The organism is Pseudochryseolinea flava, from assembly GCF_003286915.1.
GTDB classification, from domain to species: Bacteria; Bacteroidota; Bacteroidia; order Cytophagales; family Cyclobacteriaceae; genus Ohtaekwangia; species Ohtaekwangia flava.
Map to the genome: position 1 here is coordinate 57,672 of NZ_QMFY01000010.1, position 57,671 is coordinate 115,342.

The following is a 57,671-nucleotide window of genomic DNA, read 5'->3' on the forward strand; positions in this document are numbered from 1 at the left end:
GCATCTCCGCCGGATTTTGATATCGACTTCTCGTGGGATAATCGCGACGCGATTTATGAATACCTTTTTGAACGATATGGACAAGAACACGTGTGCTTACTCGGCACCCATGTCACGTTCCAACGCCGCTCCATCATTCGTGAACTAGGAAAGGTCTTTGGACTGCCCAAAGATGAGATCGATGACTTGGTCGAATTCCCTGAAAAGAATAAAGATCGTGATCACATCACTAAACTGGTCATCGAGTACGCAGGCTATATCATTCAAAAAGAGTTGCCCTCCAATATGTCCATTCACGCGGGTGGCGTATTGATTACAGAGAAACCCATCTATGCCTATACGGCAACTGAACTACCGCAGAAGGGATATCATGTGTCGCATTTTGAAATGCAAGGTGCAGAAGATATGGGTATCTTCAAATTTGATATTCTCAGCCAACGTGGACTAGGTCATTTAAAGGAAGCGGTTCGACACATCAGCAGGAACAAGGGCGTTGCAATTGATATCCATCGTTATGGTGAATTTATGGTTGATGAAAAGATCAAAAAAATCATGCGCAGCGGCAAGACCATGGGATGTTTCTATGTTGAATCACCCGCAATGCGAATGCTACTGGAGAAACTACATTGTGAAGATTATCTCACGCTCATTGCAGCAAGCTCGATCATCAGGCCAGGTGTCGCCAGCTCTGGGATGATGAAAACATATATCGAAAGGTTCCACCTTACCCAGAAAGGAAAAACATACGATGTAATCCATCCTTTCATCGATGAACTCATGAAGGAGACTTACGGTGTAATGGTTTACCAGGAAGATGTGATCAAAGTAGCCCACCATTTCGCTGGACTTACACTCACGGAAGCCGATGTACTACGGCGAGGCATGTCGGGGAAATATCGATCTCGCGAAGAGTTTCAGCAGGTGAAAGAAAGATTTTTCGAATGCTGCGCGCAAAAACATTACCCGCTTCACATCACTGAACGCGTGTGGTATGAAATCGAAAGTTTTTCAGGTTTTTCATTTGCAAAAGGTCACTCTGCAAGCTATGCTGTCGAAAGTTATCAAAGCCTTTTCCTGAAAGCACATTACCCACTAGAATTTATGGTCGGCGTCATCAACAACTTTGGTGGCTTTTATAAGACCGAATTCTATTTCCATGAGGCAAGAATGAACGGAGCAGAGATTGAGGCCCCGTGCATTAATAGTAGCGACTATCTCACAACGATTTATGACGAAAAAATCTTTATGGGATTTATTCACATCAAGAGTCTTGAGGGAGCGGTGGCAAAAGAAATTTCCATCGAACGCGGACGGAATGGTGCATTCAGAAGTCTTGACGATTTTTTAAGTCGCGTGACGATGGGATTAGAACAGATTCGCATTTTGATCCGAATTGGAGCACTCCGGTTTACGGGCAAAAGCAAGCAAAAACTATTGTGGGAGGCGATGCTTCATTATAGCCAAGCAAAAACAAAAAAAACAACGACTGCGCTATTCGACACCGAGCCGAAGGATTATCCACTTCCAACATTAACGAGACACGCGATAGAAGACGCCTTTGATGAGATCGAACTTCTTGGATTTCCATTATGTGATCCATTTTGTTTACTAGAGACTACAGATCGCGGCGACACGCTGGCCATTGAACTGCGTAAACGTATCGGCCAGCAAGTTCATATTATCGGATATCTGGTTACCGTAAAAGATACAGGTACAAAGTCTGGAGATCGAATGAATTTCGGAACGTTTTATGATTCTCAAGGCGAGATATTCGATACGATACATTTTCCTCAAATTGCAAAAAGATTTCCGCTAAGAGGCAGGGGTTTCTATTCCATTAAAGGAATTGTCATCGAAGATTTCGGTGTCGCCATGATTCAGGTCGCGTCAATGGAAAAATTGCACATCATCAACAAACGCGCGGAAGAATTCATGCAAGAGAATATTGCAGAAAGTAAGTTTCACTAGCCTACTACTCTTTTTTCAAATGCACCCAAGTCCTACAGGTGCTGTGTCCCATGACCTTGGCTTCGTAGTAGTAAACACCTGTTGAGAGATTCTCACCTGACCAATCATGCTGATAGTCGTCAGACTCGAACACCTTCTCTCCCCAACGGTTAAATATTTTTATAGCGACAGGAAATCCAAAGTCAGTAGGTGTTTTGTCACCGCTAGCACCAAACCGAATTCGTAGCGCGTCATTCTTTCCTTCCTTTATCCCCGGCGTAATAACGTTAGGAAAAAGTAAACTGAAAACGGGAACCGTTTCAATTTTCTCGCTCACACAAAACTCCCTTGCGCCCACGAGCTTCACTGTGTATACAGCTTCTTTTTCATAATAATGGTTAAGCACATCGTCTGTTGAAGTCTGGCCATCTCCAAGATCAAAATAAAGAATATCACCGGGCATGGTATGTTCAGTCGTATTCATTAACTCAATGATTGGTAAGTTCGCCTCGCATGACCATTGACGATCCAAACTGAACGACGGCTCAATGCTTTGAATGACACCCACCGAGACGGTATCCAAATAGCTGCATCCCAAAACCTCTGTAACCTTAATGATATACGCTGTAGAATCCGTGGGCGACACAACAATGCGTGGATTGTTCGAGATAACATCCTTACCGACACGCCACTCGTAAAATGCAGCTCCGCTGGCTTCTAAAACATGTGATGTTCCGGAGCAAATCACGTCATCATCAGGAATTCGAGCTTCCTTCTCATAGACCTTTACAAATACTGTATCCGCGTCTTCACCGATGCAAGTACCACGATCTACGGCACGCATCGTCACCCTGTAAGTTCCGGGTGTATCATAGTAGTGCGGTTCAATCATCGATGAATCGGATTTTGTGAATACCGTACCGTCTCCTAAGTTCCACTCGAAAATTTCACCTCCATAACTTTTATTCTGAAAAACAAAGCCATCAGGTATACACACCACAGCGAGCCCTGGCGACGATAGATCGACAGCATTCGACTGTATCCGCGCGCGCAATAATGTTAGATCAAACTTAAATGCCGCGTTATTACAATTGTTACTTTTGTTTTGTCGCGACCATGCACCTGCCGTTGTTGGGAAGTCTGAACTTCCACCGCAGCCACCACATACGGCGTGATACACGACTCCAGACTTATCGAAACGACTAGTACCGCCATCAACGTGCGTAAAAGATTCGTCGCCGCCCATGTATGTCGCATAAAGAAGTTCCTTTGCATTGTCATCGAGCACCATAAAATAAAAATCGGCCCCCAACACAGTTTCATCTTGCCATGCATCGGGCGTGATCGGCATATCAGCCACGTCGTTCAAAACATAATTCCGAACAACGTTAACACCACCACCCCACCCCGCCAAGTAGATGTAGTTACATTGGTTAACAGCGAACGCTGTTGGCGAAATATTTGGTATGCGCTCTCCCGAACCAAAGACCGTTGAGAAAATATAATTTGTCAATTGACTATCAAACTTCTGAATAAATTGGGCGCTGTTCGGGTTGCTGTAAACACCAGCTGACACGGGGAAATCGCCTTCTGTTTGTCCATACACATAGACGTTGTCTAATTCATCCAAGTCGACAAAATATATTTGGTCATATGATGATGTGCCCGTGTAAGTTGCGTGCTGTAGTGTTTTTCCGTCAGGTGATAGATGTGCAATCCAGCCATCGACACCGCCCTCATTCTGTTTCTGGTATGCAGTACCGCTGGTCGGAAAATTCGCGCTTGTTGTGCCACCGGCAACGTAGATACCTTTTTTTGAATCGAGCTTGATAGAATAGGCTGCGTCGGCACCACCACCACCTAAAAAAGTACACCACTCCATCGTCGTTAACGCGGCATTCATTTTAAAAACAACAGCATCACTGGCACCACCGTTGTAGGTGATATCGAGCGCTGATCTCACCGGAAAATCAGGCGACTCCGTAACGGAGCACACATAAATATTATTGTTCTCATAGGTGATGACGTCGCCGCGCATTTGGTCACCATAGTTTTTTATCAATGCTCCACCAAAGCGATTTTGCCCATCGTTAGTAGCATCATCGGCCTCTCCCCCAACATAAGTTGACGCCAAAAGGGAACTGCCATCGCTACTGATGCGCGCCAAGAAAATATTCGAACCGAACTGAAACGAAAATATAGAATTCATAGCCTGCCCCTTGCTAAAAGTTTCATCGAATGCACTAGCGGTCGTTGGAAAATTAGCAGAACTGGTGGTACCAAGTACGATGAGATCTTCATCAGCGTTCATCACCAAACTATGCGACGATTCCCCCGCCGCGCCGCCTAAATAGCTTGCATAAAGTAATTTTGTTCCGGCAGAATCGTATTTTAAGATTGAGACATCGTAAAATCCACCGCTTGCCGTTTGAAACGCACCCGGTGTAGCTGGAAATAAAATCTCGGGGTTGTTAGATACCGTGATGCCCGACGAATACAATGTACCGCGTTCGCCTGGGGTAGCGGTACTTCCCCAATTGTCTGCGTTGGATCCAGAAAACGTAGAGAAAATCAATAGCGGGTCAATGACCAATTCATAGCACGGGTCATAGCCATTGGGAAATTGAAAAGACACAACATTACCACTGACCTTGAATTTACATTTTACGTTTACTTTTTTTCCATCGACAAATTGAAATGCGATTGGCGACTTCTCGATGATCGTTGCAAGATTCACGACGACGTTGATATCGTCACCATCAAATTGAATTTTGTTCGCACCTGAATACGTAAAGGAGATTTGTTTGGTATCCGCATTTGGCGCGATGATGAAATCGTATTTGGCGTTGTTCCCTTCCGAGTAAACTTTCAGGCTAACACCGTCATAAAAGTTAGCATAGTATATTCCTTGATAGGCGTGCGCACGCGAAGCCCATCGTTTTGGATCATCGCCGATAAAGTAATTATAGTTCGTCTGAGATTTCCCGAACGGAGTAGGTACAGCTTTCGGATTACTTCCGATAAAATCCACAAATATGGTATTCGCTTCAATATGATCAGTTGTTGCATGAGGAAGCTCATCTCCTTCATGCCCATGTCGATGAGCCTCAAGAAGCTTCCGCTCATCAATGAAACAATATACAAATCGCCCCTGCTCAATATTCATTCTTCCACTAGGTATTCTAGCAGAATAAGCGACGCGCGATGGCCATTGATTTTTATTTTCAATAAACTGAAGACCTGGATCGGTTCCTCCATACACACGTAGTACCAGCACTAAAAATACAGCAGTTAACCCTCGCATACCTCAACTTTTTGTTAACGCTCTGAATGCTGAAGTTAGCGATCTTTTTCCAAAATGTAAATTCTATAGCATGATCAATTCTTTGCCTATGCTACATTATGCTTTCGAAACTATTTACGCGACTAACTTTCTTTACGCAATACCTGAAGTGGTGGTGTGCTGATCACTTCTCTCGAATTCCACCAACCAATGGTCATGGTCATGAACGTCACGCCGACGACGATCAACAGAGACTCAAGCATGTCGTAACCAAATGTGATCTCGAAGAAGAACTTCGTCAATAGCCAGCCGCTTCCTAATGATAACACCATTCCTGTGATCGCAGAAAATAATCCCAGCCATGCGTACTCGACCAACGTGATCGCCGTGATCTGTCGTGTTCTAGCGCCTATGGTACGCAACAAAACATTCTCTTTTATACGCAAGAACTTGCTATTGATTACTGCACCAGCCAGCACAATGAGCCCTGTAACGACACTAAACAGTGCTAAGAATCTAATAACAAGCCCTAGTTTATTAAACAAGGCATTGATTGTGCCCAATATCAAACGCAAATCAACGAGAGACACGTTCGGAAACTGCGTGATCAACTGCCGTTGAAATTCATTCGCTTGTTCTTGATCATCGATGCGTGTAGCGGTAACAAAAATCTGTGGCGCATCTTCCAGCACGCCATTGGGAAAAACAAAAATAAAGTTCGGTGGATCTTTCGGCCATTCAACTTTACGGATACCGTTGATAAATGCTTTCATCGGTATACCTTGTACATCGAATACCAGAGAATCTCCAACGGTTATATCCAAGTTCTCCTCCATACCTTCTGATATCGTTACCCAGACTGAATCGGGGCCTGATTTCTTTTGTTGAATCTCCCCTTTTATCAGCTTCTCTGCAGATTTGTGTAAGGTGTCGCGATAAGTTACACGGTATTCACGCGACAAAGCCCAATTGGGAATACTATCTGTTGTATCGGCTTGCAGCACGGATACGGGCTTTCCATTTACTTCGCTCAGGCGGCAAGTTACGATTGGAACTACCTGATTTACTTTCAACTTATTATCTTTCATCAATCGAACGACGCCATCCTTTTGTTCACGTTGTATGTCAAACAAAATGGTATTCGATTGATTTTCTTGCCCGGCGAATTCTACTTGTCCTAATAAACTCTTTTCGATGACGTTGAGTGTAGATATGATAAATGCGCCGAGCCCAATCGTCACCATCAAAACCCGAGTTTGATTGTTCGGACGGAATAGTCCCGAGAGTGAATGCCGCATTACGAAGCTGGCACCATGTGGAAAAAACTTCCGAACAAGGTATAACAGACCAGAAGCAACAAGCATCAACCCGCCTAATGCAGCTGCCAGGCCAAGGAAAAAGAAAATCCCCATCCAAATACTTTTGGTTTGATAAGCTGCAAATAGCAAGGGGAACAACGCGATCAGTACAATTGCCGTGATTTTCGTTTTAGAGTGTGGCGCCCTGCTTTGTTGTTCCGATCGCAACACCGTAAGCGGTGCAACATTGCGAACAGAGGCAAGCGGTAAGATCGAAAACAACACCGAAACAATTGTGCCCAACACCAACCCTAGGGCTACTGCCGTCCATGGAATGACCGTGCCCATCTTGAATGGTATAAGATCTTTTAGCAGCACCGGAATCAATTGTTGGATGCCTAGCCCAACGAACGAGCCAATGACACTTCCGATAATTCCCAACAAAAAGATCTGAATAAAAAAAATATTAAAGGCTTGCCATCCTGTGGAGCCAACACAACGCAGCACCGCTACTTCCTCACGCTTTTCACGGGCATAAATATGAACGGAGCTTGCCACGCCAATACAACCGAGAATCAACGCGATGAATGCCAATAACGAGAAGAATTTATAAACTGATTTAAATCCTTCACCAAGTCCCTCCTTCCTGCTCTCTACCGTCTCATAGCCGTACCCACTTTTTCTAATCGCTGCACCGAATTTATCCAGCGTCGACTTTGTCGCAGCGTCATCTGCTGTTTTAAGAAATTTCTTGTAGGAAACTCGGCTACCAAACTGAACAAGGCCTGTCGAATCCAACGCTTTCATCGGAATGTAAACCGATGGCGTAAAGGTAGTCATGATACCACCGCCGCCAGGAATTTTGGACACTGTCCCAACGACTCTAAAAGTTGACTTACCGATCTTCACTGAATCATCGGAACTTACGGCAAACTGGCTTGCTAGCGTTTCATCCAACATCACCGTATTCGAATCCGCTTGAAGTAATTGATAAGCGTTGGCTGGCTTGGTTTCAATTTCTCCATAGAAGGGAAATGCCCCCTCAAGCGCCACGAGTCTGATCAACCTAGATTGATTGTTATTCAGAAATAAAATCATAGAAGCCATGTCCGCTTCTGACGCTTGAGGCAGCTTCGTTGAGTCGAGAATGGAGAGAATTTCTTTGCCGAATTTTTTATCACCATTCACCACGATGTCGGCACCCAATAACTCCTTGGCATTGGTATCAATGTCGTGCTGAAGTGTTGTATTCAACGCATCGAGAGCGACAACGGCGGCGATACCCGTGATGAGTGATGCGGTGAAAAGAAAGAGTCTGGAAAAATTATGCCGCGCATCACGCCACGCCATACGCCAAACCCAACCATCGGTGAATATATTTTTCGCTGCGCGTTTCACCTTGATTACATAGTCAAGCATAGCCTAATGATTTTTAGCGAGTGTGAGGGAATTCGACCGATCTTCAATGAGCCGACCACCTTTCATGCGTAAGATGCGGGAGGTTTTCTCAGCCAATTCCAAATTATGCGTCACCAATACCAAGGTTGTGTGTTGTTCTATATTCATACCAAACAAAAGATCTGTCACGTGATGAGCGTTCTCTTCATCGAGATTGCCCGTTGGTTCGTCGGCAAAAAGAATTTTCGGGTCAGTCATAAAAGCTCGGGCAATAGCAACACGTTGTTGTTCACCGCCAGAAAGCTGTGATGGATAATGATTCATTCGAGCACTTAATCCAACGCGCACCAATAAATCTTTAGCTTTACCTTGCACATTTCTTTCGCCACGAAGCTCGAGCGGTACCATTACATTTTCAATGGCTGTCAACGTTGATAGCAACTGAAAATTCTGAAACACAAAACCTACATATTGATTACGAATGTATGCACGATCGTCTTCAGACATCTTATTGAGTTTAAACCCCATTAACGATACAAGACCAGAAGACGGTGTATCCAGGCCGGCGCACAAACCGAGTAACGTAGTTTTTCCGCTCCCCGACGGTCCGATGATGGCAATCGAATTTCCTTGTTCAACTGTAAAAGAGACATCGTCTAAAACCGTTAAAGAGGAGTCAGCGGTACGATAAGTCTTCGTTAAGTTTTCTGTTTGGAGTACTATTGTTGACATGATTTTTGTATAGCCTTTTGATGAAGGTAAGCGTTATTATCCTAAAATTGTTTCAGATTAATGGTGCAACGGTTCACGAATTATGAGTATGGTCGCAAATAAGTTCTTGTTTATTGTATTGGCGGTGCTTTTTCAAGCATCAAACACGCAGAAAGTGATTCTGTTTTACGGTGATAGCTTAACCGCCGGCATGGGCGTTTCTAGCGATGAAGCCTTTCCTGCGTTGGTCGGCAAAAAATTGAATGCCTCTGGTAAGCCTGTAAAAATTATTAACGCGGGCTTGAGTGGCGAAACATCGGCAGGCGGATTATCACGACTTGATTGGGTACTCCGTCAGCCCATCGACGTATTTGTACTCGAACTCGGTCCAAACGATGGACTACGCGGATTACCGCTTGCACAGACAAAAAAGAATCTGCAGGCCATCATCGATAAAGTAAAAACGAAGTATCCGAAAGTAAAAATTGTCGTTGCCGGCATGATGGTACCACCTAACATGGGCCCGGATTATACAGCAGAATTCAAGACGATGTATCCTGAGATTGCCAAGAAAAATAATGCTGCGTTAATTCCGTTCTTACTCCAGAATGTGGCTGGGCATGAAAAACTCAATCAAGATGACGGTATACATCCCAATACTGAGGGCCATAAGATTGTAGCGCAAACTGTTTACAATACGATCGCTCCCCTCCTATAAAAACATCACTATCAAAGATGTAATGACGTTAGTGATGCGGAGCAATCAAATGCTCCGCGTTCAAGAATGTGTTATTCAAATCGCAACGATTCAATCGGATCCAAGCGCGACGCTTTTTGTGCGGGATACCAACCGGACATCAGGCCAACGATGATGCAGACTACGAATCCGAAGATCACCCAGACCCACGGTACAAAAAATGCTTTGCTCCCCAGTACGCCGCCAAAGAGATTACCTACTATTATTCCGAGAATAATCCCAGCCAATCCACCGAGTAAACATACCACGATCGCTTCAATAATAAACTGTTGTCGAATAAGGCTGGGTGTAGCGCCCAATGCTTTCCGAACACCAATTTCGCGCGTACGCTCTGTTACGGAAACGAGCATGATATTCATCAGCGCGATGGCAGCTCCCAACAACGTAACGAACCCTATTCCAAATCCGCCGGCTTGAAAATACCCGGCGATCTCCGCTGTCCTTTCTTTCAATGCTTCACTGCTTTCCAGCTCAAACGAATTCTCGCGTCCGGCTTCATCACGTCGAATGGCGCGCATGATGCCCGTGGCTTCTCCCATTGCATGCTCAAGTTGTGATGCATCTTGAATACTTACCGTAATGGTGTAGTCTAAAGCATTACCATGTGCCATCTGATTTGCCAGCTTAATAGGAATGTAAATCATATTATCGAAGTTATCTTCAAACGATTCTCCCTTTTCCTGCAATACACCGATCACTTTCATTTGTACACCAGAGACAGAAATCTTCGTGTTGAGCGCAAGGTCTTTCGATCCGCTGTAGAGATTCTTAAATACCGCGTGACCGATGATAACCACAGGCTTACCACTCTCAATTTCCATTGAAGAAAAATTTCTACCCGCTTCAATCGTTAGATTCTTAATACCAAGGTACCCTTCATTCACGCCGAATGCGGATACGTTTGGATTGGTTTTTTTACTCAAATACTTCACTTCAGCGATCTGTGTAAGATTCGCCGATAAGCTGATCGTCGACGTTACATTGAACTGGTTCATAAAACGCGACATCTCAGAAAGTTTCAATCGTGCGTAAGTTTTTTCTGTCACCCCTTGCTGTCTTGAACCTCTGTTTTCTTTTGAACGAATGTCGAATGTGTTCGATCCTAATGCCGACAACCCATCACTAACAGATTTTTGCGCAGCATCCACAGCCGTTAACACACTGATTAATGCCGTGATCCCGATGGTCACAATTAATGCAGTGATAATCGATCGAAGCAAGTTGGCTTGTACCGAACGTAGGCCTTCACGTAGATTTTCAATGACATTCATCCCTATAAAATTAATTTTGTCTCTATACGTTGATAAAACATACCAAAATGTTACAGGAAGGTATGATTTTTTTACCTCTAGAGGTTAATTTGGCGAAATTCATTCCAAATTAATCGCTTGTTGCGGGATTGAGTGGTAAATTTATACTGGCCAACGGTACGTGTACGATGATGAGAAGTGCGATTTTAATCCTCCTGCTTACGGTTTGCAGGGTTGCTTATAGCAATTCCATATTCATTCCCATGGATGAAAAGCAAACGAATCACCTTAAAGCTTATGGTATTGCTTATTGGATCTTGAAAAGCGAGACCGAAGTTGATTGGTTGTTGAATTATCGTGGCGGATCTTTCATGTGCCAATATCATCCTGTCATCCAAAACGAGTTAGTCGTGCGCGGTGTAAGCTTTGAGATTCTTTCCGACGCGCAAGCCAATAAAATCATTACGGAAATTGCGAGTCCTGCTGTCAATTACGACATCATGAAATTGGAGAAGTATCCGCGCATCGCCGTATATTCGCCAAAGACTAAGCAACCTTGGGACGACGCCGTAACACTCGTTCTCACGTACGCCGAAATCCCTTACGATGTTATCTTCGATGACGAGGTCATGAATGGTTCGCTTCCGAAATATGATTGGATACATCTTCACCACGAAGATTTTACTGGACAATACGGAAAGTTCTATGGACAATTCAGTAATAATCCATGGTATATCGATCAGCAAAAAGAAGCTGAAGATCTTGCCCGTAAACACGGCTTTCACAAAGTATCACAACTGAAATTGGCCGTCGTAAAAAAAATAAAAGAGTTTGTCGCTGGCGGAGGTTTTCTATTCGCGATGTGTTCTGCAACCGATACCTACGACATTGCTCTTGCTGCTGAAGGCGTTGATATCTGCGAACGCATGTATGATGGTGATGGTTCTGATCCACAAGCTCAGCAAAAATTACATTTTGATAACACACTTGCCTTTACAGACTTTCGACTCGTGCGTGATCCATATCAATACGAGTTTTCTGATATCGACAATCAACCTGCCGAACGCGGACTTCGCCAGGATAATGACTACTTCTCCATCTTCGAATTCTCTGCAAAGTGGGATCCAATTCCAACGATGCTAACACAAAATCATACACGGGTGATCCAAGGATTCTTCGGTCAAACAACCGGATTCAAAAAGCAACTGATCAAACCCGACGTGGTGATTATGGGAGAAAACAAAGACATCAAGGAGGCAAAATATCTCCATGGAATCTTCGGCAAGGGTTTTTACACGTATTATGGGGGACACGATCCTGAGGATTATCAACATCAAGTTGGCGAAGAACCTACGGATCTTAATCAACATCCGAACTCTCCCGGGTATCGATTGATTCTAAACAACATCCTCTTCCCTGCCGCAAAAAAGAAAAAGCAGAAGACCTAGATCGCCATTTATACGCTAATGCATTCTATCTTGTCGTGCGTCGAGCGTTTTCATAATGTCGGCTTCGGCTTCCAAAAATTCGCGCCATCGGTTCATTACTGTTTCTTCGGATTCGTATTCTTTCGCCAATTGTAGGAAGTTCTTGTAGTGACCAGCTTCAGATATCATCAGCTCATAATAGAACTTTGCCAAACCAGGATCACCGATATTCTTCCATAACAATCTGAAACGCTCGCAACTTCTGGCTTCGATAAGTGCATTCAACAATAATTTTTCTAGCAATTGTTGATCGCGACTTCCTCCTTTTTTCACGATTTGATCGAGCTTACCCACGTACTCATCTTTCCGTTGACGAAGTAGCGGAAGGTTTCTTTTCCTCAGTTCTTCAATTACGCGTTCGAAGTGACTCCATTCTTCGGCAACCACCGGCGTCAATACTTCTACTAAACGCTCTCTTTCAGGATAGAGTACGATTAGAGAAATGCACGACGACGCGGCTTTTTGTTCGCAATACGCATGATCGACAAGTATCTCGTGGATATTTTTTTCGGCGATGTTGACCCAACGCGGATCGGTTGGCAATTCAAGTCCTAATGTGAACTTATCTTTCGCATCCATGGCATAACAATTTCAACTGCAAGGTAGAATTTTTCCATTTCAGGTTCATTGTCCGTTCTAACTAACAAACGACGATGATAATTCACACGTTTTTATACCTTCGTCATTGAAATTTCAATTCGACATGCCGACCATTCAACAAAACATCGACCTTTTGCCTTACAACACATTTAAGATACAGGCTTCTGCAAAGCACTTTACTGAAATCCGTAGTGAGCGCGAAGCCATCGACCTCTTTACTTCCGAGATTTTCAACACAGAAAAGCATTTATTTCTGGGTGGTGGCAGTAACATCCTGCTCACAAAAGATTTCGATGGTATTGTGGTCCGAAATGCGATTAAGGGCGTGTCGGTTGTAAGTGAAAATGAAAGCAACATCACACTGAAGGTCGGTGCGGGAGAAAATTGGCATGACTTCGTGTGCTACTGTGTAGATAAAAATTATGGAGGAATCGAAAATCTTTCGTTAATACCCGGTACAGTTGGTGCGGCGCCTATGCAAAACATCGGCGCTTATGGCGTTGAGATCAAAGAATCTATCGATTATGTAGAAGCAATCCAGATTAACACAGGTAAGAAAGTAATTTTCAGCAAAGAACAGTGTGAGTTCGGATATCGTGAAAGCATTTTCAAACAGAAAGTACGTGATCAATACTTTATCTCAAGTGTCACTTTAACGTTGACAAAAGACAATCATCATCATTTTAACATTACTTACGGTGCCATTGCTGATACACTGACATCGCAAGGACATGATTTAAAAGCGTTGACGGTAAAAAAAATCAGTGATGCCGTGATCGCGATTCGTCAGAGCAAATTACCGGATCCAAAAGTGATTGGTAATGCCGGAAGCTTCTTCAAAAATCCATCCGTGAGTGAAGATATTTTCGTTTTGATCAAACAATCTTACGTGAATGTACCGAGTTTCCCTGGGGAAAATGGACTGATTAAGATTCCTGGAGGGTGGTTGATCGAGCAAAGCGGATGGAAAGGAAAAACATTCGACAACATTGGTGTTCATAAGCAACAAGCACTGGTGTTGGTAAATTATGGCGGTGGTAATGGAGAGAAAATATGGGAACTCGCGATGGAGATTCAAAAAAGTGTTCGTGAAAAATTCAACATCATCTTACATCCTGAAGTAAATGTGATTTGATGTTCATCAGTGATGACGCATCACATCATCGTTGATCAATTGATAAATCTATTCACGTCGATTACTTGCAAAAAAATCTCGCTCTGAAAAATTTTTCTCAAAAAATTTTTGCGAATAAAAAATTTGTTATAACTTTTCGTATCGTTTAACAAAAAAATAAAAACGCTATGGCAAAAACAGCGAAGAAAGCGGCTAAGAAGTCTGCAAAAAAGACTGCTAAGAAAGCTGCTAAGAAGAAGAAGTAATTTAGGTTAACTCCTAAAACTCTTTGCGAAGGGAAGTAAATTGGATTTACTTCCCTTTCGTTTTTTATAACAATATGTTTTCACTCTTCGTCTCTACTTCACCGTTACTGAACGCATTGTAAACGACTCATACATCTTATAGACGTTGATACCAATTACATCAACGTTGATGTTCACTCACTATCCATTTACGTTCGATGTTACTGAAATGCGTATGGATGCCGTCAGTATGTTAAACTTTTGCTTGAAGTAGCTTTCTTTTCACTCGGTTGCGTAAAATTTCTAAATGACATGTTTGTCTGCGTGACATTATGGGACTAACTTTCTCATCATAAATCATAAAACCCGTTCTCTTATGGCAAAAACAACCGCTAAAACTGCTAGCAAGACTGCTACGAAGTCAGCATCCGCGAAAACGAAGTCGACGACCACGAGTGTTTCAATTGAAAATGTGAGTGAAGAGGTGCTATCGAAGTTACAAATACTGGGCATCGAACAGCAACTTCAGGCCGATCTAGAATGGTGCTTGGGAAGTTATCGTGCGGACCAGAATCCATCGGGACTTTATGAGATGGTTGACCGCGCGCTCATTGTTTTCAATGCAGAAAAAGAAAAGAAAACGAAAGGCGTTACAACGAAGTTGATCACTGAAATTGAAAAAGCGTTAAAGACTCGCTAATCGCCTAAAAGTTATCCACATTTTATATCAGGTGGGTACCACTATCAAGGTTGCCTTGATACTTTTCTGTACTTACCCCGAATTTCAACAGGAACTCCACACCTTCATCGGACGCAATACCTTTATAGGCAGCATACGAGTTAAGATAGATTACGCGTTGAATACCCATCGAGTAAATGATACGTGCACATGCTAGGCACGGCGATAGTGTAACGTACAACGTCGCTCCTTCCACCGAGGAGTGGTTCTTCACTGCGTATAAGATTGCATTCTGCTCTGCGTGAATAGCCAAAGAACACCCTCCTTTCGAGTCACGCGGACACCCAACTTCTGGATACTCTTCGTCACAGTTGTGTGTTCCCGACGGTGGCCCATTATATCCAATGGAGATAATACGCGTATCCTTTGTTAGCACTGCACCAACATGACGTTTAATACAATGAGAACGCTTCGCTAGGTTCACTGCTAGCTCCATATAGATATCGTCAAAGGCCGGTCGTGTCATAATCGACGTAAATATAATACCTAACCGACAATCGTACATCCGATGATGGATTCATCGCCTTGCAAAAACTATTCTTTGATTATCTTTAGCCAAAACACAACGAAATCCACGTGCTATCTCGACTTTTCTTTATCATGATGATTACCGCGTTCGCCAGTATTCGTGCAAACGCTCAGGAGGTATCGGCAATTCGTCCGAGCCCGCTAGCAATTGCGTCAATGAAATACAAAGATGCATACGTTAAAATTGTATACAGTCAGCCGCGCAAAAAGGGAAGATCCGTGTTTGGCGGCTTAGTGCCTTATGGCAAGGTGTGGAGAACTGGCGCGAACGAAGCGACGGAAATTACAATAACAAAAGACATTACCGTTAACAGCATTCTGTTAAGAGCCGGAAACTATTCACTCTTTACTATTCCGAACAAAGAAAAATGGACCGTCATTATTAATTCAGAACTCGGCCTGTGGGGTGCGTACAATTACAATCAAAAACTTGATGTAATACGATTCGATGTACCGGTTCAAAAAACGACGAACACATCCGAAGCTTTTTCAATTATATGCGAGGCAAAAAATAATGTGGCCGACATTTTGATATCATGGGACGATGTGCAGCTATCAATCCCTGTAAAGTTCCTAAATTAGACACATGAAAAGCTTTATCCTCACACTTTCACTCATTGTTACGCTCGCTTTTCAGGTGTCGGCACAGAAAGACACCACAGAACTCGACCGTCGAAATGGATTCAAAGACATTAAACTCGGCATGGTCGTTGATTCATTGAAAGGGATCAAGTTCAAAAAAGATTTCAAAGAAAAGGACGAATTTCCTGCAAAGCTATATTCTGTTGACCATCCGAACTACCAAAAAATTGGTGAAGTCGACATCAAGGGTATAGAAGTGAAAGCGTATAAATCGCTGATCTATGAAATTAGTATCGTGGTCAATAAGGATACACGCCTAATGAAGGCATTAGAAAGCATCTATGGTAAATCGGAGTATGACATCAAAAATCAAATCTATTTTTGGAAGACCGATAATTTGCTTCTCCGATTCCGGGCACACGGGAAAAATCATCTTGAATTATTCTACCATTCGTTCATTATCACCAAGATGATGAAAGCTGATAAGGACCAAAAGGTAGATGACATTGCCAACGACTTCTAATTTAAACTCAATACATAATAATATCGAACGCATGACGAACTCTTGCAGACTCCCCTTACTCTTCGGCGTGATGATGAGCGCCACTGTTGGTTTCGCACAAAACACGAAGAAAAATCCTGAGTCAACCGAAATATGGGAACCTCAACCGCGTGTAATTACTTCCGGTGCCAAGCCCGGCGATGCACCGTCGGACGCGCAGATTTTATTCGATGGTAAAAATTTAGATCAATGGGTAACTCTCGATGGAACCCCTCCGATCTGGAAAGTTCAAGATGGCGCTTTTACTGTGGCCCCTAATGGTAAAGACATTAAGACGAAGAAAGAGTTTGGTGACTTTCAACTACATGTTGAATGGAGAAGTCCAGCACAAGTTGACACAACAAAAAAAGGTCAGCAACGCGGGAACAGTGGAATATTTTTACAGGGTCGCTACGAAATCCAAGTCCTAGACAATTACGGAAATAAAACATACGGCAATGGTCAGGCTAGTTCCGTTTATAAACAGCACATCCCATTGGTTAACGCTTGTCGCAAGCCTGGCGAATGGCAGAACTATGATATCTTTTTCACTGCGCCACGATTCAATTCCGAAGGACGTGTCGTTATCCCGGCCTATGTAACCGTTATTCACAATGGCGTGATCACCCTTAACCACGTTGCCATTTGGGGACCGACAGAATACATTGGATTGCCGGTCTATAAATCCTACGATAAAGGGCCAATCGTTCTACAAGATCATGGTAACCCCGTAAGCTTTAGAAACATTTGGATACGAGAAATTTAGCTAACACTACACGCCTGACTGACCGAAAATAGTCGGGCGTTTTTATTTCCATGAAATCAACCTAATCGCATTGCATATGAAATACATCGCTTCAATATTCATGATGATCTTGATCTGTCAATGTAAACCGGCAGAGAAAACCTCGGCAAGCACAGCAAGTCTTGAAAACACATACTGGAAGTTATCAGAAATGAATGGCATCCCCGTGTCGACACCAGAAAATCAGCGCGAGGTTCATTTCGTTCTAACGAAAGACGGAAGTGAATTGCGCGTGAAGGGATTTGCCGGATGTAATACCATGGGCGGAAGTTATACCGTTAATAATAACACGATAAAATTCTCCACATTTTCAACAAAGATGATGTGCTCCGAAAGAATGGACATCGAAACATTCATGTTCAGTACGCTGAACGACGCCGACAACTTCAAGATAAAAGGTGAAACACTTGAGCTGTATCAGGGAAACACTTTCCTCGCAAAGTTTGAATCGGTTTATTTCAAATAGGCTTCTTGTATAGCGACAACCGATTACGATTATACCACCTCACATAGAAGAAGAGGCTAACCAGAAAAATACACAGTGCGATGAACTGTGAATGAGAAACGTATTGGTCGATAACAAAGCCACGCCCAACGTCGCCACGCCAATACTCCAAGACGAATCTCCCGACAGCATACAACATTAGGTAACTAAGAAAAAGTTGTCCATAAAACACGCGATATTTTCGTATTACAAAGATCACGACCAACACAATAACAATAAACATAGATTCATACAATTGGCTCGGATGCAATGAGACGCCTTTGGGATTCGCCTGACAGGCAGGATCCGTAAACACGACACCCCATGGCATTGAGGTTGGACTACCATGACAACATCCAGCCATAAAACATCCTAGTCGACCAAAGATATGGACCAAGCAAGTTGTTACAGCCATGACATCTAACATCGCATAAATAGGAATAGACTGACGCTTGAAATATATGATCATGGTGGGCACAGCAAAAATAAACGAGCCATAGAACACGAACCCATTTCCTGTGAATAGCTTACTCGGTTTTGCGAGGTAAAAAGACGGATCTTCAAAAAACAAAAACACTTTGCCTCCCACGAAAGCCGCGACAAAAATGAGCAAGAAAAGCGAGTTCACTTGGTCGAACTTCAAGCCAAGTTCGCGCTTTCCCTGCCAGGCCATATAAAGAATTCCCAGTAGCGCGCCAATCGCTATAAAAAATCCATAGCTATAGATCTTTAGTCCAGCGACGTCAAACAATACAGGATTCATATAGGGGTTCGTAAATGAATGGCTATCCTTTATAAGACACGCGATAAATCACGTTAGCTTGGTCATCAGAAATTAGCATGGATCCATCCGGCAACAACAATACATCGACCGGTCTTCCCCATGATTTCTGCGTTGCGTCATCAAGCCACCCCTCGATAAATTTTTCATGACCGCTCACTTTGTTGTTGGCCACTTTTACAAGCGTGACGTTATAACCGATTTTCTTAGATCTATTCCAAGAACCATGTTCCGCGACAAAGACTTGATTCTTATATTGTGTGGGGAATTGTTTTCCTGTATAGAATTTCAAACCAAGGGGTGCTACGTGAGGACCTAATTTATCGACTGGAGACACAAACTCATTGCATGCGCGCTTGCTACCAAACTCGGGATCTTTGATCGCGCCCTCGTGACAATAAGGATATCCAAAATGCTGACCTTTCTTCGATGCTACATTGAGTTCGCACGATGGAGTATCGTCGCCAAGCATGTCGCGTCCATTGTCTGTGAACCAAAGTTCTTTTGTTTCAGGATGCCACGTAAATCCTACCGTATTACGAACGCCATGAACAAACACTTCGCGTCCACTGCCATCTGCATTAACACGCGTGATGCTCGCAAAAATTTCATCTTTTGATTCACAGATATTACAAGGTGCACCTACAGGAACATAAAGTTTTCCATCCGGTCCGAACGCAATATACTTCCAGCCATGGTGACCTTCGGTGGGATACTCATCGTTAATGACAACCGGTTTAGGTGGTGCCGCAAGATTGGATTCAATTTTGGGGAGCTTCGTTATTTTGTTGATCTCCGCTATGTAAAGATCGCCGTCTTTAAAAGCGACACCATTCGGTGAGTTTAGTCCAGAAGCAACAATCCATTTTTTATCTGCTTTGAAATCACCGTCTGTATCTTTTACTGCGTAAACTTTGTCCTTATCACGGTTTCCCACATACAATACCCCCGACGGACTTAAGGCCATAGACCTAGCATCCTGCACTTCGGCGTAAACTTCAATCTTAAAGCCCGCAGGAAGTTTCAATTTCTCCAGTGGCAACTTCTTACTTTCCTGAGTTAAGGCTGGAAAACTATTGTCGGAGGATTTTTGCTCTGCCGATTGATTCCCGTTCGCGCAAGACAGCGCCATGATTATTATTGCCGTGTAGGCGGTATAGGTCGATTTCATAGTAACGCAATTTTATCGTCGAAAATTAGTTCTTTTTCCCGCTCGCCACATATGATTTACGTGAAAGGCGGGCATGAAAGATTGTCGCCAAATATTTGAAATGATTTCCACTAAATACTGACTATTTTTGCGGCTATGATCTCGATTACGAACCTTTCTTATTTCATTGGAGGAAGAGCACTCTACGAAAACGCGAATATGTTTATTAAGCCAAAAGACAAAATCGGCTTAATTGGCTTGAATGGGCGCGGAAAATCTACGCTTCTAAAACTTATCCATGGCGAATATGCAGCCGATACCGGTGCTATCAGCAAAGCCAACGACTGTACTATTGGTTTTCTTAATCAAGATCTACTATCCTATCAATCAGACGACGCCATCGTTACCGTTGCCATGGGCGCGTTTAAAGATGCTGTAGACACACAGCGAGAGATTGAGAAAATTCTTCATCGACTAGAAACCGAGTATTCCGATGAACTGGTTGATAAGCTTTCTAAGCTTCAAGAAAAATTCGATCATCTCGATGGCTATAGTATGCAGGCAAAGGCTGAAGAGATTCTTGAAGGTATAGGCTTTTCAACGGCAGATCTTCACCGTCCACTTCGACAATTTTCTGGAGGATGGCGAATGCGCGTGATGCTATCAAAACTTCTACTCGAAAAGCCATCGCTACTGATGCTTGATGAGCCTACCAACCACCTTGACCTTCCTTCAATCGAGTGGGTAGAAAACTATCTCCGAAATTATGAGGGGGCAGTAATCGTCGTATCACACGATAGAACGTTTCTTGATAATGTTTCAACCAAAACCGTTGAGGTTACGCAAGGGCAACTTGTGTCTTACGAAGGAAACTATTCATTTTACCTTGAAGAAAAGGAACTGCGACAAGAGATCCAGCAAAATGCATTTGAGAATCAGCAACAGAAGATAAAACAGACAGAACGGTTTATTGAGCGGTTCAAAGCGAAAGCCACAAAAGCAAAACAAGTCCAATCGCGTGTGAAAGCCCTGGAACGCATGGATAAGATTGAAGAAGTTGTTGACGATTCAGCCGCTGTGAACTTTCGTTTTAAGTTCAATCAACAACCAGGACGTTTCATTGTCGATTTAAAACATGTCTCCAAATCTTATGGAACGCTCGACATTTTGCGAGATACCAGCATTTCGATTGAGCGCGGTGACAAGATTGCGTTGATCGGCGCGAACGGTAAAGGTAAATCTACCTTGCTCCGGATTCTTGCGGGTGAAGAGCCCGTAGATGGAGACAGAACAATTGGTTACAATGTTATTAAAGCCTTCTACGCGCAGCACCAGTTGGAATCACTTCGTGTTGACAATGAAATATTAGAGGAGCTCTTGCAAGCAGGATCTGGCAAAACTGAGCAAGAACTTCGAAACGTATTGGGATGTTTCTTATTCTCGGATGAAGATGTCTATAAAAAAATCAAGGTATTATCCGGTGGAGAGAAATCGAGAGTGGCGTTGGCTAAGACATTGATCTCAGAAGCAAACTTCTTATTGCTCGACGAGCCCACCAACCACCTTGACTTTATTTCAGAAAACATTTTGATTCAAGCACTGCAACAATACTTGGGAAGCTTTGTAGTCGTTTCTCACAATCGTCACTTCGTGAGTCAAATTGCGAATAAGATATGGTACATCGAGGATAAACAAATCAAAGAGTACCCAGGGTCATTCGATGAATATGAATACTGGCGAAAAAAGAATGAAGCGAGTGTTGCGAAGGTCGAGCCGCCAAAACCAAAGAAAGTTGTTGAGGAAAAGATAACACTGCCCCAAAAAACGCCGTCGGATCAAGCGCGACTAAAGACACTTAATAAAGAGTTAAGCAAACTCGAAGCAGACATTGCACAGCTTGAATCGAAAAAGGTGACATTGGAAAATGAGATGGCATCGCCAGAAGTTTTCAATGATTTTAATAAACTGAATGGTATTCAGGTTACGTTCAACGAAACCGTGAAAAACTTGGAATCTCTAACCGAGAAGTGGGAAGAAACCGCGATGGCAATTGAAGCCATTGAAAAGAAATAGGATACTAATTTTTAGAACATCAGAGTTTGCCATTTCCGGGGCCAGAGCCTTCCCCGGAAAATGGCGTACTCTTATATAAGATGCCTCCTTAAAAGGCTACACCTTCACTTGAAACGCGCTCGCAATCTAGCGACGCTTGATAGGCCGGAACAATCCCTTTCTTTGTTTGGACGTTTTTCGTACATCCTTCAAGTAAAACACTAACACCTAAAAGCACGGTTAAAAACAACAACGCGAAAAGCGATGCATGAATCCTGCGCTGCAACCTAACATCTATTGTCTCCATCATTGCCTGTTAGACATTACTTACCCGTGAAAGGTTGGAACGCTAGCGAAAAATATATCTAAACTTTACGCCGACATCGAAAGTAAGCGGGCTAGCCTCTATTCCTATTTCAGATTTATAAATTGAATTCAGAGGATAACGTATTCCCGGATTGAGCGCCAGTCGATAATGATCTCCCAAACGGTAACTAAACTCTGTTCCAAAGAGTCCACTAAAGTTAACTGTCCGGTAGGGTGATGCATCACCACTCCCTTGCGTTGATTCTTCGATACCATCTCCATTCGCCGACAATGTGTTCTGGAGAAATAAATCAGTCGAAACACCAGCATTAACTTGTACTCCAATTTTTTTATTGACTACCAAGTAGCCTGCTTGAACGGGTACGCTGATAAATTCGAGGCTGCTGGTGATTCCATAGGTCGCAGTCGGAACATATTTCGCATTGGCTACGCTTTTATTCTCTGCACTAAACATTTGATCCAGTTGTTGAACGGTGGCCACAGTAAATGAACTATTGTCCGCTGCCCCTATCACACCACTTGCCGTATAATCGGACGATTGGCTCATATAATTTACGCCCCCTTGAACAACCCATCGCTCGGCGATCTTCGTCCCCAGACTTAAACCAACTGTGTACGCGGTTCCATTTGCTTTCGCTTGTTGATCAGCAATGGAATTCATCGCAAAATTCTTGTTCTCTGAAGTCGATACCCGACCATTTGGTGTATTAAAGTTACCGGCAGCTATCGCGACAGAGGTCCATAACGTCTCAGAGCCTTTATCAGACTTTTTATTGTTCTTTTGTTTAGCATTCAACTCCTGCTGTCGATCATTTAAGGCAGCCATCATTAACTGAAAGGGGTCTGCCGTTGACTTACGCGGATCAACAAAAATTACTTTCTTGTCTTTCACTAACTCAGGAAGTCGATCATGTTCAATACTCACATATTCATCGCGTCCTGCAACTAAAGCAGAATTGTTGTCTGTACTGCTTGCATTGCCTTGCTCGCCACGCGACGTCGCTGGTCTAAGTTTACGATCATCAGAATTCACATACCCCTCGCGTGAACCGTCATTGACTGCTATTGCGTTATTCTTATCGACATTCGTTGCATCTCCATTACTCAATTGATCCACCGTGGCCCTTAACGCATTAGGTCTTAACTTACGATCATCTTCAGCCACACGTTCCTCTTGTAGTTGACGATTGTACGCGATCGATTCACGTGTATCACCTGAATTTGTGGTCAATTGATTTTTCTTGGATCCAGATACCGCGTTAGGGTTAAGGTTACGTCCATTGTCGACCAGGGCTTCTTGATTTGAATTGTCAATTGCAGGTGTTTTTCCAGTTCCATCCACAGATGACGCTACTGACTGGCCATTGCGAACGTCATTATCCTTTTCGTTTGAACCTGACGCTAATTTGCTTGCCTGACTAACACGATCATTCTTACTTCCGAGTTTAGGATCATTCGATGTAGCAATTTGTGCCACCTCACTCCTTGCGGATTTTTCACTAGATTTTTGAACTGCCGCAGTAAGATCAGGCGCGTTCGTTGATTTGCTGAAAGCCTCGTCATCCGCTGTCGCATCAAGCTCGCTTTCCACTAAAAGTTCTGCACTATTAACTAATGGATCCTGCGTTGCTAATGCAGTATCACGAAGCGTATTCGTCTGAGATTCCGATGAAGAAGATGGTTGTACATTTCCGTTTTTACTTCCAGCAGTTGACTGATTCGTTTTATTCTCTGCGGCAATTACAGTGGGACGCTCTGATCCAATGATGCCGTAATAACTCATCCCCACAGCTGCCATTGCAAACGCTATTGACGCAGCCGCTAACAATTTGTAAAAGAGAATCCGGCGTTTCATTTTATCACCAGACGCCTTCTCAAGATCAAGCTCTACGTTAGTCCACACACTATCAGAAGGTGTAAACTCCGCTCCTTGAAATGCATCCTTAAACGAATCCTCAAATTTTCGCCTCTCCATATCGTTCATAATACTTTGATTCCTTTAATAACTTCTGTTGCAGCAAGCTTTTCGCACGCGCAAACTGCGACTTCGATGTTCCTTCTGAAATACCAAGTTGCTCGGCAATTTCTTTATGACTGAACCCTTCAATTGCAAAAAGATTGAATACGATTTGACACCCATGAGGTAGCGATTGAATCATCTGCAATAATTGCGTGAAGTGTAATCCCGAAACACTCATCTCCTCTTCTGGCAAATTGATTTCTTCAACATCCACCATCGGATACAGGTAGAGTTTCTTTCGCTGAACATTAAGGGCCGTGTTGACCATAATGCGCGTAATCCAGGTTTCGAGTTTAGATTCTTGGCGGAAGTTCTTTAAGCCGTTAAAGACTTTCACAAATCCCTCTTGCAGGATATCTTCAGCTTCAGCAGTAGATTTAGAATAGCGCAGACATACCGCCAGCATTTTGCGGCAATACTGATCATACAAAGCTTTTTGAAAAGCCCTGTTCTCCTTTTTACATCCTTCTATAAGCTCGTTTTCGCTGAGCATGTATCCGATTATCGGCCGTTTTGCATGTTAGACACCATTTATGTAGCCTAAGTTGGAATTACATTATATTTAACCCCGACTTTTTGCGTTGGCTAAAGATCAAAACAAACATTCCCTTAATTGAATTCCGAAATGAAATTTAACTACCTGGTTGTCATCATCTTGCTATCATTAAACGCATGCACACCAGTATCCCAAAGTTCTAGTAAATCTGCAAGCATTCCTAAAACATTAACGTATACCGATCGCCAGTACGAACTTCGGATAAAAACCGTCTTACTTCACCCTAACAAGGCGCCACTCCTCCCCGCGGTAACTGAGATTGGAAACTGGAGTCTCGTCCTTGAGTTTGATGACCTAGTGGAAGCTACCGAAACCTACAACGCGCGCATTGTTCATTGCAATCATGATTGGACGCCCTCGTCTTTACAGAATCTCGATTACTTGACCAGTTTCAATGAGTACCCAATTAACAATTACGAGTTTTCTGTTGATACACATATTCCATACGTGCACTATTGGCTTAATCTGCCCCCCGTTAAACTACCGGGTAATTATGTCGTCGTTGTATACCGCGGAAGTGATAAGGATGATATCGTGTTGAGTCGTCGCTTCATGGTATTCGATCAATCTATCTCCGTGATGACCGAGCAAAATCTTTTGGGTGCTGGAAGAATTTCAAGTTTAAATCAACAACTCAACTTTAAAATCAGCTATAAGAATTTGGACATTCTGAATCCCATGATGGATGTACATGTCAACGTACGGCAGAATCAACGATGGGATAATATCGCCATGAATATCAAACCTACTTTCATTCGTGAAATCGATAAAGAGATTGATTATCGATACTTCGATGAAGGCCAGATGTTTAAGGGAGGAAATGAGTTTCGCTTTTTCGATCTGCGCTCGCTGAACTACCCGGGAAGAAATGTCGCGAGTATTGACAAAAAGGTCGCCCCGTTTCATGCGTTTATCGAAACCGACAAGTCGAGACGTGGCCAATCTTATGCGCAGTACGACGATCTCGATGGTCTTTTCAGGTTAGATAATTATGACACCCGCGGGATGTCTTATGCTAACTATGTAATGGTTAACTTCTCTTTATCGACGCCAAAATTAAATGGTGAAGTTTACGTTGCGGGTGCTTTCAATAATTGGGCGCTGAACAAAATTAACCGAATGAGTTATGACTCAGTCCGCAGCAAATACAGTGCTGACATATTACTGAAGCAAGGATGGTACGATTATGAGTACTATGTAAAAGCGCAGAACATGGAACCCCATTACTTCGAAGGAAGTCACTTTGAAACTGAAAACTATTATGAAGTCTTCGTCTACTACCGGGCAATTAAGCCACAAGCTGATCTACTGGTAGGTTACTTGACGCTGGCAAAAAATCCGCGCTAAGCGTAATCCATTTCTTGTTGCGTGGCACGTTGAATGGAATCATTGTTTGCTATATCCAGCATACCGAAACCTTTATGGGTAAAGTGCCCGAGGCCGTGTTCGTAAACATATTGCTGAACTTCTCTTGCCGCATAGAGGGTAAACGGAAAAGTATAGCCACGCACTTCAAATTTCACGTCACTATCGAATAGCGGATAGATCCGCGCGAATTTTTTATGCGATGCTTGGATTCGTTGAATGTATTCGCTATCGGGAACAATCTGAAATTTATAAAATGAAGTCAATTGCTCGGCGGTGTATTTACCGCTAGCTTCCATCCTGCTGATTGTCGAATCATAAAGGAGATCAGAGAACTCGTCGGTTTCTGGAGAGACAAATTTCTTCCCTGTTTCATCATTGAATGTTGCCGGTATCACCACGATGGGAGAAATACAAAGAAAGCGTGACTCGTCTGTGATTTTGATTGGTTCTTCTTGTTCCACCGACTCTGGCACGAGGTGCAAGTTTCCGACGATAACCTCTTTTTGCTCGAATAAGCGGGCAACGAAATAATCCATAAACGCCTTATCAGAACAAGCGAATACCAAAGTGACTTTAGATGAAAAATAATGCAAGCCTTTCCTACTTACTTTCGTTTGCCCCTTCAGGCCCGAGAAGTTGTACTGATTAAAATCTACATATGACTTTTCTTGCCCAAATATGAGAAGCCCTTTGATCACTTGTGCCAGTAAATACTGATGATGGAATGGAACATAAGCCCCCCTGTTCCTTAGCGAAAAGATAATCCTGGTTCTCAAAACCCAAAAAATTTAAGTTAGGGTTAAAAAAGTTCAAAGCGAAAAGCCCGCTTAACCCTGAATGTGAGCGGTTTATAAAACTAAGAAAAAATCAGAAAGCTTCTATCTATTTGTAAGGAATCTTTAAACATTGAAACGAAAATGCATGATATCCCCATCAGCCACAACATACTCCTTTCCTTCGACTGACATTTTACCTGCTTCTTTACATGCAACTTCAGTCTTATAATGTTGATAATCAGACAACTTAATGACCTCCGCACGAATGAATCCCTTTTCGAAATCGGTGTGAATAACGCCTGCCGCCTGAGGTGCTTTCCAACCTCTTTTGATGGTCCAAGCGCGCACTTCCTTTTCACCTGCTGTGAAGTATGTGATCAAGTCAAGCAATTGATAAGACGCACGTAAAAGCTTGTTCAATCCTGACTCAGTAAGACCATATTCTTGAAGAAAAACCTCTCTATCTTCAAGGCTTTCCAACTCGGCGATTTGTGATTCGATCGCAGCACTGATGACAACCACTTCAGCGTTTTCATCTTTCACAGCTTCCTTCAATTGATCTACATACTTATTACCGGTGTGAATGGATCCTTCATCAACATTGGTCACGTAGATAACAGGCTTCACGGTCAACAGCTGTAGATCAGCAATAGCTTTCTTATCTTCTTCATCCATTTGAACACTTCGTGCATTCTTTCCTGACAACAAAGCATCTTTATAGGTTTGAAGCACAGACAATTCCTTTTTCAATTTGGCATCACCTGCTTTTGCTGCTTTTTCAACTTTAGCAATTTTCTTATCAACAGACTCCAAGTCTTTCAATTGAAGTTCAGTATCGATAATCTCTTTATCGGCAACTGGATTAACACGACCGTCGACGTGGACGATGTTGTCGTTATCAAAGCATCTTACCACGTGAACGATGGCATCCACCTGTCTAATATTTCCTAGAAATTGATTACCCAGTCCTTCACCTTTACTTGCACCTTTTACCAGTCCAGCGATATCAACAAACTCGATGGAGGTCGGTACTACTTTTTGCGGGTTCACTAACCCTTCGAGGATTTTGAGACGCGGATCAGGAACAGAGATTACGCCAACGTTGGGTTCAATAGTACAGAAGGGAAAATTGGCAGCCTCTGCCTTGTTATTTGAGATAGCATTAAACAGCGTTGACTTACCCACATTCGGCAATCCAACAATTCCACATTGAAGTCCCATACGATTAGCTTTTAAGGCCGCAAATATAACCTTCCAAAGCATTTGCCCGAACATCGGACGACGAGAATCAGCAAAAAGAAAGCCCTTGCGGTTACAAGGGCTTATCTTAGGTTAGGGTTAGGTATATAAAAGATCTTAATCCCATTTAAGTTCGGTATCCACGCTAGCGGCTTTACCCTCAGCACCTACCGCGGCATCCTCCGTTTCGGCTACATGATCAAATTGACTGAAATCAACATTTGGCATGAGTTCATGCTTCACATGATTTACGGTATTGGTCAACGCTTCCAAAAACTTATTAAAATCCTCTTTGTACAAGAAAATCTTATGTTTTTCATAAGTAAATCCGTCTTCCTTAAAACGCTTCTTACTCTCCGTAATGGTCAGATAGTAGTCATTCGAACGGGTTGATTTTACATCGAAGAAATACGTTCTTTTGCCGGCTTTTACTTTTGCGGAGTAAATCTCATCCCTGCCATTTGTCTTGTTGTCTTCCACAATCCTTCAAATTTTAAGTTAGGTTTAAGTTTTGGTCTGTACTAAGTTAGTACTTTGAACAGTTATTGCAAACTAACGATATAATATTTTACGAGCGGGTTACAATAAGCCCTAAAAACACCGTTATTTATCATTTATCGTAAGGTTACGACTAAACTTCCATCGTGCTTTGAAAGCAAATTTTAACGATCTCAACCAAAATACAAGTCTCGAACTACTGGCTCATCAGCTCGTCGAGGGTTTCATCACGGGTTTACACAAATCGCCTTACCACGGTTTTTCTGTTGAGTTTGCGGAACATCGTTTATATAACGAAGGAGAAAGTACGCGTCACATCGACTGGAAAGTATACGCCCGAACAGACCGGCTCTTCACAAAGCGATATGAGGAAGAAACGAATCTCCGATGTTTGATCGCCATCGATACCTCTGCATCGATGTTCTATCCTGCGGAGAGTCGTCAAAAAATTAGGTTTTCAAAATATGCTGCCGCTGCATTGTGTTACCTATTAAATCGTCAACGTGACGCGGTGGGATTATGTCTATTTTCTGACGTCATCCAGAGTATCACGCCTGTTAAGTCATCTCCCACACATCTTAATAAACTACTTCGTACGCTCGATCAAATTGATCAAATTTCACCGAAGCAATCGAAAACGCAGATTGCGAAAGTATTGCACGAAGTCGCTGAAAGTATTCACAAGCGATCTCTTGTGATCATCTTTAGTGACATGTTTGACTCTACTGAAGCAACCGATGATTTATTTAAAGCCCTGCAGCACTTAAAGCACAATAAGCATGAAGTCATTGTCTTTCACGTGATGGACAATAAGACAGAGTTGTTATTTGATTTCCAAGATCGCCCAATGGAATTCATTGACCTGGAAAGTGGCGAGCGCGTAAAGCTTAATCCAGGAGATATCAAGAAGTCGTATCAAATAGAAGCATTAAACTTCCACCGGAGCCTAAAGATGAGATGTAATCAATTTAAGATAGATTTCATTGAAGCCGATGTGAGCACCGACTTCAATGTAATACTTCAAACGTATCTGATAAAACGTGCGAAAATGCGATAGCTAGATTAGGCTTCAACTTCCTGGTGAAGCCAAGCTTTTTTAGCGAGAAGTTCTTCTTTCGTTTCTACCATATCAGGATCTGGTACACAGCAATCCACTGGACAAACCGCAGCACACTGTGGCTCTTCGTGAAACCCTGTACACTCTGTACACTTACCCGCAACGATATAATAAAACTCATTCGATACCGGCGCCTGAGCAACCTTAGCATCTACTGTTGAACCGTCTTCCAATTCTACTGACTCTAACTTTGTTCCCCCGGCCCAATTCCATTCTCTTCCTCCTTCATAAATGGCCGTGTTAGGGCATTCCGGCTCGCATGCAGCGCAGTTGATACATTCGTCCGTAATTATAATTGCCATGCTTTTTTCTAATTTTGGTCCTTTACCAATACAAAAATAAACGAATCATCCGTAAAACGGAGATAGGTTCAGAAAAGTTTAGTGAAGATGAAAGTTGAAGATAGAATTGCCGCATTTGCTTCCTTGGGAACATTCTTAAGTCAATTATCAGAAGAGCAATTTCAAACGATAGCGGAAGGTGCACGGTTGGAAAACCCATGGTTCACCAAAGATAACGTTCGTATGGCATTCCGCGGAATATCATCCATGCTTCGTCATAGTGACCTCAAGAATTGGGTAGCACAGCATCAACTTTCGCCGTCACCGAAGACCATTGCCTTGGTAATGGCTGGCAACATCCCGCTCGTTGGTTTCCACGATTTGCTTGCCGTGTTAATCAGCGGAAATCATGCGCAATTAAAACTCAGCAGTAAGGATTCCTTTTTAACAAGGTTCATCATCAACAAGCTCATTGAATTTGAACCTCGTCTACATCAGCATATCCATATCGCTGAACGTCTTCAAAATTTCGACGCCGTGATCGCGACAGGTAGCGATAATTCATCGCGATACTTTGAACAATACTTTGGCCGATATCAGAACATCATCCGTAAAAACAGAACCTCGCTCGCTATTTTCACTGGCAATGAAACAGAAGATGATTTTGAATCGCTCGGCACAGATATCTTCAGTTACTTTGGATTGGGCTGCAGAAATATTTCTAAACTATTCGTTCCCGCAGGCTATACATTCGACGCTTTCTACCGCAGCATAGAAATCTTTCAAGATATTATCAACCATCATAAGTATGTCAACAACTACGACTATCAAAAGTCGATACTACTAGTGAACCGTGTTCCATTCTTTGACAATGGTTTTTTAATCATTCAAGAAAATGAAAAGACAGTCTCTCCTATTTCTGTCATCTACTTCGAGCAATACCAAAACGAAAATGATCTTAAAAATAAGATCACAAATATCGCCGACAAGACGCAATGTATTGTTGGTCATCATGCGTTGGCAAATGTACCGTTTGGACAAGCGCAATATCCCACATTAACCGACTATGCCGATAACATCGACACACTCGCATTTCTTTCATCACTGCAATAATTCTTAGGACACCTAAACGAAAAAGCTCACCACTTTCGTAGTGAGTTTTTTTTCGTTTAAACTATTTTCTTTTTAAGGCTTCGTTCCGCGCATTACTTCAACCCAACCCATTAACGCAGGACCGTCTGCAGGTTTTAATTGATAATAGTAGATGCCGTCTTCTACGCCATTTGCATCCCAATTGTTCTTATACGAACTCGTCGAGTACACTTGTTTACCCCAGCGATTGGTAATCGTAAGCTTTACACCTTCGTCTGGGAGGTTTCGTACAAAAAACACGTCGTTCGAACCATCACCATTCGGTGTAAAGATATTCGGTATATAAATATCCGTATCCAACGGCACTGTCGTACCTAAGATTTCAATTGAACATCCGATAGAATCTTCAATGAAAATGGTATACACACCCGCTGGAATTCTTTCATATTTTTTCTCGAATCGAAGGTTGCTATTGCGCGTAACTTCTTCTTCTACGGTGAGGTAATCCAAGTCTGACAATGGTTGATCCAACTCCATGCTGATCGTGTACGGTGTTGTTCCGCCTTCAAAATTACCAACTACCAATGTACCGCTTGGAATATCAGGATACGACTCCGTAGTCGAAATCACTTGAGCAGACAATGGATCTGTTGTTACATAGCTTTCTTTTTCAGAGAACACCTCACAAGAGCCTTCCGGTGAGAACTGTTTCAACTGAATATTGTAGCCCTTATTCCCGATCGACAACCAATCATTGTCGCTAAATCTCAAGTGTAATTCAGGATCGTATGTCTGCGGTAATGGTTGATCTGCAACTTCTAATCCTGATTCGAGCTCAGTCACGATAAATGTAATTGGCGCTGTACTTGATCCCGTTACGTTCACAAGTCTAATGGACACTTCATTTTGATCACCGCAATATGGTTCAATCTCAAATGTTAGTGCCTGCACGCCGAATATCGTAAATCCACCTTGGCGTGAAGGACATTCTGAAGCGCTCGTTCTAGCAAACACATAGTATGTACCACTCGGCATGTTCTCAAAAACATAAGGTAAGTCTGTGTCCGGGTTCGACGTCGCGTATGGGAAGTACTCTGTAGGCTCTACAAATGCACTCTTACTCACACCAACTTCATAAGAACCGGCCAAATCAAACTTAACTGTTAACGAACCGCTAAGTCCATTATTCGAACAGCTTGCTTCCGAAGGCGTTACATCGAAACCAACAAAGCCTGGGAATGTCACATCAATTGAGAATGTCTGTTCGCACCCAGCCGCATCGCGTACATGAACATTGTGCGTACCGCCGCTGATGTCATTGAATTCATTTTGATCCTGGAATGCACCATCATCGAGTGCGAACTCGTACGGACCACCTGCGCCGCCAGACACAACAATGTTGAAGATACGACCGTCGTTACCTGCACAAGTTGCGTCATTCTTCTCGTAATCGTTGAGCGTGATCGCTGGATTTGCATTGTTGATCGTAACGCTTACTGTTGCAGGGCACAAATCCGAAGCATCGTCGCGTACAAGAATGTTATAAGTTCCATTTGGTGGAAGATTTGTAATCACATTTCCTGGCACATAATCCAAGAACCATTCTCCATCAACAAAATAATCGTATGGCGCATTTCCACCGGTAACAGTTAACACTGCTTGACCTGTATTTGTACCGAAGCACGTTGCATCGACAAACCCAGATGCTGTTGCTGTGACTGTAGGCTCTAACTGTAAGTCATACGTCAACTCACAAATATTACCAGCAGCATCTTCAACTTTGTATCGATAGGTGTCTGCTTTCAATTCATCGAACATAATTTCGTTCACGGTAATAAGTCCTTGCTTCACTTCGCCGGTGTTGATACCCGTGAGTGTTACAATGTACGGCATAGAGCCACCTTCGATCTCGACAGTGATAATACCGTCCTTTTGATCACCACATGTAGGACGTTTTGTTTTCGGAAGATCTGCTACCTTGAATTTTGTAAATGCAGCGCAATCTAATCCACCGCATCCGGTAGCATTATTGATGATTGTGAACGTACGTGTTGCCGTACATCCAACGCCTGTATCCGTAACGGTTACTGTATATGTTCCAGGCGCAAGTCCCGTAAGTGTGGTCTGATCGGAAGTAAATCCACCAGGGCCAGTCCAAGATATATCAAAAGGTCCAGGTGTACCACCTACGCTAATCGTCAACGCGCCGTTGAACGGTGCCTTACATGATGTATTGTTTGCTTGTGTTACCAACCCAATGGTTGTCCCCGTCGCATTATTCGGAACATTGAACGTAAATGTATTGGAACAGCTGAGGTTTTGGTCTTCCACCGTAAGCTCATAGTCACCGGCTTCAAGTCCCGCAATATCCTCCAAGGACGAAGTAAATCCATTCGGTCCAGTCCATGTATAGTCGAATGGTCCTGCTGTTCCAGAGATGGTTACATCAATTGAACCATTAAATGGCGCCGCGCAAAGTGTGTTTGGTACGATGACCTGCGTAGCACTTAGCGTTGGCGTGCTATTCGGAACGTTGAACGTGAATGTGTTGGTACAGCCAAGATTTTGGTCTTCTACAGTGAGCTCGTAGTCACCGGCTTCGAGTCCTGCAATATCCTCTACCGACGAGGTGAATCCATTTGGCCCTGTCCATGTATAGTCGAATGGTCCTGCAGTTCCGGAAAGGGTTACATCAATCGAACCATTAAATGGCGCGGCACAAACTGTGTTTGGCACAATCACCGGCGTAGCACTTACGATCGGCTTGTTATCCGGTACGTTCACTGTATAAGTATCTGAACATCCCAAGATGTCATCCGTAATGGTGATGTTGTAATCGCCAGGTTCAACGCCTGTGATATTTGGCGTCGTTCTCGTAAATCCGTTTGGTCCCGTCCAAAGGAATGAATGTGTTCCCGGCGTACCCGTAATGGAAATAATATCGATGCCTCCGTTGAAAGGTGCAACGCAATTTGTATTCGGGAATACCTGTGTCGTAATGGTAATTGTTGGGGTGAGATCTGGCACGGTGATCGTCGCTGTTCCTTCGCAGCCAAGGACTTGATCTTTTGCCGTTACCGTATAATCACCCGACTCTAAATCTTGGATACCAGGACCCGTTCCGGTGAAACCGTTAGGCCCGGTCCATTCATAATCAAAAGGACCACCTGTGCCCGATGCGGTCACCAACACGGCACCATCAAAAGGCGGCTGGCATTGTGTATTTCCAATCAGGATGTCTGTGGTAAAGGTTATTACCGGAGCGTTGTTTGGAACGGTGAATGTTTGCGTTCCTGAACATCCTGAAGGTTGGTTCGTCGCTGTAACGGTGTAGTCACCTGGTTCAAGATCCGTAATGACGGCGCCTGTACCTGCAAATCCATTTGGTCCTGACCAAGTGAAATCGAAAGTCCCTGCAGGGCCAGCTGCAGAAACATCAAGCGCACCATTGAATGGAGCCACACAATTTGTATTTGGTGTAATGCTGTTTGCTGTGATCGTAATTGTCGGTCTGTTATTTCCGACATTGACAGTCAGCGTTTGGCTACATCCAAGTATTTGATCTGTCACCGTCACCGTGTAATCACCATCTTCCAACTGCGTAGGGTCTTCAACTGTAGATGCAAAACCATTTGGTCCACTCCATGAGAAATCAAATGGCCCTACTGTTCCTGATACCGTGATATCAATCGCACCATCAAAGGGGGCCTGACATACAGTATTCGGTGTAGATGAATCTTCCGTAATTGTAATTGTAGGTGTTGCATCACCTACTGTCAATGTATAGACATCAGAACATCCAATTGTTAGATCTGTGATGGTCACTTCATAATCGCCTGATTCCAATGCGGTGATTGCAGCGCCTGCACCAACGAATCCGTTAGGTCCAGTCCACGCAAATGAATATGGTCCTGGTGTTCCACCTCCCGTAACCGTGATAGCGCCATTAAATGGTGCCTGGCAACTTGAATTGTCTACGATCACCTGCGACGCAAGTGCTACCACTGGCGTGTTGTCGATTACCGTAAACGTTGCTGTCGCTGTACAACCAAGGTTAAGATCCGTAACTTCCACGGTGTATACACCATCTTGAATATTGGCAATGTCTTCTGTTGTTGCACTAAACCCGTTAGGGCCACTCCATTCAAAGCTGTATGCACCTGAACCACCTGTCGCAGTGATCAAGAGAACGCCATCAAACGGAGCAACGCAAGTCGTATTTGGACTATTGACATCTTCTGCTATTGAAATCGTTGGAGCTGTTCCTCCAACATTGAATGTCTGAGTGAACGTACATCCCGATGTCAATTCGGTAACAGTAACCTCATACGCACCCGATTCGAGGGCCGTTATATTTTTATTATTAGAGACAAATCCATTAGGTCCTGTCCATGAATATGCGTAGGCTCCTACAGCCGGTGTTGTGCTTAAAATAATGGCTCCATTAAATGGCGCAACACACTTACTATTATCGGTAACGACACCAGAGATAGTGACTGTCGGCGTCGTCAATCCAACGGTTACAGTCGCAGTAGCAGTACAACCTGTTCCGGTGTCTGTCACATTCACGGTGTAATCTCCATTTTGTAGCGCAGTCAAATCCTCAGCCGTCGACGAGAATCCGTTCGGGCCACTCCACAAGAAATTGTAAGGTCCTGGGGTACCGCCTAGCGTGATGTCAATGGTTCCTGTGAACGGTGCTACGCATTTTGTATTATCTGTTGATGTAGAAGCGATTGTTACACCAGCTGCATTTAAGCCGACTGCGAAAGTTGCTGTTGCTTCACAGCCTGTACCGCTATCAGTAACGGTAACCTCATAACTACCATTCTGAAGTGCTGTTAGATCTTCGCTTGTTGAAACGAATCCGTTTGGTCCAGTCCAGCTATAGCTTAGAACGCCTACCCCACCTGTTACCGTTATGTCAATTGTTCCGGTAAATGGTGCAAGACAGCTTGTGTTATCCGTTGTGGTTCCGGCAATCGTTGGAGGTGTAGGTGCGCCGACATTAATGTTTGCGCTTACTACTGCAGGACATCCACCCGCGTCATCCGCAGAAATAGTGTATGTTCCGGCGGCCAGTCCAGTGAAATTACCCGTTGTGTTAGATGTTCCACCTGGTATGATCGTATACGTGATCGCGCCCGTTCCGCCTGTTGCCGTTATTTGAATACTTCCGTCAGACAATCCTGCACATGATGCATCTGTAATTGTCGGCGTACCGAATGTAATCACTGCAGGCGCTGTCACATCGATGTTTGCCGAAATGACCGCCGTACAACCACCGGCATCGTCTGCAGAGATTGTATATGTCCCCGCCGCAAGTCCTGTAAAGTCACCTGTTGTATTGGATGTGCCGCCCGGAGAGATCGTATACGTGATCGCACCTGATCCACCTGTTGCTGTGATTTGAATTCTTCCGTTGTTAACACCCGCACAGTCTGCGTTCGTTACTGTAGGTGTTCCAAATGTAATCGCCGCTGGTGCTGCAATTATAATGTTTGCACTTACTACAGCAGCACAAGCACCTGCATCATCTGCAGATACAGTATACGTTCCTGCTGCAAGTCCTGGGAACACGCCCGTCGTATTAGTCGTTCCACCCGGGCTAAGGGTATAGGTGATCGTTCCCGTACCGCCCGTTGCTGTAATTTGAATTTGGCCAGTGCTATTTCCAGCGCAATCTGCATCCGTAACTACCGGTGTACCAAACGTAAGTCCAGTTGGTGCGTTCACATTAATATTCGCACTTACAACAGCAGCACAGCTTCCGGCATCGTCTGCCGAAATCGTATACGTTCCAGCTGTCAGACCTGTGAAAGTTCCTGTGGTATTTGAAGTACCGCCTGGGCTGATCGTATAGGTGATCGTACCTGTTCCGCCAGTGGCCGTGATCTGAATGCTTCCATCATTACCACCTGCACAACCAGCATCAGTAACTGTTGGTGTACCGAAAGTAATCGCCGCCGGCGCTGTTACGTTGATATTGGCGCTTACGACAGCAGGACATCCACCAGCATCATTTGCTGATACTGTATATGTACCTGCAGCTAATCCTGTGAAGTCACCCGTTGTATTGGTCGCGCCACCTGGGCTAAGCACATAGGTAATTATGCCTGTGCCACCCGTCGCTGTGATTTGAATTCGTCCATTGGTTGCTCCTGCGCAATCGGCATTGGTTACTGTCGGCGTGCCGAATGTAATACCACCTGGCGCAGTCACATTAATGTTTGCACTGACAACAGCAGGACATCCACCAGCATCATTTGCTGAGATTGTGTATGTTCCCGCTACGAGTCCTGTGAATGTTCCTGTTGTATTCGAAGTTCCGCCTGGGGAAATGGTGTAGGTAATCACGCCAGTTCCACCTGTTGCTGTAATTTGAATTTCTCCCGTCGCATTTCCCGCGCAGTCCGCATTGACAACCGTTGGTGTTCCAAAAGTTATTCCGGCAGGTGCTGTTATGTTGATGTTGCTGCTCACGATTGGCGCACATCCACCAGCGTCGTCAGCCGAAATTGTGTATGTTCCTGCAGCAAGTCCAGTGAACACGCCTGTTGTGTTTGAAGTACCGCCTGGTGAAATCGTATACGTAATTACACCTGTACCACCTGTTGCTGCAATTTGAATTTGTCCGTTAGCATTGCCAGCGCAATCCGCATTGGTAACCGTCGGTGTACCAAATGTAAGTGCGCTTGGCTGGGTGATATTGATATTGCTACTCACGACAGATGCACATCCGCCTGCGTCATCTGCGGTGATCGTATAAGTACCAGCCACGAGGCCTGTGAAGAGACCAGTCGTATTTGACGTTCCTCCAGGGGAGATCGTGTAAGTGATTACGCCTGTACCACCGGTAGCTGTGATTTGAATTTGCCCTGTTGTTGCGCCCGCGCAATCTGCATTCGTTACTGTTGGCGCACCGAAAGTAATCGCTGCTGGTGCTGTTACGTTAATATTGCTACTCACTACCGCAGGACAACCACCCGCATCGTTCGCCGATACCGTGTAAGTTCCCGCTGCGAGGCCAGTAAAGTCACCCGTTGTATTGGTTGCACCACCTGGACTTAGCACATAGGTAATTACACCCGTTCCGCCAGTGGCTGTAATTTGAATTCTTCCATCATTGATACCTGTACATGAGGTATTCGTTACCGCCGGCGTTCCAAATGTAATCGCCGCAGGCGCTGTAATGTTGATGTTGCTGCTCACCACAGCAGGACAACCACCCGCATCATTTGCCGAAATTGTGTAGGTACCTGCAACGAGGCCGGTAAACGTTCCTGTAGTGTTCGATGTTCCGCCTGGTGATATCGTATAGGTGATTACACCCGTACCACCTGTTGCAGTGATTTGAATTTGCCCATTCGCATTGCCTGCGCAATCAGCATTGGTCACTGTTGGTGTTCCGAATGTGATCGCCGCTGGTGCCGTGATGTTAATATTGCTACTTACTACTGCAGGGCAACCACCGGCATCATTTGCTGATATTGTGTAAGTACCGGCAGCGAGCCCTGTGAAATCGCCTGTCGTATTTGTGATACCACCTGGGCTCAGTACATAAGTGATAACACCCGTACCGCCCGTTGCTGTGATCTGGATTCTACCATTGTTGATGCCGGCACAATCTGCGTTTGTCACAGTCGGTGTTCCGAAAGTGATGGCGGCAGGTGCAGTGATATTGATATTCGCGCTTACCACGGCAGCACAGCCACCAGCATCATCTGCTGAAATTGTATAGGTGCCTGGTGCGAGTCCCGTGAATGTTCCTGTCGTATTTGACGTACCACCAGGAGAAATAGTGTAGGTGATTACACCTGTACCACCAGTGGCCGTGATTTGAATTTGTCCGTTATTTATGCCTGTGCAACCGGCGTTCGTTACCGTTGGTGTTCCAAAGGTAAGGGTCGCTGGCGCCGTAACGTTAATGTTTGCACTCACGACGGCAGGACATCCGCCAGCGTCATTCGCCGTTACCGCATAGGTGCCCGCCGCAAGTCCCGTAAAATCACCCGTGGTGTTTGTTGCTCCACCTGGACTTAACACATACGTAATTACGCCTGTGCCGCCCGTTGCTGTGATTTGGATTCTTCCGTCATTGATACCAGTACAAGATGTATTTGTCACTGTTGGTGCACCAAATGTGATTGCTGCTGGTGCCGTGATGTTAATATTACTGCTTACCACTGCAGGGCAACCTCCTGCATCATTTGCAGAGATTGTATAAGTACCCGCACCAAGACCTGTGAAGAGTCCTGACGTGTTTGACGTTCCGCCTGGTGAAATCGTATAGGTGATAACACCTGTTCCACCCGATGCAGTGATTTGAATTTGTCCATTATTAACGCCTGCGCAATCCGCATTCGTAACTGTAGGTGTACCAAAGGTGATGGCCACAGGCGCGGTGATGTTGATATTGCTACTCACAACAGCAGGACATCCACCGGCATCATTTGCTGATACTGTGTAAGTACCCGCTGCGAGGCCTGTGAAATCACCCGTAGTGTTTGTTGTTCCTCCTGGGCTCAACACATACGTGATCACACCCGTACCACCTGAAGCTGTAATTTGAATTCTTCCGTTATTCACACCAGCACAATCCGCATTCGTTACGGTTGGCGTACCGAACGTAATCGCTGGCGGTGCTGTGATGTTGATATTTGCACTTACTGTGGGAGGGCAACCACCAGCATCGTCTGCCGTGATTGTGTAAGTACCAGCAGCAAGACCTGTGAATGTACCGGTCGTGTTCGATGTACCGCCAGGTGCAATCGTATAGGTAATGACACCTGTACCACCTGTCGCTGTGATTTGAATCTGACCGTTGTTTATTCCTGTACAGCCTGCGTTCGTTACCGTTGGCGTTCCAAAAGTAAGTGACGCTGGTTGCGTTAACGTGATGTTCGCTGTTGTAACAGGTCCGCATCCATTCGCATCCGTTACCGATACGGTGTATACACCAGCGGCAAGACCTGTGTAGTTTCCGGTACCATTAACAACGGCTCCAGGATTCAACGTATATACTAAAGCACCTGTACCGCCTGAAGCATCGACGTTGATTGCACCATCAGAAGCTCCTGTACAAGTCAAGTTTGTAGACGCAACGTTGTCAATGGTAATAACAAGGGGCTGTGTTACCGTTTGGTTATTTAATGTGGCTGTACAACCGGCAGCATCGGTAACCGTAACACTATACGTACCGGCCGCGATCGGATTAAGATCTTGCGTTGTCGCGCCATTGCTCCATAAATATGTATATGGCGGAATTCCGCCGCTGACCGTAAGATCTACGGCACCAGTAGCCGCACCGTTACAAGTAGCGTTGGTGATCACCGCGTTGAGAACTAAGGCGGGTGAATACGTGACGGTGATGTTATCACTCGTTCCAGAACAGAGTCCACCAGTATCGGTAATCGTCCAGGTTATAACATTGGCGCCGACGTTGAGGTTATTGGCCGTTGCATTAGGATCATTTGCGCTCGGCGAGAAGGTAACACCGGCAGGACCAGTCCATGTACCAATCTCCCCTACCCCTGGGCTATTTCCACCAAGTATAAAGCTATTTGTACCGCATGTACGTCCAGTAGGCGCACCTGCGTCAGCTTGTGTTGAAATGGCAACGTTCACCAATTGACTCACTTGGCAACCATTAGCATCTGTAACGGTTACGGTATACGCACCCGCATCGAGGTTGGTTCTATCTTCATTCGTAGAGCCATCTGTCCATAAATAAGTATAGGGACCAACGCCCCCTGCTGCTGTAATATTAATTCCGCCATCGCCTGCTCCTGGTGTCGGATCACAATCCGGATCGACGCCATCCACTGTCACGGTCAACTGTGAAGGCTCGATGATATTGAAGCCCGTTGGCGTTTCCGAAATTTGAAGTGGTGGTAAGCATCCTGTTTTAAATACGACTACCTGGAATGAAGAAGAGTAAACATCTTCATAGCGCACTTTTCTAAAGTTTCCGTTTCCATCAGGATCGTTGATCTCAGTCACGGCAAGCGTAACGAATGCCCCTGCGATGTTATCGTATAATTCAAAATTCATTGGCGCTGCGCCATTCCCCAATTCAACAGTGATTGTACCGTCATTCGCGCCAAAACACGAGATATCCGTGTGGGTTCTGGTAATCACCGCTGCAGCCGTAGGACATTGTCCATAGGATGCCGTTACAAAACCGAGCAGGAAAATTCCTACTAAGATGTAATGATTGAGATTAAAAAATATCCGGTTCATTGAGCAGTAATTAATCTTCTATAGTTCTCCGACTTTAATTCCTTCGATTCCGCCAACGCTAATACCTTTCGAACACCCTTCGAAGGTGATCAGAACGGTATACCGGGAGGATTTGACATTTCTAAACAGCGACGGATTAGATGAGAGTACGACTGTTTTTTCTTGAATTACCTTTCCGCTATAGAGATCATACAGTTTGACCTGAGCTTGTGAGATCGAGCGGGATGACTTTAAACTGATTTCAAAACTTCCCTTCGATATCTCTTTCACCTCGAAATCAACTTTGGTTTTGCATAGATCTTGCGATAACGCAGGTGTTGCGCTGGCCGCAAGAAAAAGCAGCAGGGGGTAAATAAATTTCATTTCGAAAAAATTTCTCTTTACTAAATATTGTTCAAAAAATTATTGTAACCCGATTGATTGATAAAAGATTAGGATTACAACAGTGCGCTTAAAAAAGTCAACTATAAAAAAATTAGAAACTCTAAAAAATAAACTTCCTTGTGTGTGTACTATTTATATCAAAAAGTTAAAATCTGCGCTGAAGAATTTCACTCATCACAACGGCCTTTTTCATGCCTTCCGGATCGCTGAGCTCGCTCAAATACTCCTTAACTAAGTCTCGCTGAGGTGCCTGCTCAAACTCCTTAAACTTACCGTATCGCACAACAGTGTCTTCGACTTTCATAGTTTCTTCTAACGAAGGCCTGTTAAAGGCTTGCCGTTTCGCCTCTTCATACACGTCGTAGATCTTGTCTTTCTTCCGGTAATCATACCCTGTATCTTCAAGATCTTGCGCCTCCTCGCCAAGGTTGTCATCGTAGTCAACGACAGCCTCCTGATAAGGTCTGGTCGTTGTTTGAACTGTTGTTTGCACAGGAGTCGCCGTCTTAGACTCACTGATTTCCCGAAGCAATTCCTCGAAAGTCAGTGATTTTCCGGGTGTCGCAGTCGGTTTTGCTGAAGGCAAATCGAACTTTCTAGCTGGCTTTTCCGGCTGATAATTGGGGATATCTTGCTGCTCTGGCTCCTTCTTTTTCAGAAGTCTTGAGAGCAAATAAATCGCGCCAATAATGAGGTAAATCCAGAATTTCAGTTCCATTAAACTCCTTCAGGTTTAACAAATATAGGAAATATTGGCAAAAAGCAATAAGGGGCGGCAAATGGCGTTTGGGCCACATGAATGTGGTGGGGAATTTTAGGAGTAAGAAGTAAGAAGTAAGAAGTCAGGAGTAAGAAGTCAGAAGTCAGGAGTCAGGAGTCAGAAGTCAGAAGTTGTCGATCCCTGAAATTGGTTGACCGTTTTATACTAATCTATCCATCTGGCAACATGAACTTTACGGACGGGGCTGACGGCACGCCCCCATCAGACTTTTAAATCGTCGGCTCGGGCTTCACGTGTTGTCACCAGACACCTTCAACATCCAGCTAAATGAAACTAACCATGTACACAACGTTGAACAGAAAGCCCATCGCCGACATCACTTTATAATGAATTCATAATCTAGAGATGTCCGGGTGACAAGACCGTAGAGTCGGTCGCCGGTGCAAGAGAATATATCCGTCGCTACGATTCACCATGTATTTTACAAGTGCTAGCATTTTCAAAATCTCTTAGGATTTCATCATAAAGGTTAGTATTCAGGTGAGGTATCAAAATCCGACCAGCGTTTGACTCCGAGAAGATTGTCAGTATTTGCTCGTCAGGTTTATCAGCCATAAAGCTTAATCTGATGATGTGCATCTCATTTAACTTTAATAAAAGTCATCCACCGTTTCCCACACGCGGATGGTCCATTGTCATTATCCCGCGCTCATTCCATGGTGACCATGGTAAATCAAGATTGGTAAACTCATTGACATCAACTTCATCGGGCGTCACAAACCAAAAAGATTCACCTTTAAAAAAAATGACTTTGCACCTCCCTTACGCATGAATAACAGTGTAACATACCCTTCTTCAATATGGCGTACGCCTATTCGCGTTATTTCAAATTTCATAGTTGTTCAATGAGATCGTCCTAAACTAGCATTCCAACCTCAAATTAACATCATATGTTCCCTTTAACCTGCCTATGCCCACCGATGAAGCCGTATAGTAGCCGGCTTTGGCTATACCCTATACGTACAGCATCAGTACAACGTGAGTACAGGATGAGTACAGGATAAGTATAAGATCATGCAAGCTTCGCGGCAGGAACATGCCCAACCGATGGTCGGTAACAGGACTGTGATTTGCAGGCGTATTGCACTTACAATTTATTTACCAAGGTGCATTATGCCGGAAAAAGACACAAAATGAGCTCTTTTTTTCCTTTTCGTTTTATTTTGAATTGCTACATCCAGAATCTTATCTTTGCCGACTTCGCTGTATTATAACAGGCGCTCAGGAACGACTTCTCGATCTTTTAAGCTTTTTATAATCAGACTTTTAACTTTTATAATCATCACTGCATGCAATTAGCGAAACTGGAGGTAAAAGGCTTCAAGAGCTTTGCCGACAAAATTGTGATCAACTTCGACGAGGGGATCACGGGTATTGTCGGTCCGAACGGCTGTGGCAAATCAAACGTTGTCGATTCTATCCGCTGGGTATTGGGAGAGCAAAAAACAAGTGCGCTCCGCTCAGAAAAAATGGAAAACGTCATTTTTAACGGAACGAGTCAACGCAGTCCACAGCAAATGGCTGAGGTTTCGCTCACGATCAATAACACGAAGAACATTCTGCCAACGGAGTATTCTCAGATTACCATCACACGTCGTCTGTACCGTACCGGTGAAAGTGAATATCTATTGAATGGCGTTACCTGTCGTTTGAAAGACATCACCAATTTGTTCCTCGATACTGGGGTTGCATCTAATACTTATGCGATCATCGAGTTGGGTATGGTGGATGACCTCCTGAATGATAAGGACAATTCCCGTCGCGCACTTTTCGAAGAGGCTGCAGGTATTTCAAAGTTCAAGAAGCGTAAGAAAGAAACGCTAAAGAAATTAGAAGATACAGATACCGACTTAGAGCGTGTGGAAGATTTACTCTTCGAGATCGAAAAGAACATGAAGAGTCTCGAAAAGCAAGCTAAGCAAACCGAGAACTATTATCGTATCAAGGAAGATTACAAAGCGAAAAGCGTTTCTCTCGCGAAGATTGTTGTAAACAAGCAGAAAGACCGGTTTAACGTTATTACTCAGCAGATCCAAGAAGAGAACGACCGCAAGCTCGGTATGGCCGCAGAAATTGCAGAGAAAGAAGCTGCCATTGAAAAAGCGAAAGCCGAACTCATCCTTAAAGAAAAAACATTAAGCTCACGCCAGAAAGCGATCAACGAATTCGTATCGAAGATCCGTCAGTACGAGAGCGAGAAGCAAATCAAGAATGAGCGTCTCAAGTATTTGAATGATCGCGCCAATGGACTTCGCGATCAAATCGATCAAGACAAAAAAAGTAATGAGCGTGCGCGCTTCAGTATTCAGAGTCTCGAAACTGAAAAAGTGACGGCAGAAGGTATCCTTGCTGAAATCACACAGAAGCTTGAGCACCTGAAGAAAGAATACGAAGATCAGAAACGCATCACGTCAGAATTGCAAACGCAGTCTGATTCCTTGCGTAAAGTTCAACGCGACCGTCAGGAAGAAAGTTTTCAGATCAACAAAGCCGTTGAGATCCGCGAGATTCAAGTTTCATCTTTTAAACAAGAATTGGAGAAGACGGCTTCCGATTCTACACAGCAAAGCGCGAGCTTGTTGGAGTTCGAGAACAAACTTGGTATCCTCCAAGAAGAACTCAACGAGAAAAATGCGCACAACGATCAACTTAAGAAGGAAGAAGAGGAAGTAAAAGAACGTATCGGCGCGATGGAAAAAACCATCGACATGATCCGTGAAGAGATGCAAGTAACGGGACGAAAACTCGACGCCCGCCAAAACGAATACAACCTTACCAAGTCGTTGGTTGAGAACCTGGAAGGGTTCCCCGAAGCCATCAAGTTCCTCAAGAAGAAGGTTGCTAAAAACGCTCCCCTACTATCCGACATCCTTACGACTTCAGAAGAGTATCGTGTATCGATCGAGAACTATCTCGAACCTTACTTGAACTATTATATTGTCGAACACGAGTCTGAAGCATATGAGGCGATCAACATCCTCAGCGATGCCGCGAAGGGGAAAGCTCACTTCTTCATTCTTGATGCATTCGATAAATTTGAGTCGACGCCAGGAAGAATTTACAACAACGCATTCCCTGCGACTGAAATCATTGAGTACGATCCTAAGTATCGCAAACTCATGGCATACATTCTTGATAAGGTGTACATCTTTGACGGCGATGTGAAGAACATTCCGGCTACAGATGAAAATACTTTCATCACGAAAAACGGAAAACTCACGAAGCGTAAGTTCAGTGTTTCAGGTGGATCCGTTGGTCTGTTCGAAGGAAAGAAAATCGGCCGCGCGAAGAATATGGAGAAGTTGGAAAAGGAGATCAAAGATCTTACTACCAAACTCGACGACACGCGTCACAGTCTCCTCGAAAAACAAGCAGACCTGGAAAAACTTCGCAACAACAAGCTCCGTCAGCAGATTGACGAAGTACAAAATGCGATCCGTCAGGTAAATGAAGAATTCGTTTCTGTTCGTACTAAGCGTGAGCAGTTTTCGGAGATGCTGAACAGCGCCGATCTGCGTCGCGAGGATATCTTGGAAAAGATCGACACGCTTTTAACAGAACTTGACGACCTTAAGCCCAAAGCACAACAAGCATCGCACGACTTGTTGGAGCAAGAAGAAAGACTCGGTACGATCACGCAAGATTTAAGCAACAACAACGAAGTACTTACACAAAAGTCTGCTGCCTTCAATGAGCAGAACATTTTCTTCCACCAGCAAGATAACCGTGTAAAGAGCATTGAGCAGGAGATTCGCTTCAAACAGGAATCGATGGATCAAAGCAGCCAGCGAATTGAAGTGAACGTTGACGATCTTCGCAAGAATGAAGAGGAAGTAAAACGCATCGTCGAAAATACGGAAACGAATGACGATGAACTTCTCGGCATGTACGAAGAGAAGGAAGGTATGGAGAAAGGCTTGAGCGAAGCGGAGAAAGAGTACTACGAATCACGTGGCAATATCGACCAGGTTGAAAAACAGCTTCGTGAGATTCAAAACAATCGCCAGAGCATCGACACGCTGCTCATGGAATTGCAAAACAATTTGAATGAAAGCAAAATTCAGCTCAACTCTGTAAAAGAAAGACTTTCAGTCGAATTCAATATTGATCTCGATGCTGTGATCAGTCAATCAGCTCCTGAAGAAGCCGAAACATTGGCGGGTCTTGATGAAGATAAGATTCGTACCGATGTGCAGAAGATCCGCGACCGTCTCGACAACATGGGCCCTATCAACCCAATGGCGATGGAGGCCTATACGGAGATTAAAGAGCGCAATGACTTCATCTTAAAACAGAAAGAAGATCTTTTAAAGGCAAAGGAGTCATTGATGAGTACGATCGGTGAAATCGAAGTTGTAGCCAGCGCTACCTTCATGGAGTCGTTCAATAAGATCAAAGATCACTTCATCCGTGTATTCCGCTCGTTGTTTACCGAGGACGACCAGTGCGATTTAAGACTTGTCGATCCTAACAATCCACTCGAATCAGATATCGACATCATTGCGAAACCAAAAGGTAAACGTCCATTGACGATTAACCAGCTTTCAGGGGGAGAGAAAACACTTACGGCTACTGCCCTACTCTTCTCAATGTACCTGTTGAAGCCAGCACCGTTTTGTATTTTCGATGAGGTTGACGCACCATTGGATGATGCCAACATCGACAAGTTCAACAACATCATTCGTACATTCAGCAAAGATTCACAATTCGTAATCGTTACGCACAACAAGCGCACGATGAGCTCTACAGATGTGATCTATGGTATCACCATGGTGGAGAAGGGCGTATCACGCGTAGTGCCTGTAGATTTGAGGGAACTCGCTTAATTAAAAGTTTAAAGTTTAAAGTTTAAAGTAAAAAAAAGAAGAGTGCTTATCGCACTCTTCTTTTTTTGTCCTCACACGTCGTGGTCTTTTAGATTTCAATATCAATACACGTCTATCATACTTAAGCTTTCTGCTTTCTGCTTTGCGCTATTACTGCACGACTAGCTTAGTCACAATTGTTTCTCCGTTAAAAGATACTTTGACAATGTGAAGGCCGGGTTGCAGTTCGGCGCGTGGAATGTTTTGAAAATACTTTCCTGGCGATGCGTGTTTCTCTTCGATCTGGGTCACTGTTCTTCCAGTAGCATCAAGTAACAAAATTTGCATTTGACCTGGCACCTTGGTGGTATAGTCAAACTTGACTTCAGACGAGATTGGATTCTTACCGTAGTTGAAAACGAAATTAAAAGGTACCGGTTGATCTGTGGATGTAATGACCGGTGTATTCGCATCGATCCAGCTCATGCGATCTTCAATCCACCCTTTGAGGTAGTTGATTTCTTGTTCAAATGTAGCGCCCACAAAATCATTAGGCCAGATATGTCTTCCAAGAACAGGCCATGCTTTGAAATTGCGTCCGGCAGATTCAGCATTCAATACCCCGTAGATCGAATCAATGTCTTGGTGGATTGCACTGGTGCTAAGGACGCCCTCACGAAGGTTTGCCCAACGACGTGCAAATTGTCTTTCAAACGAAGGATCCTCCATGAGGCGGCGCCACCAAAAAGGTATGAAGTTACCATCATTCGGGCAGTCTTGATTAAAACGATCGTACATCCAACCTTGAAGACTAGAGCCTGCGCAATAATTTGCGTTTCCGAATGCGAGGTTAAAATCCCACAGCGGCCCCATCACGAGTTTTCCGCCATCAGAATCCTTTTGTTTGTGAAAGAACGTGCTCAAGCGATAGCCGTCTACATTGCGCGAGATCTCCTGGATGATCATAAAATCAATAAATGAATTGATATCAATATACTTTGCATATCCATTCACCGGATCTGTGAAATACTTCCCGGCCAGCGCATCCTCGAACTTCGCGATATGATTTTGGATGTAGTTTTTTTGTTGAGCACTAGCTTCACTCCACTTTGGATACTCTAACTGAAATCGTATCGGCGTTTGATTCGTCGTTCCATGTGGGCGATGCTCGGAATACCATTCGCCACCACTGTCACCTGTAGTCTTATCGATCTTCACAATATATCCGCCGGTAAGGTCATCGCCTGTATTTTCATCGGGATTCAGCTTGGCAATGTCCACTCGGTTTTTGTCGCGCTTAATTTTTTCGATTAGCACATAGATTCCTTGATAAACGTAGTGCGGTGTATTCGAATCGTCTATTACTTTCATTACTACTTCGCAGTATCGCGTGCGCGGCGCATATCGTCCAAGATCGCGACCGAGCTTGTAAGCAAGAACGTCACGCATCAAAGCTTTATCGTTGTAAGGCGCAAATAGAACCCAATCGGCTTCCGCTGGCATACCTAGCAATGGCGCTGTGATGTCTTCGCCTGCGCTATTTCTGAGCTCTACTTTGTATTGTTTTTTTGGAAACATCTGCGACGAGGAACCACGAATCTCGATGGCAATCTTTCCATTGTAGTTGTTAAACACGTGTGCTGTGTCATTTCTCATTCCCACACCATTGTAAACCACACCCATGTCGGCCGTGATTTCATACCAATCGACGATCTGTTGACCATGCGGATCGATTAAGATTAAAGGTAGATCTGTGTTTTTAAAGGGGACGTTAACGAAGTCCTGTGCTGACGCTATCTTGTTAAAGACCAACAGAAGGATTAGGATAAGGGGACGATAAAATCTCATCAATGGAGCTGGTTAAAAGATTGCCTATTATTGGAATCAGCGACAAATCACCCCAAAACGGTTAAGCTGGCGGCGTTTGATCAGAAACCAAGCTTCGAAAATAATGAAAACAGCGCGATTTTTGCCGAAAACGTCTCCACTTGTTGAATGACGTTCAACAGGATGCGTCATTTTTTTTAGTGGAATCAAATTCAATGTAAATATTAGCCTGAAAAATCTACCTTTGCACCCGGTTTACACAGGCTGCTTCTTTTTAATCTATGTCATCTTCTGCCAAATACATTTTTGTAACCGGGGGCGTTACTTCATCACTTGGAAAAGGAATTATCGCCGCATCGCTGGCCCAACTGCTACAAGCGCGTGGTTTTAAAGTCACCATCCAAAAGTTTGATCCGTACATCAACATCGATCCAGGCACCCTGAATCCTTACGAACACGGCGAGTGTTATGTAACGGACGACGGCGCCGAAACCGATCTGGATCTGGGTCATTATGAGCGTTTTCTGAACGTTCGCACCTCGCAGGCCAACAACATTACGACCGGCAGAATTTACAATAACGTTATCACAAAAGAGCGGAAAGGTGAATACCTGGGCAAGACCGTTCAAGTGATTCCGCACATCACCGATGAAATTAAGCGTAACATCTATTTGCTAGGCGAAAGCGGAGAGTACGATTTCATTATTACCGAGATCGGAGGCTGCGTGGGGGATATTGAATCACTACCCTTCATCGAGGCAGTGCGTCAGGTGAAATGGGACCTCGGACCTAACAGTTCGATCGTAATTCACTTGACATTAGTGCCTTACCTCAATGCTGCAAAGGAATTGAAGACAAAACCAACACAGCATTCTGTAAAGGAATTGTTGGAGGCCGGAATTCAGCCAGACATCTTGGTTTGTCGTGCAGAAATGCCGATTCCTGTAGAAATCAGAAAAAAGTTGGCCCTTTTCTGCAATGTTCACCTCAATTCTGTAATTGAAGCCATGGATGCGGAGACTATTTATGACGTTCCGATCCTGATGCGTAAAGAGAAGCTCGATGAGCGCGTTTTATCAAAACTGAAGGTAATCTCTAAAGAAGAGCCTAACCTCGATCAATGGAAATCATTCCTTGGAAAACTGAAGAACCCAGTGAATGAAGTCAATATCGGTATCGTCGGAAAATATGTTTCGTTACCCGATGCGTACAAATCCATTGCAGAGGCATTTGTTCATGCGGGTGCACAAAACGATTGCAAAGTGAAGTTGAAGTGGATCTCTTCGGAGGAAATTTCAAAAGAGTCAGTAGAGACAGTATTAAAAGGACTTGACGGCGTGTTAGTCGCGCCAGGATTTGGTGAACGCGGGCTAGAAGGAAAGATTGAAGCGATTCGTTTCGTTCGCGAACGTAAGGTTCCATTCTTCGGGATTTGCTTAGGTATGCAATGCTCGGTAGTCGAATTCTCACGTCACGTGTTAGGCTTGGAAGCAAGCTCTACGGAGTTGAATCCTAAAACAAAGAACCCTGTGATCGACATGATGGAGGAGCAAAAGAAAATCACTATGAAAGGTGGTACGATGCGCCTCGGATCTTTCGCTTGCAAACTGAAGAAAGGAAGTCGTGCTCATGCGGCTTACGGTGAAACGATGATTCAAGAACGTCACCGCCATCGCTATGAGTTTAACAATAAATATCTCGAACAAATTGAAGAAGCTGGTCTGAAAGCGACGGGTATCAATCCTGACTCAGGTTTGGTTGAAGTCGTAGAATTGAAAGATCACCCTTGGTTCGTTGGCGTTCAATATCACCCGGAATTAAAGAGCACCGTGCTTACTCCGCATCCGCTCTTTGTGAAGTTTATTGAAGCCGCTATCGAGCAAAAGAAATCACTGAATAAATAAATTACTGGAATTCGATGGATAGAAATTCTGCCATAGGCCTAAGTTTAATTGCTGTTTTACTTTTCGTATACTTTTTCTGGTTCAGCAATCAACCGCAGCAACCTGCGCAAAAGCCAGCCACAACAGAGCAGGCACCTAGTGCTGCTGCAGCGCCTGCCGAAACAAAACCTGCCGTTCCTGATAGTGCTACGTTAGCATCATTCGGCAACATCGGTTCGCTGATGACTGGAAATGAAAGCATCACGACGATTGAAACGGAAGATCTAAAACTTGCCTTTAGTTCTCACGGTGGTAAGATCGTGGAAGCTGAATTGAAGAAGTTCAAGACTTATCACAAGCAACCTTTGAAGCTCATTACACCAACGAATAATGAATTCAAACTTGTTACGACGTATCAAGGTAAAGAGGTTGATCTTTACAATCTTTACTATCAGCCAACGCAAGCAAAAGAAGGTGACACGACTGTCGTTACATTCACTGCCGCGTTGAGCGATGGATCGAAGATCGCGCATGTTTACAAGATCCCTGCAAAAGGACATGAAGTCGGTTATAAACTCGACGCTGCTTCATTGGCTAAAAACCTTTCGGGTGACAACCTGAATTTCCAGTGGAAGAACACCATGCTTCCTGTGGAGAAAGACATGAAGCTAACGCGTTCGAACACCACGGTTACTTACTATCAAAACGAAGATGGCTTCGACCAGCTTAGTGAGAGTTCAACAGAAACGGAGAACGAGGTGCTGTCACAACCTACACAGTGGATAGGTATTAAAGAGAAATTTTTCTTATCGTCTATTATTGCTAAGAATGCACCGTTCGTTTCAGGTGAAGTTCAGACGTCATTAAATCCGAACGACACGTCAGTTGTTAAGAATGCATTGGTAAAACTGAGCATTCCACGCAAGGAAGTGGAAGCTGGTAAAGCGGATTTCAAATTCTATCTCGGCCCGAATGACTATCAAGTTATCGGCGGTGTTGCTGAAGACTTTAGTAAGAACGTGTTTTTGGGATGGAGACCAGTGTATTGGATCAACAAATGGGTCATCTTCCCTGTGTTCCATTTCCTCACACAGTTTATTTCAAACTATGGTGTGATCATCATCATTCTGGTATTGTTGCTGAAGCTTGTACTTCTCCCCTTGTCGTACAAGTCATATCTCAGCATGGCTAAGATGAAAGTACTCAAGCCAGAACTTGACGAGATCAAAGAGCGTGTTGGAGACGACATGGCTAAAGTTCAGCAAGAACAGATGAAGCTCTACCAGACCGTGGGCGTGAATCCGATCAGCGGATGCGTTCCCGTGTTATTGCAAATGCCATTGATCTTCGCGATGTTCTTCTTATTCCCGAACAGTATCGAACTCCGTGGCCAGTCTTTGTTGTGGGCCGAAGACTTATCGACTTACGATTCGTTGATTCGTCTCCCGGCATCTATTCCGTTCCTTGACGGCCACATCAGTTTGTTCACGGTGATCATGACGATCTCCACGCTGATCTATACCTGGCAGAACAATCAAGTGTCGTCCGTGACGGGCCCGATGAAGTCGATGTCGTATATCATGCCCGTTGTATTCTTCTTCGTATTGAACTCCTTCCCTGCCGGTTTAACGTTCTACTATTTCGTATCGAACATGGTGACGTTCGCGCAACAAGCGATCATCAAGCGTTTTGTTGACGAGGATAAGATCAAAGCGATCATGGAAGAGAATCGAAAGAAGAGTCTTTCAGGCGAAGGTCCGAAGAAGTCGAAGTTCATGGCGAAGTTAGAAGGTGCTATGAAAGCGAGTGAGGAAGCGCGTAAGAAAGCAGAAGAAGAGCGCAGAAAACGTAAAGGATAACACTGTGCACATAATGTGGGGCGATTGTGGATAACTGTTTCACGATGTTCCACGCCTGGATAACTTTTCCCATATATTTGTGGCCCGGTCATACCAACCGGGCCTCATTTTTTAAACTTCATTCAAGGATCGGATGGGAAAAATTATCGCAATTGCAAATCAAAAAGGTGGTGTCGGTAAGACTACATCGGCCATTAACTTGGCAGCTAGTTTAGCAGTGCTTGAGAAGCGAACCTTGCTGGTGGATGCAGATCCACAGGCGAACTCCACTTCAGGTCTCGGGTTGAATCCGAAAGACATCACGCAAGGCATTTATGAATGCATGGTCGACGGCGTTAATCCAAAAGATGCGCTGGTGAAGAACGATCTTAAATACCTTGATGTCCTACCGTCGCACATTGACCTTGTAGGTGCTGAAGTCGAGATGGTTAGCATCGAGCGTCGTGAAGAAAAAATGCGTGATGCATTAGGTCGCGTACGTGATGAATACGACTTTATCATCATCGACTGCTCTCCTTCTCTAGGTTTGATCACCATTAACGCGCTCACCGCTGCCGACTCAGTGATTATCCCTGTACAATGTGAATACTTCGCATTGGAAGGACTTGGCAAACTCTTGAATACCATCAAGATTATTCAGACAAGATTAAATCCCAAACTTGAAATTGAAGGCATACTTCTGACGTTATATGATTCCAGGACCAGTCTTGGCAATCAAGTTGTGGAAGAGGTAAGAACGCATTTTCAAAAGATGACATTCAAAACGATCATTCCACGTAACGTGAAGCTTAGTGAGTCGCCAAGTTTTGGACTTCCAGCGATTGTTCACGATGCAGAGAGTAAAGGCGCTATCAGCTATTTGAATTTGGCGCACGAAGTGTTAGACAAAAATGGATTATCGAAATGAGCAAGAAAAAAGCCCTCGGTCGCGGACTCAGTGCATTGCTGAGCGATAGCGATACAGAAGAAAAATTAGAAGTAGATAATATCCCGGTAGGTCCAACGGTAGTTGCCGCAGAGCAGCAGCCCACGACACCCACCTCGCCTGCCAACGGAATTTCTGAAATTCAGATTGAGCATATTGAGGTAAACCCATTTCAGCCACGCAGTCACTTCGATGAAGATGCGTTGTTAGAATTGGCGGAATCAATTCGCGTGCACGGCATCATTCAACCGATCACAGTAAGACGTCTCGCGCACAATCAATATCAGTTAATTTCGGGTGAGCGTCGCTTTCAAGCGTCGAAGCTCGCAGGCTTAACAAGTATTCCGGCATACATCCGCTCTGCTGATGACCAGCAAATGCTGGAGATGGCCCTGATCGAAAACATTCAGCGTGAAAACCTGAATGCGATAGAAATTGCGCTAAGCTATCAGCGCTTGTTGTCAGAGTGTAATCTTAAGCAAGACGAACTCGGTGAACGCGTTGGTAAAAACAGAACCACGGTAACCAATTACCTACGCCTTCTTAAGCTTCCACCAGATATTCAAATAGCCGTTCGCGACAACAAGCTGTCGATGGGACAAGCACGTGCCATTATCAGCGTTGAGAATCCAGAGCAGCAACTCTACATCTTCAAGAAGACCTTGTCGGAAGACTTGTCGGTGCGTAAAGTAGAAGAGCTTGTTCGTGAGATTTCTGCGGAGAAGGCTACAACAAAAGTGGAAACGACCACAGCGTCGAATCCAGCGTCGCGCGAAATTTCTCAGTTACAATCACGCCTTTCGTCACACTTTGGTACTCGTATTGTAGTGAAAAGTGATGGTAAGCGAGGTGAGATTAAAATTCCATTCTTGTCGGTAGAAGACCTCAATCGAATCTTAGACATCCTGAAGGTACAAGGAGGATAAGCAGGTTGGATATTGAACGGGATGCGCCTATCTTGCCGAACTGAGAAACAAACAGTACGGTGAAGCGATTCTTTTACATTTTAAGTTTTTGTATTCTACTATTACCGGGCGCGTTTGCCCAGGACAGTCTGCGCGTTGTTAATACCGATGACGACGGGGTTGTCCGCGACACTGTGTTGTTAAAATCATACGCAACGCGCTATAGCCCTCGTAAAGCTTTACTCTACGCGGCAATATTGCCAGGCTTAGGCCAGATCTACAACAAGAAATACTGGAAGCTTCCTTTGGTATATGGCGGGTTTATATCCATTGGTTATGGATTCAACTTCTATCAAAACCTAACCAAAGAGTATAAGTCGCAATTGTTTTACAATCTGAACCAGGCCCCAAACGACGAAAATTTCATCAATCCGGAAAGCAATGCGCCTACCCGAGCATTGCGTAGTGCGGTAGACCGAAGTCAACGCGAGCGTGATTTCATGGTCATTCTGATGGCCGGTATGTATCTCCTTCAAATCGTTGATGCTCACGTAGATGCCCACCTGAAGGAATTTGATCTCAATCCCAATCTAAAAGTATCCATCGAGCCCACCATGGAGCAAAATTCACTCATCGGACGTCAAACAGGCGTAGGCTTGTTTATCAGATTTTAATTGCCGACGTATCGGTATTTTTTGCATTTTTACGGGCTTTCTAAGTACCTATGAAAATAATACTCCTCGGCTACGGCAAAATGGGCAAGATCATCGAACGCATCGCCCTCGAGCGTGGCCACGAAATATCAGCAAAGATTGACTTGAACAACGCGCATGAATTTGCTACGGCACAAGGTGATGTCGCCATTGAGTTCTCTCATCCTGATGCTGCCTTTAATAACCTCGTCAACTGTATCAATAAAAATATTCCGGTAGTCTGCGGAACGACAGGCTGGCTTCATCGCAAGCATGAGCTCGAAAGTCTCTGCAAAGAGAAAAACGGCGCGTTTTTTTACGCTTCAAATTACAGCCTTGGCGTGAACATCTTCTTCAAGTTAAATGAATACTTAGCGAAGATGATGTCTAACTTGAAAGACTACGATGTGTCGATGGATGAAATTCATCACACCGAAAAGAAAGACGCACCGAGTGGTACGGCCATTACGCTTGCAGAAGGTGTGCTCAAACATTCTTCACAGAAAACGAAATGGGTGAACGAATCTTCCTCAAAGGCAGAAGATCTCGAAATCAAATCATTCCGCATTGCAGAAGTGCCGGGTACACACAGTGTGAAATATGCATCTGCAATCGACGATCTTGAAATCAGACACATTGCTCATTCACGTGAGGGATTTGCGAAAGGCGCTGTGATGGTTGCCGAATGGTTGAAAGACAAAAAGGGCATCTTCGGAATGGATGACTACTTAAAATTCTAAACCCCGAGAAACAAGATATTATGAACTGGAAGTTTTGGACGAAGAAAGAAGAAGATCACAAAAAGCCGAAGTCAAAAATACGCGAGTGGTGGGACGCAATTCTTTTTGCTGTTATCGCTGCAACGCTCATTCGTTGGCTTTTGCTTGAAGCCTATACCATTCCAACATCTTCAATGGAGAACTCACTTCTTGTGGGCGATTTCCTTTTTGTCAGCAAGTTTCACTACGGAACACGCACGACCAGTACACCGCTGCAAGTTCCCCTGACACATCAAAAGATTTGGGGAACGGAAATACCATCGTACGTAGAATGGATTAAACTTCCACAGTATAGATTGCCTGGATTCACTTCCGTAAAACGTGAAGATGTTGTCGTGTTCAACGTACCGACACTCGCAGAAAACAATATTAACGTTCCAGAAGCGAATTGGATTGAATATCCAGTCGATTTAAAGACGAACTACATCAAACGCTGTGTTGGCGTTCCTGGCGACTCCCTTAAAATTGTCGATCGACAAGTGTACGTAAATGGATCAGCGCTCGCCAATCCACCTGAGATGCAATTTCACTATCACGTGATGTCATCACAGCTGATCAATAAAATCAACTATGAGTCGATCGGATTTCAAGGCCACGAAATCGCGATCCAACAAAGCAATGAGGGATATCTTTACAATATCCAATACTCCCCTGCTGCGATTGAAGCGTTGAAAGCCAAAAAACTCCCTTACATTAAATCAATCGAGCTCGCGCCAGAACTGGGTGAAGGAACCGACTCACCGCGTTTTCCTTACTATAGAAATCCTTACGCGACAGCCAAGACATACAGCCATTGGACGCGGGATAACTTCGGTTCTCTATGGATTCCGAAAGAAGGCGTAACGATCCCTGTAAATGAAAACACATTGACACTCTACGGAAAAACAATCGTGTTGTTTGATCATAACGACGACGCTAAAATCGAAAACGGAAAGCTTTTCATTGATGGTAAAGAAGTAACATCTTATACTTTCAAACAAGATTATTACTTCATGATGGGAGACAATCGCCATAACTCACTCGACTCTCGATATTGGGGATTTGTGCCGGCCGATCACATCGTTGGAAAAGCATTTTTCATCTGGCTCTCCATCAACAGAGGCGAAGGCGGTGGAATCCGTTGGCGCCGGATTTTTGATATGATTCATTAGAAGTGTTCAAGTGTTCAAGTGTTCGAGTGTTTGAGTACGTAACAATTAAAAGAGTCGTGGATTATTCCGCGACTCTTTTGTTTTTAACAAGTTTGATCATTAGCCACGATAAAGCCTCTCGCCTACCACCTAACCTCTCCCAGTCCTTTACTTTTTAAGTAGTCGTTGGTTTTGCTAAAATGTTTACATCCGAAGAATCCTCTGTCGGCCGAGAATGGCGATGGGTGCGCCGACATCAGTACGAGATGTTTCTTCCGGTCAATCATCTCTCCTTTCTTCTGGGCGTACGCTCCCCAAAGCATGAACACTACGTGCTCTTTTTCGTCAGATATTTTTTTGATGACAGCGTCGGTAAATGTTTCCCACCCTTTATTTTGATGCGAGCCCGGTGTCGATGCGCGTACCGTAAGCG

Annotated in this window: 40 protein-coding genes (2 of these 40 cut by a window edge); 21 read left to right on the top strand and 19 right to left on the bottom strand. The window is 44.1% G+C overall.

Going from position 1 to position 57,671, the window contains the following annotated elements; genetic code table 11:
• Positions 1 to 1,968: the 3' portion of a DNA polymerase III subunit alpha gene (locus DQQ10_RS18265; protein WP_112748335.1), read on the top strand. 1,071 nt of this gene lie to the left of the window's left edge; 1,968 of the gene's 3,039 nt are visible here — the last part of the coding sequence; its start codon lies beyond the left edge, outside the window; it ends in the stop codon at positions 1,966 to 1,968.
• Between the two features lie 4 nt (positions 1,969 to 1,972).
• Here DQQ10_RS18265 and DQQ10_RS18270 read toward each other — a convergent pair whose 3' ends face one another.
• The 3 genes from DQQ10_RS18270 to DQQ10_RS18280 all read right to left on the bottom strand — a co-directional run bounded on the left by DQQ10_RS18270 (position 1,973) and on the right by DQQ10_RS18280 (position 8,658).
• Positions 1,973 to 5,251 carry a DUF7948 domain-containing protein gene (locus tag DQQ10_RS18270; RefSeq protein ID WP_112748336.1) on the bottom strand — a complete coding sequence of 1,093 codons (3,279 nt, stop codon included), beginning with the start codon at positions 5,249 to 5,251 and terminating at the stop codon, positions 1,973 to 1,975.
• 122 nt (positions 5,252 to 5,373) lie between these two features.
• Positions 5,374 to 7,947: an ABC transporter permease gene (locus tag DQQ10_RS18275; RefSeq protein WP_112748337.1), complete on the bottom strand. Its 2,574-nt coding sequence runs from the start codon at positions 7,945 to 7,947 to the stop codon at positions 5,374 to 5,376.
• A gap of 3 nt (positions 7,948 to 7,950) precedes the next feature.
• Positions 7,951 to 8,658: an ABC transporter ATP-binding protein gene (locus DQQ10_RS18280; RefSeq protein ID WP_112748338.1), complete on the bottom strand. Its 708-nt coding sequence runs from the start codon at positions 8,656 to 8,658 to the stop codon at positions 7,951 to 7,953.
• An 82-nt stretch (positions 8,659 to 8,740) separates the two neighbouring features.
• On the opposite strand from DQQ10_RS18280, the gene DQQ10_RS18285 reads away from it, so the two are divergent.
• The gene (locus tag DQQ10_RS18285) at positions 8,741 to 9,355 is read left to right on the top strand and encodes an arylesterase (protein WP_221409755.1); all 615 of its coding nucleotides are present in this window, start codon (positions 8,741 to 8,743) and stop codon (positions 9,353 to 9,355) included.
• Between the two features lie 71 nt (positions 9,356 to 9,426).
• Here the strand turns inward: DQQ10_RS18285 and DQQ10_RS18290 are convergent, their stop codons facing one another.
• Positions 9,427 to 10,665 carry an ABC transporter permease gene (locus DQQ10_RS18290; RefSeq protein WP_112748340.1) on the bottom strand — a complete coding sequence of 413 codons (1,239 nt, stop codon included), beginning with the start codon at positions 10,663 to 10,665 and terminating at the stop codon, positions 9,427 to 9,429.
• Between the two features lie 170 nt (positions 10,666 to 10,835).
• On the opposite strand from DQQ10_RS18290, the gene DQQ10_RS18295 reads away from it, so the two are divergent.
• Complete coding sequence (locus tag DQQ10_RS18295) at positions 10,836 to 12,092, top strand: asparagine synthetase B (protein ID WP_394341985.1); 1,257 nt, start codon at positions 10,836 to 10,838, stop codon at positions 12,090 to 12,092.
• A gap of 15 nt (positions 12,093 to 12,107) precedes the next feature.
• Here the strand turns inward: DQQ10_RS18295 and miaE are convergent, their stop codons facing one another.
• The gene (gene miaE / locus DQQ10_RS18300) at positions 12,108 to 12,710 is read right to left on the bottom strand and encodes a tRNA-(ms[2]io[6]A)-hydroxylase (RefSeq protein ID WP_112748342.1); all 603 of its coding nucleotides are present in this window, start codon (positions 12,708 to 12,710) and stop codon (positions 12,108 to 12,110) included.
• A gap of 106 nt (positions 12,711 to 12,816) precedes the next feature.
• Between miaE and murB the strand changes: the two genes are divergently transcribed.
• Together murB and DQQ10_RS18315 are read left to right on the top strand one after the other, a co-directional pair.
• Positions 12,817 to 13,866 carry a UDP-N-acetylmuramate dehydrogenase gene (murB, locus tag DQQ10_RS18305; RefSeq protein ID WP_317047957.1) on the top strand — a complete coding sequence of 350 codons (1,050 nt, stop codon included), beginning with the start codon at positions 12,817 to 12,819 and terminating at the stop codon, positions 13,864 to 13,866.
• A gap of 600 nt (positions 13,867 to 14,466) precedes the next feature.
• Complete coding sequence (locus DQQ10_RS18315) at positions 14,467 to 14,790, top strand: hypothetical protein (protein ID WP_112748344.1); 324 nt, start codon at positions 14,467 to 14,469, stop codon at positions 14,788 to 14,790.
• A 22-nt stretch (positions 14,791 to 14,812) separates the two neighbouring features.
• Here the strand turns inward: DQQ10_RS18315 and DQQ10_RS18320 are convergent, their stop codons facing one another.
• Entirely contained in the window at positions 14,813 to 15,295 is a 483-nt protein-coding gene (locus tag DQQ10_RS18320) for a deoxycytidylate deaminase (protein ID WP_112748345.1), read from the bottom strand.
• A 110-nt stretch (positions 15,296 to 15,405) separates the two neighbouring features.
• Between DQQ10_RS18320 and DQQ10_RS18325 the strand changes: the two genes are divergently transcribed.
• The 4 genes from DQQ10_RS18325 (at position 15,406) to DQQ10_RS18340 (ending at position 17,751) form a co-directional block, all read left to right on the top strand.
• Positions 15,406 to 15,939, top strand: coding sequence for a DUF2911 domain-containing protein (locus tag DQQ10_RS18325; RefSeq protein WP_245970470.1), 534 nt, complete (start codon positions 15,406 to 15,408; stop codon positions 15,937 to 15,939).
• Between the two features lie 4 nt (positions 15,940 to 15,943).
• Positions 15,944 to 16,462: a hypothetical protein gene (locus DQQ10_RS18330; protein WP_112748347.1), complete on the top strand. Its 519-nt coding sequence runs from the start codon at positions 15,944 to 15,946 to the stop codon at positions 16,460 to 16,462.
• A 31-nt stretch (positions 16,463 to 16,493) separates the two neighbouring features.
• A complete protein-coding gene (locus tag DQQ10_RS18335) occupies positions 16,494 to 17,246 on the top strand; it encodes a 3-keto-disaccharide hydrolase (RefSeq protein WP_112748348.1) in 753 nt (250 codons plus the stop codon).
• Positions 17,247 to 17,322: 76 nt separating this feature from the next.
• Positions 17,323 to 17,751: an META domain-containing protein gene (locus DQQ10_RS18340; RefSeq protein ID WP_112748349.1), complete on the top strand. Its 429-nt coding sequence runs from the start codon at positions 17,323 to 17,325 to the stop codon at positions 17,749 to 17,751.
• Here DQQ10_RS18340 and lgt read toward each other — a convergent pair.
• Both lgt and DQQ10_RS18350 read right to left on the bottom strand, forming a co-directional pair.
• The gene (lgt, locus tag DQQ10_RS18345; RefSeq protein WP_317047958.1) at positions 17,744 to 18,577 is read right to left on the bottom strand and encodes a prolipoprotein diacylglyceryl transferase; all 834 of its coding nucleotides are present in this window, start codon (positions 18,575 to 18,577) and stop codon (positions 17,744 to 17,746) included. The genes DQQ10_RS18340 and lgt overlap by 8 nt on opposite strands.
• Entirely contained in the window at positions 18,555 to 19,721 is a 1,167-nt protein-coding gene (locus tag DQQ10_RS18350; RefSeq protein WP_112748351.1) for a PQQ-dependent sugar dehydrogenase, read from the bottom strand. The genes lgt and DQQ10_RS18350 overlap by 23 nt, the downstream gene beginning before the upstream one ends.
• 135 nt (positions 19,722 to 19,856) lie before the next feature.
• On the opposite strand from DQQ10_RS18350, the gene DQQ10_RS18355 reads away from it, so the two are divergent.
• Positions 19,857 to 21,773: an ABC-F family ATP-binding cassette domain-containing protein gene (locus DQQ10_RS18355; RefSeq protein ID WP_112748352.1), complete on the top strand. Its 1,917-nt coding sequence runs from the start codon at positions 19,857 to 19,859 to the stop codon at positions 21,771 to 21,773.
• Between the two features lie 328 nt (positions 21,774 to 22,101).
• Here DQQ10_RS18355 and DQQ10_RS18365 read toward each other — a convergent pair whose 3' ends face one another.
• Together DQQ10_RS18365 and DQQ10_RS18370 are read right to left on the bottom strand one after the other, a co-directional pair.
• Entirely contained in the window at positions 22,102 to 24,054 is a 1,953-nt protein-coding gene (locus tag DQQ10_RS18365; protein WP_165824007.1) for an outer membrane beta-barrel protein, read from the bottom strand.
• Positions 24,035 to 24,592: an RNA polymerase sigma factor gene (locus tag DQQ10_RS18370; protein WP_112748355.1), complete on the bottom strand. Its 558-nt coding sequence runs from the start codon at positions 24,590 to 24,592 to the stop codon at positions 24,035 to 24,037. The genes DQQ10_RS18365 and DQQ10_RS18370 overlap by 20 nt, the downstream gene beginning before the upstream one ends.
• A gap of 132 nt (positions 24,593 to 24,724) precedes the next feature.
• Between DQQ10_RS18370 and DQQ10_RS18375 the strand changes: the two genes are divergently transcribed.
• Positions 24,725 to 26,002 (top strand): type IX secretion system plug protein, encoded by a 1,278-nt coding sequence (locus DQQ10_RS18375; RefSeq protein WP_112748356.1) that lies wholly within the window; start codon positions 24,725 to 24,727, stop codon positions 26,000 to 26,002.
• Here DQQ10_RS18375 and cas6 read toward each other — a convergent pair.
• From cas6 to DQQ10_RS18390, 3 genes are all read right to left on the bottom strand, one after another.
• A complete protein-coding gene (gene cas6 / locus DQQ10_RS18380) occupies positions 25,999 to 26,799 on the bottom strand; it encodes a CRISPR-associated endoribonuclease Cas6 (protein ID WP_112748357.1) in 801 nt (266 codons plus the stop codon). The two genes, DQQ10_RS18375 and cas6, sit on opposite strands and share 4 nt — an antisense overlap.
• A gap of 123 nt (positions 26,800 to 26,922) precedes the next feature.
• On the bottom strand, positions 26,923 to 28,020 hold the full coding sequence (gene ychF, locus DQQ10_RS18385) for a redox-regulated ATPase YchF (RefSeq protein ID WP_112748491.1): 1,098 nt from the start codon (positions 28,018 to 28,020) through the stop codon (positions 26,923 to 26,925).
• Between the two features lie 135 nt (positions 28,021 to 28,155).
• The gene (locus tag DQQ10_RS18390; RefSeq protein ID WP_112748358.1) at positions 28,156 to 28,518 is read right to left on the bottom strand and encodes a DUF3276 family protein; all 363 of its coding nucleotides are present in this window, start codon (positions 28,516 to 28,518) and stop codon (positions 28,156 to 28,158) included.
• A gap of 169 nt (positions 28,519 to 28,687) precedes the next feature.
• Between DQQ10_RS18390 and DQQ10_RS18395 the strand changes: the two genes are divergently transcribed.
• Positions 28,688 to 29,593, top strand: coding sequence for a DUF58 domain-containing protein (locus tag DQQ10_RS18395; protein ID WP_112748359.1), 906 nt, complete (start codon positions 28,688 to 28,690; stop codon positions 29,591 to 29,593).
• Positions 29,594 to 29,598: 5 nt separating this feature from the next.
• Here the strand turns inward: DQQ10_RS18395 and DQQ10_RS18400 are convergent, their stop codons facing one another.
• Positions 29,599 to 29,955 (bottom strand): 4Fe-4S binding protein, encoded by a 357-nt coding sequence (locus tag DQQ10_RS18400; protein ID WP_112748360.1) that lies wholly within the window; start codon positions 29,953 to 29,955, stop codon positions 29,599 to 29,601.
• An 87-nt stretch (positions 29,956 to 30,042) separates the two neighbouring features.
• Between DQQ10_RS18400 and DQQ10_RS18405 the strand changes: the two genes are divergently transcribed.
• Positions 30,043 to 31,047: an acyl-CoA reductase gene (locus DQQ10_RS18405; protein ID WP_112748361.1), complete on the top strand. Its 1,005-nt coding sequence runs from the start codon at positions 30,043 to 30,045 to the stop codon at positions 31,045 to 31,047.
• A gap of 72 nt (positions 31,048 to 31,119) precedes the next feature.
• Here the strand turns inward: DQQ10_RS18405 and DQQ10_RS18410 are convergent, their stop codons facing one another.
• The 3 genes from DQQ10_RS18410 to DQQ10_RS18420 all read right to left on the bottom strand — a co-directional run bounded on the left by DQQ10_RS18410 (position 31,120) and on the right by DQQ10_RS18420 (position 42,370).
• Complete coding sequence (locus DQQ10_RS18410) at positions 31,120 to 41,268, bottom strand: T9SS type B sorting domain-containing protein (protein ID WP_112748362.1); 10,149 nt, start codon at positions 41,266 to 41,268, stop codon at positions 31,120 to 31,122.
• Positions 41,269 to 41,286: 18 nt separating this feature from the next.
• The gene (locus DQQ10_RS18415) at positions 41,287 to 41,631 is read right to left on the bottom strand and encodes a hypothetical protein (protein WP_112748363.1); all 345 of its coding nucleotides are present in this window, start codon (positions 41,629 to 41,631) and stop codon (positions 41,287 to 41,289) included.
• Between the two features lie 166 nt (positions 41,632 to 41,797).
• Entirely contained in the window at positions 41,798 to 42,370 is a 573-nt protein-coding gene (locus DQQ10_RS18420; RefSeq protein ID WP_112748364.1) for a hypothetical protein, read from the bottom strand.
• A gap of 1,352 nt (positions 42,371 to 43,722) precedes the next feature.
• Here DQQ10_RS18420 and smc point away from each other — a divergent pair.
• Entirely contained in the window at positions 43,723 to 47,259 is a 3,537-nt protein-coding gene (gene smc / locus DQQ10_RS18425) for a chromosome segregation protein SMC (protein ID WP_112748365.1), read from the top strand.
• Between the two features lie 150 nt (positions 47,260 to 47,409).
• Here the strand turns inward: smc and DQQ10_RS18430 are convergent, their stop codons facing one another.
• Positions 47,410 to 49,086: a CotH kinase family protein gene (locus tag DQQ10_RS18430; RefSeq protein WP_112748366.1), complete on the bottom strand. Its 1,677-nt coding sequence runs from the start codon at positions 49,084 to 49,086 to the stop codon at positions 47,410 to 47,412.
• Between the two features lie 260 nt (positions 49,087 to 49,346).
• Here DQQ10_RS18430 and DQQ10_RS18435 point away from each other — a divergent pair, with 260 nt between their 5' ends.
• The 7 genes from DQQ10_RS18435 to lepB all read left to right on the top strand — a co-directional run bounded on the left by DQQ10_RS18435 (position 49,347) and on the right by lepB (position 57,259).
• Entirely contained in the window at positions 49,347 to 50,969 is a 1,623-nt protein-coding gene (locus DQQ10_RS18435; protein ID WP_112748367.1) for a CTP synthase, read from the top strand.
• Between the two features lie 14 nt (positions 50,970 to 50,983).
• Positions 50,984 to 52,807 (top strand): membrane protein insertase YidC, encoded by a 1,824-nt coding sequence (gene yidC / locus DQQ10_RS18440; protein WP_112748368.1) that lies wholly within the window; start codon positions 50,984 to 50,986, stop codon positions 52,805 to 52,807.
• A 133-nt stretch (positions 52,808 to 52,940) separates the two neighbouring features.
• On the top strand, positions 52,941 to 53,714 hold the full coding sequence (locus DQQ10_RS18445) for a ParA family protein (RefSeq protein WP_112748369.1): 774 nt from the start codon (positions 52,941 to 52,943) through the stop codon (positions 53,712 to 53,714).
• On the top strand, positions 53,711 to 54,658 hold the full coding sequence (locus DQQ10_RS18450; protein ID WP_112748370.1) for a ParB/RepB/Spo0J family partition protein: 948 nt from the start codon (positions 53,711 to 53,713) through the stop codon (positions 54,656 to 54,658). The genes DQQ10_RS18445 and DQQ10_RS18450 overlap by 4 nt, the downstream gene beginning before the upstream one ends.
• 59 nt (positions 54,659 to 54,717) lie before the next feature.
• Positions 54,718 to 55,311, top strand: coding sequence for a DUF5683 domain-containing protein (locus tag DQQ10_RS18455; protein WP_112748371.1), 594 nt, complete (start codon positions 54,718 to 54,720; stop codon positions 55,309 to 55,311).
• 50 nt (positions 55,312 to 55,361) lie between these two features.
• Positions 55,362 to 56,069 carry a 4-hydroxy-tetrahydrodipicolinate reductase gene (gene dapB / locus DQQ10_RS18460; RefSeq protein WP_112748372.1) on the top strand — a complete coding sequence of 236 codons (708 nt, stop codon included), beginning with the start codon at positions 55,362 to 55,364 and terminating at the stop codon, positions 56,067 to 56,069.
• 20 nt (positions 56,070 to 56,089) lie between these two features.
• Positions 56,090 to 57,259 carry a signal peptidase I gene (gene lepB / locus DQQ10_RS18465; protein WP_112748373.1) on the top strand — a complete coding sequence of 390 codons (1,170 nt, stop codon included), beginning with the start codon at positions 56,090 to 56,092 and terminating at the stop codon, positions 57,257 to 57,259.
• 122 nt (positions 57,260 to 57,381) lie between these two features.
• Here lepB and ung read toward each other — a convergent pair whose 3' ends face one another.
• A protein-coding gene (ung, locus tag DQQ10_RS18470) for a uracil-DNA glycosylase (protein WP_112748374.1) crosses the window boundary here: on the bottom strand, positions 57,382 to 57,671 show its final stretch. Its footprint extends 373 nt past the window's final position; 290 of the gene's 663 nt are visible here — the last part of the coding sequence; its start codon lies beyond the right edge, outside the window; it ends in the stop codon at positions 57,382 to 57,384.

Bases quoted from the DNA above. Each gene is read 5' to 3' on its own strand.
- DQQ10_RS18270 (WP_112748336.1), bottom strand. From the start codon at position 5,251: ATGCGAGGGTTAACTGCTGTATTTTTAGTGCTGGTACTACGTGTGTAT.
- DQQ10_RS18275 (WP_112748337.1), bottom strand. From the start codon at position 7,947: ATGCTTGACTATGTAATCAAGGTGAAACGCGCAGCGAAAAATATATTC.
- DQQ10_RS18280 (WP_112748338.1), bottom strand. From the start codon at position 8,658: ATGTCAACAATAGTACTCCAAACAGAAAACTTAACGAAGACTTATCGT.
- DQQ10_RS18285 (WP_221409755.1), top strand. From the start codon at position 8,741: ATGAGTATGGTCGCAAATAAGTTCTTGTTTATTGTATTGGCGGTGCTT.
- DQQ10_RS18290 (WP_112748340.1), bottom strand. From the start codon at position 10,665: ATGAATGTCATTGAAAATCTACGTGAAGGCCTACGTTCGGTACAAGCC.
- DQQ10_RS18295 (WP_394341985.1), top strand. From the start codon at position 10,836: ATGAGAAGTGCGATTTTAATCCTCCTGCTTACGGTTTGCAGGGTTGCT.
- miaE (WP_112748342.1), bottom strand. From the start codon at position 12,710: ATGGATGCGAAAGATAAGTTCACATTAGGACTTGAATTGCCAACCGAT.
- DQQ10_RS18315 (WP_112748344.1), top strand. From the start codon at position 14,467: ATGGCAAAAACAACCGCTAAAACTGCTAGCAAGACTGCTACGAAGTCA.
- DQQ10_RS18320 (WP_112748345.1), bottom strand. From the start codon at position 15,295: ATGACACGACCGGCCTTTGACGATATCTATATGGAGCTAGCAGTGAAC.
- DQQ10_RS18330 (WP_112748347.1), top strand. From the start codon at position 15,944: ATGAAAAGCTTTATCCTCACACTTTCACTCATTGTTACGCTCGCTTTT.
- DQQ10_RS18335 (WP_112748348.1), top strand. From the start codon at position 16,494: ATGACGAACTCTTGCAGACTCCCCTTACTCTTCGGCGTGATGATGAGC.
- DQQ10_RS18340 (WP_112748349.1), top strand. From the start codon at position 17,323: ATGAAATACATCGCTTCAATATTCATGATGATCTTGATCTGTCAATGT.
- DQQ10_RS18350 (WP_112748351.1), bottom strand. From the start codon at position 19,721: ATGAAATCGACCTATACCGCCTACACGGCAATAATAATCATGGCGCTG.
- DQQ10_RS18355 (WP_112748352.1), top strand. From the start codon at position 19,857: ATGATCTCGATTACGAACCTTTCTTATTTCATTGGAGGAAGAGCACTC.
- DQQ10_RS18365 (WP_165824007.1), bottom strand. From the start codon at position 24,054: ATGGAGAGGCGAAAATTTGAGGATTCGTTTAAGGATGCATTTCAAGGA.
- DQQ10_RS18370 (WP_112748355.1), bottom strand. From the start codon at position 24,592: ATGCTCAGCGAAAACGAGCTTATAGAAGGATGTAAAAAGGAGAACAGG.
- DQQ10_RS18375 (WP_112748356.1), top strand. From the start codon at position 24,725: ATGAAATTTAACTACCTGGTTGTCATCATCTTGCTATCATTAAACGCA.
- ychF (WP_112748491.1), bottom strand. From the start codon at position 28,020: ATGGGACTTCAATGTGGAATTGTTGGATTGCCGAATGTGGGTAAGTCA.
- DQQ10_RS18400 (WP_112748360.1), bottom strand. From the start codon at position 29,955: ATGGCAATTATAATTACGGACGAATGTATCAACTGCGCTGCATGCGAG.
- DQQ10_RS18405 (WP_112748361.1), top strand. From the start codon at position 30,043: ATGAAAGTTGAAGATAGAATTGCCGCATTTGCTTCCTTGGGAACATTC.
- DQQ10_RS18410 (WP_112748362.1), bottom strand. From the start codon at position 41,268: ATGAACCGGATATTTTTTAATCTCAATCATTACATCTTAGTAGGAATT.
- DQQ10_RS18415 (WP_112748363.1), bottom strand. From the start codon at position 41,631: ATGAAATTTATTTACCCCCTGCTGCTTTTTCTTGCGGCCAGCGCAACA.
- DQQ10_RS18420 (WP_112748364.1), bottom strand. From the start codon at position 42,370: ATGGAACTGAAATTCTGGATTTACCTCATTATTGGCGCGATTTATTTG.
- smc (WP_112748365.1), top strand. From the start codon at position 43,723: ATGCAATTAGCGAAACTGGAGGTAAAAGGCTTCAAGAGCTTTGCCGAC.
- DQQ10_RS18430 (WP_112748366.1), bottom strand. From the start codon at position 49,086: ATGAGATTTTATCGTCCCCTTATCCTAATCCTTCTGTTGGTCTTTAAC.
- DQQ10_RS18435 (WP_112748367.1), top strand. From the start codon at position 49,347: ATGTCATCTTCTGCCAAATACATTTTTGTAACCGGGGGCGTTACTTCA.
- yidC (WP_112748368.1), top strand. From the start codon at position 50,984: ATGGATAGAAATTCTGCCATAGGCCTAAGTTTAATTGCTGTTTTACTT.
- DQQ10_RS18445 (WP_112748369.1), top strand. From the start codon at position 52,941: ATGGGAAAAATTATCGCAATTGCAAATCAAAAAGGTGGTGTCGGTAAG.
- DQQ10_RS18450 (WP_112748370.1), top strand. From the start codon at position 53,711: ATGAGCAAGAAAAAAGCCCTCGGTCGCGGACTCAGTGCATTGCTGAGC.
- dapB (WP_112748372.1), top strand. From the start codon at position 55,362: ATGAAAATAATACTCCTCGGCTACGGCAAAATGGGCAAGATCATCGAA.
- lepB (WP_112748373.1), top strand. From the start codon at position 56,090: ATGAACTGGAAGTTTTGGACGAAGAAAGAAGAAGATCACAAAAAGCCG.